Source organism: Streptomyces aureoversilis (genome assembly GCF_042657885.1).
In the GTDB taxonomy this organism is placed as follows: domain Bacteria; phylum Actinomycetota; class Actinomycetes; order Streptomycetales; family Streptomycetaceae; genus Streptomyces; species Streptomyces aureoversilis.
The window spans coordinates 113,852-167,438 of the sequence record NZ_JBHSKJ010000019.1; the positions used below are offsets into that span (position 1 = coordinate 113,852).

The following is a 53,587-nucleotide window of genomic DNA, read 5'->3' on the forward strand; positions in this document are numbered from 1 at the left end:
ACCGGTCGCTGCGACCTGTTCTTCGGTACTGCGCGGACTTCCAGGCGATCAGGGTCCGCAGCATCTCCGGGTCGCGCTCGTCGTGCACGTAGCGCACTTCGCCGACGTCCCGGCCGAGCCTGCGTTCCTTGGCGAAGGTGGCGCGGAGGAACTTCGGCGACCGCTTGCGCAGGGCCGCCAGGTAGGACTCGAAGCCCTGCTCCACATCCATCACGGGCGAGCGGAACGCCCCGGAGGCGCTCAGCTCGAACGGCTTCTGCCCCTCCACCAGGTGGTCGAACTCCCACACCGAGAGCCCGCAGGCGTGCAGCAGCTCACGGGCGTCCCACTGGAAGCCGGCCCGGTGGACGAGCCCCTGGGCGTCCGAGAGCCCGAGCCCGATCGCGCGGCCCACCCCGAGGGCGGTGCGCTGGTACGGGAAGAAGCCCACGGGCTCGCCGTCCTCGCGCACCACCGCGATCCGCACCCCGGCCCGGCACCGGCCGACGGCGAGGGCGAACTCGGGTGCGAGGAAAGGATTCGCAAGCTGCGGCGAGCCGTCCTCGACCGCCGCCGCCTGCAGGGCAGACCAGGCCGCCCGGTCGGCCGCGGTGAGCTCACCGGGCCGGTACACGCTGATGTTCACCTCAGGAAGCCCGACTTTTCGCCGTGCGGCACCGGTGGTGCCGCACGTGTGCCAGCAGGAACAGGAGAAGGCTGACGGCCGCGACCGCGGCGACGCCACCCCGCACCGTCCAGGTGTGGAGCGCGAGCATGGCCTGGGCGACCAGCACGTCGACGGCGACGGCTCCGCCGGCCGCCACCACGGAGCGGCTGAGCGGATCGAGGCCGCGCAGCGCCGCCCCCACGGCGCAGGCCGGCGCGACGAGCAGGAAGAAGAGCGTGAACGGCGCACGCAGGGGTGAGCCGATGTCCGCGAGCGCCAGCACGGCGCCGACGCCCGCGATCGCCGTGGCGGCCCCGGCCGCCACGGGAAGGGAATCCCCGGCCGGCGTGCGCGCACCGCCCGGCCGGTCGGGTGCGGCCGGCGGTGCGGACGGGTCGGTGGCCGAGGCCGGATCGGACGTGCCGGAAGGTCCGGGTGGGCCGGACGGGACTGAAGAGCCGGGTGAGCCGGACGAGCCGGTGAGACCGGTGGGATCTGTGAAGCTCTGCATTGGCGACTTTGCCCCCCGAAGCGCCGGATGCCGAGGCTTCAATGTCGCGCAATCGGCGGAGCGACGTCAAGATGTGAAGGCCGTGCAAACGGCCTCCGGTTACCCGATCGGCACGGAACCGGAGTCTTTCGGTCAGATGAATACTGCACGAATATGTCGGGCCGTCAAAATGTCCCCCGCTGTCGGTGGTTGAGCGTTCATTGGCTCACATTTTTGACATGGACACTTCCGGTAGCCACGGGCTGCTGCTACCACGGGTACGGCAGAAACCCTGGTAAAGGAGGTTCCATGAAGCTGTCCCGCCTCGCGGGTTCCCTCTCCGCGATCACCCTCGCCGCCACCCTGGCCCTCACGGGGGCCGGTGCCGCCCAGGCTTCGACGAAGCCCGCAACTCCCGCCTATGTGGCGCTCGGTGACTCCTATTCGTCCGGTCTCGGAGCCGGGAGCTACTACACGAACAGCGGGGACTGTAAGCGCAGCGCCAAGTCGTACCCTGCGCTCTGGGCCGCCGCACACGCCCCCGCGAGCTTCGCCTTCGCCGCCTGCGCGGGGGCCCGAACGGGTGATGTTCTCGGCAAGCAGCTCGGCTCGCTGAACAGCTCGACCGGGCTCGTCTCGCTCAGCATCGGCGGGAACGACGCCGGCTTCGGCGACACCATGGCCACGTGTGTGCTCAACTCCGACAGCGCCTGCATCAATCGGATCAATGAAGCCCGCACATTTGTCCAGAACACCCTTCCCGGCGAACTCGACAAGGTCTATACCGCCATCAAGGGAAGAGCGCCTTCCGCTCATGTCGTCGTCCTCGGATATCCACGCTTCTACAAACTCGGCGCGAGTTGCGCCGGGCTCAGCGAGACCAAGAGGAAGGCCATCAACGCCGCGGCCGATCTGCTCAACTCCGTCATCGCCAAGCGGGTCGCCGACCACGGCTTCGCCTACGGCGACGCCGCGGCCGGCTTCGCGGGCCACGAGCTGTGCTCCGGGAGCCCCTGGCTCAACAGCGTGACCCTGCCCGTCGAGAGCTCCTACCACCCGACCGCGGATGGTCAGTCCGGCGGCTACCTGCCGGTCTTCTCCAGGGCCGCCTGACCGCTCAGTACCCGTACGCCGGGTCCGTCGACGCGGAGGGCGACGGGCCCGGCGTACGGGACGGGCGGGACGGCCCCGCCGACGACGGCCTGTCCGACGGGCGGCCGGACGGCGGCCCCTGGCAGGTGACGGTGAACGGTACGCGATTGGAGGTGATCTTCTGCGGGCTCCTGACTTCGACCGCGAGCCAGTCCCTGCCCGTGGCGTGCTCGGTCTCGACGTACGTCAGGCCGAGGCTCTTGCCCCCCGTGATGTCGGAGCTCCGCCAGGGGTCGACCTGGCCGCTGCCCGTGACCACGCGGTAGGAGAGCCGGGCGGGGGTGCGGTCGACGGTGAAGGTCACCCGGAACGACGGGCCCGCGCTCTTCGGCGGGCACGGGCCGGTGTAGGAGTCGCGCACCGCCTCGACGGAGACCCGCAGGCCGTACGAGGAGTCGCCGCCGTCCGCGGTCTTCCCGGAGTCGTCCGGCGACGCCGACCGCGACCCCGCGTTCTTGTCCGGCGCGGCGGAGTCCGCGCTGCCGGCGGAGGAGCCGCCCTCGTCGCCCTCGCCCCTGCTGAAGGCCCAGGCCAGCCCGCCCACCAGCAGGGCCAGCACGACGGCGGCCACCGCGAACACCAGACCCGGGCGGCGCCGCCGGTCGTCACCGGTGGTGCCGAGGCCGCCCGGGGGCTCCGGGGGCCCGTACGGCCCGTCGCCCGCCGGCGGGCCGAAGCCGCCGCCGGCGCCGTGCTCCCCGGAGAACGCCGCCGGGCCGGCGGGCGGATCGCGCCGCGGGTGCGCCGGGACCGTCGGGGCCTCGGCGGTGGGCGGCGCGCCCGGGGTGGACAGGGTGCCGCCCTGCGCCACCACCCGCAGCATCCCCTCCGCCTCCTCGGCGCCGAGCCGCAGGGCGGGATCCTTGCGCAGCAGCCCTTCCAGGACGGGCGCGAGCGCCCCCGCCCGCACGGGTGCCGGGAGCTGCTGGTCCACCACGGCCCGCATGGTGGAGAGCGGAGTGTCCTGACGGAAGGGGGAGACGCCCTCCACCGCCGCGTACAGCGTCACCCCGAGGGACCAGAGGTCCGACCCCGGCCCCGGCGGATGCCCCAGCGCCCGCTCGGGGGCCAGGAACTCGGGCGAGCCCACCAGCTCCCCGGTCCGCGTCAGCGCCGAGCTCCCCTCGACCGTCGCGATGCCGAAGTCGGTGAGCACGACACGCCCGTCGTTGGCGAGGATGACGTTGCCCGGTTTTACGTCCCGGTGCAGCACGCCCGCCGCGTGCGCCCCCCGGAGCGCGGAGAGCACACCGGCGCCGATGTGCGCCGCGCGCGCCGGGACCAGAGGGCCCTCGGCCTCCAGGACGTCGGCCAGGGACAGGCCGCGCACCAGCTCCATCACGATCCAGGGCCGCCCGTCCTCGGAGACCACGTCGAAGACGGTGACGACATGGGGGTGCGAGATGCGCGCCGCGGCCCGGGCCTCGCGCTCCAGGCGCACGTACAGCTGCCGTATCTCGTGCTCGAGCAGGCCCGACGGCGCCCGGACCTCCTTGACGGCCACCTCGCGGTCGAGCACTTCGTCCCGCGCGCGCCACACCACGCCCATGCCGCCCTGGCCCAACCGCTCCAGCAGCCGGTAACGGCCCGCCACCACCCGGTCCGGCGGCACCGCTGCGCCCTCCGGACCGCCCCCGAACGTCCCGCTCATCGACGGGCCCCCTCCACCAAGAGAGCGATTCGGGGTGAATCTACCGCAACGGAGCGTGATTGCCCCCTCTTCTGCATATCCTTGTCCCGCTAACTCGCCCACAGTGACGGCAGGTTCACGCCAGCCCTGTCAACGCCCTTGACGGAGTGGTGAATCCGCCCCGCCGATGCGCGGGTGACGGAATGGGGCGGTAGGGTTACCCTGCCTGAGCCGGGTGCCTCGTTCGGGTGGGGAGTCTCAATGGATCAGATAGCAATGCGCGGCAGGCCACGGGTGCCTGCCATCAGCTGCAACAGCGGTGCGTCCAGCGCGCGCCTCGACCGTCATCTCGCGGTGCTGGGCGGGCCTGCCGTGCCCCAGCGCGAAGTCGAGGGGGCGACCCTGCTGATGCGCGAGCTGACCACGCGTGATCACGTGCGCACCAAGCAGAGCCGGACCGCGAAGGTCTCCCTCTTGGCGCCGCTGAGACGCCTGCGTCGCTCCCTGTTCGGGAACCACGACTGAGCCCCGCCCCGAGCGCAGCGCCCGCAGCCGTTCCGGCATAGACAGCGACACCGGTGCGACGCCGTCGGCCCTCCACCCTCTCCCCAGGGCGCGGCCGTACGGCGCCGTGGCATGTCCGGGCCCGTCTCCGGCCGTGCGGCGATCAGGCTGAGCCCCGTGCGTACCGCCGGACCGTGAGCGGCACGAACACCGCGAGCAGCAGTACCGCCCAGCCGGTCGCCGCCAGGACGGGGTGCGCGACCGGCCAGGACGCGTCCGCCGGGAGGTGGCCGTTGCCGAAGAGCTCCCGGCAGGCGGTGGTGAGCGCGCTGATCGGGTTCCACTCGGCCACGGTGCGCAGCCAGCCCGGCATGCCCTCGGTCGGCACGTAGGCGTTCGACAGCAGCGGCAGCATGAAGGTCACGCCGGCCAGCTGGCCCGCGCTCTCCTCGTTCCCGATCACCATCCCCAGGTAGTGGCCCAGCCAGGCCGTGACCAGCCGGAAGAGCAGCAGCAGCGCGAAGGCGCCCGCGGCACCGGCCGCACCACCCTCGATCCGCCAGCCGACGGCGAGCCCGCACAGCACCAGCGGCACGGTCCCGATCGCCGCGAGGGTGACGTCCGCCGCTGTCTGCCCGGCCGGAAGGGCGAACCGGCTCATGGGCAGGGTGCGGAAGCGGTCCATCACCCCGCGCTGGGAATCCTGCGCGGACGCCAGCATGGATGTCATCACTCCGTTGACGGCCGTCACCGCGAACAACCCCGGTACGAGGTACGCCCGGTAGTTCGCGCCCCCTTCCAGCGCCACTGCGCTGCCGAAGACATAACCGAAGAACAGCAGCATGGTCACGGGCATGGTGAGCGTGATGACGAGCAGCCCGGGGACGCGTCGCATGCGCCGGAGGTGGCGGCCGAGCACGGCCCGGGTGTCGGACAGCGCGAGGGTGCTCATGCGGCGGCCTCCCCGGCTCCGGCCCCGGCCTCCATGCGGTGGTCCGCGCCGGAGGTCAGGTGCAGGAAGACCTCGTCCAGCGTGGGCTGCCGCAGGCCGGCGTCGGCGAGGGGGACGCCCGCCGCGTCGAGTTCGCGCACGAGGTGAGGGAGCGTCAGGTCCGGGTCGGTGGTGACCGCTGCGGCCGCGCGCCGTCCGGTGTCGAGGACCGGCCGCCCGCCGGTGAGCCGGGCCAGGACGGCCGCCGCGTCCGCGAGCGCCTCCTCCTCCGCGACGACCACCTCGGCGCGGGCGCCGAGCCGGGCCTTGAGCTGTGCGGGGGTCCCCCGTACGGCGGCCCGCCCGTGGTCGATCAGCACGACGTCGTCGGCCAACTGATCCGCCTCCTCCAGGTATTGCGTGGTGAGCAGCACGGTGGTGCCGTGCTGCGTCAGTTCGCGCACGGCGTTCCAGATCGTGCTGCGGCTGGCCGGGTCGAGGCCGGTCGTCGGCTCGTCGAGGAAGAGCACGCGGGGCTTGGTCAGGACGCTCGCGGCGAGGTCGAGCCGGCGGCGCATGCCGCCCGAGTAGGTGCGGGCCGGGCGGTCGGCGGCGTCCCCGAGACCGAAGTGCTCCAGCAGGACGTCGGCGCGGGCGTGCGCGGTCGCACGCCCCAGCCGGTGCAGCCGGCCGAACAGCCGCAGGTTCTCGCGGCCCGTCAGATCGGCGTCCACGGAGGTCGCCTGGCCGGTCACCCCGATGGCGCGGCGTACGTCCCTGGGTGCGCGCACCACGTCGTGCCCGGCGACCCGTGCGGTGCCCGCGTCGGGTCCGATGAGCGTGGTCAGGAGGCGGACCGCGGTGGTCTTGCCCGCGCCGTTGCGCCCCAGCAGGGCGCAGACGCTTCCTTCGGGCACGGCCAGGTCGAGCCCGCGCAGCGCGTGGACGGCCCCGAACCGCTTCTCCAGCCCCTCACTAAGTACAGCGTACGTAGTCATGGCGCGACCCTACCCCACTACGTACGCCGTACGTAACTAGGATGGTGGACGAGGTGATGTGATCCATGGCAGCCAGCGGCCGTACGGCCCACCCCGAGGTCATCTGGGCGCGCCCCGAACGCGCGGCCCGGGGCCCGCGCCCCGCGCACACCCGCGCCGAGATCGCGGCCGCTGCCGTGCGCGTCGCGGACGCGGAGGGGCCCGAGGGCGTCTCGATGCGCCGCGTGGCCGCCGAGACCGGCTGCGGCACGATGTCGCTCTACAACTACGTCCCGCGCAAGGAGGACCTGTACGAGCTGATGGTCGACGCCGTCAGCGCCGAGTACGACCTCTCCGCGGCGCCCTCGGGCGACTGGCGCGCCGACACGCTGGCCCTCGCGGGGCAGACGCGCGCCCTGATGCACCGCCACCCCTGGCTGCCGCGGCTGATGTCGCCCGCCCACGGCTTCAGCCCGAACGCCCTGCGGTACCTGGAGTACTTCCTGTGGGTGCTGGAGCCCCTCGACGCCGAGGGGGGCACCAAGATGGAGCTCATCTCGATGGTCAACGGGGTCGTCTCCACCTATGTGGTCAACGAGCTCTCCGAGGCCGAGCGGGCCCGCACCTCGCCCTTCCCGCCCGGCCAGGAGCATGCCGCGCGCATGGCCCACCTGGCGCGCGAGCTCTCCGGCGGCGCCTACCCGCGCCTGGCCGGCGTCCTCGGCGCGGGCTTCGCCGCCGTGGACCTGGACGCACAGTTCGAGCGCGCCCTCGGCCGGCTGCTCGACGGCTTCGCCCCGGGCGAAGCGGCGGGTGTCAGTCGGCGTCCGCCTCCAGCGTGACGCTGAAGGAGAACCGGTCGCCCCGGTAGCGGATCCGGGCCACGTCCACCGCCCGGCCCGAGGCGTCGTACGTCACGCCCGTGTAGTGCAGGATCGGGCTCAGCAGCGGCACCTGCAGCAGCCGCGCCGTCTCCGGGTCGGCCAGGCGGGCCTCGACCGTGTCGGTGATCCGGCTGATCCGCACGCCCACCGCGTCCCGCAGCACCTTCGTCATCGGCCAGCGCGCCAGGTCCGCCAGGTCGATGCGCTCGGCGAGCTCGGGGCGGACGAGGTTCTCCGCCCAGTTCGTCGGCTCGCCCGACTCCCCGTCGCAGCGCAGCCGGCGGAAGACCACCGCCTCCTGCAGGTCGGGGAAGTGCTCGCCCAGCTCCGCCGGGACCGCCGCCGGCCCGTGGCCCAGCACAGTGGTCCGCTCGCCGGACTGCTGCGCCACGATCGCGTCCACCGAGCCGAGCAGCCGCACGGGGGAGACCCGCCGGGCGCTCGGCTCGATGAAGGTGCCGCGCCGCCGGTGCCTGCTGATCAGGCCCTCCGCCTCCAGCTCCTTCAGCGCCTGCCGCATGGTCAGCACGCTCACGCCGTAGTGCTCGGCGAGGGCGTCCTCGGTGGGCAGGCGCAGCGGGTCGCTCGGGCAGCGCCCGAGTATCGAGGCGCGCAGCGACTGCGACACCTGGTACCACAGCGGCAGCTTGCGGTTGAGCGCGAGGGAGTCGGGGGCGAAGGTGGTCACGGACACTCCGGCTCGTACGGCGTCACGGGCGGGGCTGGCGGAAATGACGCTCCAGACCCTGCCACACGTCGTCGTAGCGCGTCTGGAGATGGCCGGCGGTACGGGCCTGCTCCGTCGCGGTCACGGGCCAGCGCGTCTCGAACATGAAGGCCAGGCCGTCGTCCACCTTCTGCGGCTTCAGCTCGGCCGCGCTCGCCTTGTCGAAGGTGTCCCGGTCCGGGCCGTGCGCCGACATCATGTTGTGCAGCGAGCCGCCGCCCGGGACGAAGCCGCCCTTCCCGGCGGACTTCGCGTCGTAGGCGCCCTCGATGAGCCCCATGTACTCGCTCATCACGTTCCGGTGGAAGTACGGCGGCCGGAAGGTGTCCTCGCCCACCAGCCAGCGCGGCGCGAAGACGACGAAGTCGACGCCCGCCAGGCCCGGGGTGTCCGACGGGGACGTGAGCACCGTGAAGATCGACGGGTCCGGGTGGTCGTAGCTGATCGAGCCGATGACGTTGAAGCGGCGCAGGTCGTAGACGTACGGGACGAGGTTGCCGTGCCAGGCGACCACGTCCAGCGGCGAGTGGTCGTACGTCGCGGTCCAGAGGTTGCCGCAGAACTTGTTGACGACCTCGACGGGGCCCGCCGTGGCGTCGGGGTCTTCGTACGCGGCGACCGGGGCGAGGAAGTCGCGCGCGTTCGCCAGCCCGTTCGCGCCGATCGGCCCCAGGTCGGGGAGGACGAAGGGCTGCCCGTAGTTCTCGCAGACGTAGCCGCGGGCGGTGGCGTCCAGCAGCTCCACCCGGAAGCGCACCCCGCGCGGGATCAGGGCCACGTGCCCGGGCTCGGCCCGCAGCAGTCCGAACTCGGTGCGCAGCAGCAGCCCGCCGCGCTCGGGCACGATGAGCAGCTCGCCGTCGGAGTCGCTGAAGACCCGGTCCGTCATCGAGGCGTTCGCGGCGTAGAGGTGGACGGCCATGCCCGTGCGCTGGGTGACGTCGCCGTTGCCGCCCAGGGTCCACAGGCCGGCGAGGAAGTCCGTGCGCTCGGCCGGCTCGGGCAGCGGGTCCCAGCGCAGCCGGTTGGGGTCGGGCACGGCGTCGGCGAACGGCGCGCTCGCCAGGCGGCCGTTGCCGGTGCGGGTGAAGGGCGGGTGCGCGGCGGAGGGCCGGATGCGGTAGAGCCACGACCGGCGGTTGCTGTGCCGCGGCTCGGTGAAGGCCGTGCCGCTCAGCTGCTCCGCGTACAGCCCGAGCGGGGCCCGCTGCGGGGAGTTGCGCCCTTCGGGCAGCGCCCCCGGGACGGCCTCGCTGCTGTGCTCGTTGCCGAAACCGGCCGAGTAGGCGAGCCCCTCGGCGGCCTTTCGCGCCTGCTCGTTGCCCGTACCGCTCATCGCGTGCTCCCAGCGCCGATGGATTCCTATGGGAGACCGTAGGATTCCCGGCGGGGTGCGTCAATGGATCAGCGCGGGAAACGGGCGGCCTACTTCTTCGCGTACCCCACCATGCGCAGCGCCAGGTCCGCGTACAGCTCGCCCACCTCGTCCGGCGTGCGCTTGCCCTCGGCGTTGAACCACCGGGCGACGTCGATGCACAGCGACAGCACCGCCAGCGTCGTCCCCGGCACGTCCGGGGTGCCGAAGTCGCCCGAGGCCACCCCGTCCTCGACGATGGCGCGCACCGCGGCGTCGGTGTCCCGGCGCAGGGCGACGATCTCGGCGTAGTGCTCCTCGCCCAGCGCCCCCAGCTCGTACTGCACGACCCGGGCGGTGGTGTGGTGCTCGGCGTGCCAGCGGACGAAGCGCCGCACGGCCTCGGAGAGGCGGTCGGCGGGGCTGCCGCCCGAGTCCCGCGCCCGGCGCAGGATGTCGAGGGCGAGCCGGTGGCCGACGCTGCTGATGCGGTAGAGCAGCTCTTCCTTCGTCCTGTAGTGGATGTAGAGCGCGGCGGGGCTCATGCCGGCGCGGCCGGCGATGTCGCGGGTGGTGGTGGCGTGGTAGCCGCGCTCGGCGAAGGCCTCGACGGCGGCGATCACCAGCCGCCGCGCGGCGTCGGGCGTCACATCGGCCCACTGCCCGCTCTGCTGCCCCTCCGCACCCATCCCACGCCCCGCTCTCCCGGCCCGCCCCGGGCCCTGCGCCCGCGGAACGAACACCATACCCCGAGGTGAGCAAGCGCTTAGGGAGGTGTGGAGCGGTCCGGTGCGCTACGGCCGCAGCGCCCGCATCAGCAGGTCCGCGAGGTGCCCGGCGACCTGCCCGGCGCTCAGCCGGCCCTCCGCGTGGTACCAGGCGCCCAGGTGGTGGACGGAGCCGAAGTGGTAGTCCACGACCAGGTCCGCGGGGGTGGCCGACGTGAAGACCCCGGAGCGCTGGCCCTCCTCGACCAGGGCCCGGAACCGCTCGTGGTAGCGGCGCCGCTCCGCCCGCACCTGCGCGAGCTTCTCGGGGCCCAGGTGGTGCATGGACCGGAAGAAGATCTTCGTGTCGTCGAGGTTCTCGATGGTGGTGACCACCACGTCGGCCGCCGCCTCCCGCAGCCGCTCCTCCACCGGCGCGTCCGAGCGGGCGAAGCGGTCCAGCCGCTCCTGCTGCAGGCGCAGCACCCGCGCGTACACCTCGTGCAGCAGGTCGTCCTTAGAGCCGAAGTAGTGGTAGAGGGCGCCCTTGGTGACGCCCGCGGCCTCCACGATCTCCTGGACGGAGGTGCGGTCGTAGCCCTGCTCGGCGAAGAGCCGGGTGGCGGCCGCGAGCAGCCGCTGCGGCACGGACCACCCGCCCTCGCTCCCGCCCTGCACCGCCGTGCTCACAGCTCCTCTTCGAGCTTGCGCTGGAGGTGGTTCATGCCGCGCAGCCAGCGGTCGGGGTCGGTGGCGCGGGCCGCGTAGTAGTCGGCGACCTCGGGGTGCGGCAGGATCAGGAAGCGGCCCGCCGCCATCCCCTCGAAGAGCGCGTCGGCGACCTGCGCGGGCTCGATCGCCGTGGGCACGAGCACCAGGTCCCCGGCCGGGCCGGTGCCGCGCAGCATGTCCGTCCGCACGCCCTGCGGGCAGATGGCGTGCACGTCGATGCCGCAGTGGCGGTAGGTGAGGGAGAGCCATTCGGCGAAGGCGAGGGCGGCGTGCTTGGAGACGCTGTACGGGGCCGAGCCGAGCATCGTGAGCAGCCCGGCCGCGGAGACCGTGGACACGAACCGGCCGCTGCCGCGGTCGAGCCACTCGGGCAGCAGCTTGCGCGCCGCCCGCACGTGGGCCATGACGTTGACGTCCCAGGCGGTCTCCCAGAGGTCCTCCTCGGCCTCGGGACCGCCCGAGGGGGCCACGCCCGCGTTGGCGCAGTAGACGTCGACGCGGCCGCCGAGCGCCTCGCGGGCCGCCTCCACGACGTCGGAGGCGTCGCCCGGGACGGCCGTGGCACCGATCTCCGCCGCGACCGCCTCCGCTTTGGCGGCGTCGAGGTCGTTGACCACCACCCGCGCGCCCCCGGCCGCGAACCGGCGGGCGAGCGCGGCGCCGATGCCGCCCCCCGCTCCCGTGACGACGACTCCCGTGTCCCGCACGATGCCCACGCTCGGTCTCCCTCGGCTCGGCTGCTCGGCGCAGACTAACCAGTCGGTATGTGACGGGGGAAGAGGCCGGAACGCGCCCGGAGGCACGCCCTCCGGCTGCGGCCTCCCGGGGGACGACCCCCGTACCCCCGGCCTGAACTGCAGCGCGGCCCCGGCCCGGCGAAGCGGTGCCACCACCGTCGCACCGTACTGTCCGTGTGCATGCGGCACTCTTCCGGGGGACGCCCCCCGTACGCACGGAATGTGACGAGACGGCAGGTGCTGGGCACGGCGGCCTCCGGAGCGCTCGTGTGCTCCGCCGCGCCGCCGGCCGGGGCCGCGGCGGCGGCCCGCGTCCGCACCGGCTTCGACCGGCTGGCGGAGAGCGGCTACGCCCTCCTCGACGGGGCCCGCACCGGGGTCGTCACCAACCCCACAGGCGTCACCGCCGACGTCCGCCACGTCGTGGACGTGATGCACGCGGACCGGCGGGTGGACCTCCGCGCGGTGTTCGGCCCCGAGCACGGCTTCCGCGGCACGGCGCAGGCCGGCGGCTCGGAGACCACGGGCACCGACCCGGCGACCGGCCTGCCGGTGCACGACGTCCACGGCCTGCGCGGCCGGGAGCTCGCCGCGCTGTTCGGCCGCGCCGGCGTGGACACCGTCCTCTTCGACGTCCAGGACGTGGGCGCGCGCTTCTACACGTACGTCTGGACGCTCTACGAGTGCCTGGTCGCCGCGGCGCTCGCGGGCCTGCGCATCGTCGTCCTGGACCGGCCCAACCCCGTGACGGGACGCGGCGCGTACGGCCCGGTCCTGGAGCGCTCCCTGGCGTCGGGCGTGGGCTGCGAACCGATCGCCCAGGCCCACGGCATGACCGTGGCCGAGCTCGCCCTGCTGTTCAACGCGGACGCCGTGCCGAGGTCCGCCGGGCGGGCCGCGCGGCTGGAGACCGTGCCGATGAGCGGCTGGCGGCGCACGCTCTTCTTCGCCGACACCGGCCTGCCGTGGGTGCCGCCGAGCCCCAACGTCCCCACGCCCGACACCGCCCTCGCCTACGCGGGCACCTGCCTGCTGGAGGGCACCACCCTCTCCGAGGGGCGCGGCACGACCCGCCCGTTCGAGATCGTGGGCGCCGAGGGCATCGACCACCGCTGGGCCGCGGCCCTGAACGCGCTGGACCTGCCGGGCGTGCGCTTCCGGGAGGCGTACGCGGTGCCGGTGTTCTCCAAGTTCCAGGGCCGCACCATCGGCGGGGTGCAGCTGCACGTGCACGACCGGCGGGCGTACGACCCGGTGCGTACCGGAGTCGCCCTGCTCGTGACCGCCCGGCGCGTGTGGCCGGGCTTCGCCTGGCGCCCGGACCGGTGGATCGACCGGCTCGCGGGGACGGCGGCGGTGCGCACGATGACCGACGCGGGAGCCTCCGTCGACGACATCGTGCAGGCGTGGCAGCCCGGCCTGGAGGCCTTCCGCGCGACGCGCGGGGAACACCTCCTGTACGACTGAGCCGCCGCGTGCGGGACCGGGGCGCACGGGGCGCGGACACGGAAGCGTGAACGGCGTGACGGACGTCTGGACAGGCCCCCTTGACGGCGGGACGATGCGCCCGCACCGGACCGCTCAAGGGGGAATGCCATGTCCGGCATGAGTGTGGATCCTTACTGGGAGCTCACGTTCGACGCCGACGGGGACGTCGACGCGGGCGAGCAGGACGCCCTGATACGCGGAGCCGCCGAGGCCGGTCTGACCGACCTGGTGGTCTTCGCGCACGGCTGGAACAACGACAGGCCGATGGCCACGCGCTTCTACTCCCGCTTCTTCGAACCCTTCCCGGGCCTGCTCGCCGGCGCGCCCGGCGCCCGCGTCGGCTACGCCGGCGTGATCTGGCCGTCCATGCGCTTCCCCGGGGAGGCCATTCCCGACTTCCCGTCGGCGGCGGCCGCCGGCGGCCCCGACGGCGTGCCGGCCCCGCCCGCGCTCGACGCCGCCACCCGCGAGGCGCTGGTCAGGACCCTGCCGTGCGATCCGGCCGTGACGGACCGGCTCGCGGAGCTGGCGGCCGAGCAGTCCGACGACCCCGCACGCCTGGAGGAGTTCGTCTCCCTCGTGCGCGGCCTCGCCCCCGCCCCGCCGCAGGGAGCGGCGGCGGCCACGGGCGAGCCGGAGGACGGGGGCGCCGAGCCCTACCTGCTCACCGGTGACACCCAGGACGTGTGCGAGGCGTTCGCCTCCGCCCTCGGGCACGTGGGCGCCCTGCCGCCCGCCTTCCTCGGCGGCGGCCTGAAGCGCCTGTGGGGAGGCGCGCTCGAAGTGCTGCGGCAGATGTCGTACTACACGATGAAGAAGCGCGCGGGCACGGTCGGCGAGAAGGGCCTCGGGCCCGCACTCGCCCGGCTGGCCGCCTCCGCCCCCGCCCTGCGCGTCCACCTGGCGGGGCACAGCTTCGGCGCGCGCCTGGTGTCGTTCGCGCTGCGCGGGCTGCCCGGCGACAGCAGCTGCCTGGCCGGTGTGACCCTGCTCCAGGGGGCCTTCTCCCACTACGCCTTCTCCTCGCGCCTGCCGTTCGACACCGGCAGCGGCGGGGCGCTGGACGGGCTGTACCGGCGGGTCCGCGGCCCGCTGGTCTCCTGTCACTCGCGCCACGACTCGGCCCTGAGCGTCCTCTACCCGCTCGCGTCCCGCGTCTCCCGCCAGGACGACAGCGTGCTCGGGTCCGACGACAGCCGGTGGGGCGCGGTCGGCCACGACGGCATCCAGGCCGTGGACCCCTGCGCGCGGCTCGGCCTGGAGGAGGCGCTGCGCGGCGGGCTGCCCGCCGGGGGCTGCGTGAGCGTGGACGCGTCCTCCGTCGTCGCGCGCGGCGGCCCCCCGTCGGGCGCGCACAGCGACATCTGCCACGAGGAGCTGGCCCGCGTCATCCTGCTGGCCGGCCGGCTCCTGCAGCCGTGAAGGACCCCCCCGCGCCCGTGAACGAGGTTCCCCGCCCGTGAACGAGATTCCCCGTCCGTGAACGAAAGGTGAGCGGAGAGTGAGGATCCGCCACCTTCGCGCGTTTCCACATCCCCGCGCGACTTCGGGGTAGCAGAGCGGAGTCGGCCGCACACTGCGGCCGATGGATCCGAATGGCGATGAGTTACGTCCCTTCCATGTCGATCCGAGTCCGCGCTGTCGGAGGTGGGATGCAGTGGCAGGTTTCAGAGCACTCGCACGAGAGGTGCGCAATCCACGGAACACCATCGCCTTGCGGCGGACCTCCCTGCGCAAGTGCCTTGAGCGCTTCGCCCCGTACGGTCACCGGGCGACCTGGCACCACCTGTGCGACCTCGCCGGGATCGATCCCGCCGACCGGGCCCCCGACCCGGCCCGGCTGGTCGTGGCGCTGACGGAGCTGGAGGAGGCCCGCGCGGTCTGGCTCGCCTACGAGGCGGGGTTCGCCGACCGCCGCAAGCGCGAGAAGCACGACGGCATCCGGCAGCCCGCCGGCGTCGACGCCTGGCACCGCCACACCTGGGGCGGCTGCGACATCGTGCCCTGCGTCAGCCCCACGGCCTACCCGGCCGCACGCCTGTCCGACGTGCTGCGCCGGGTGATCGCCGCGATGGAGGCCGAGCCCGGGGACGCCTGCCCGGTCTGCTCGCAGGACCGCCTCGAATGGCGTCCCGACCTGGACCGCTGCCCCGCGCAGGGCCCCGTCTGCGCGGACTGCGGCATCGTGGTGCCGGCGCCCGTCCTCACCGCGGGGGCGCTGGCCGCGGCGCGCCGCCGGCTGCTGGAGGACCGGTACGCGGCGGTGTGAGGCGGGCGCCCGGGCGGCCCGTAAGGAAGCAGGCCGGCACGGAAGCAGGCCCGCACGAGCGGGCGGCAAGGCCGCAGGGACAGCCGAGGAGACCGGGAACAGGGTGTCCGCCGTCGGCCGGTGGTGCGAGGATGCGGCGCACGGATCACCGGTTCGAGGAAAAGGCGGACGGCATGGCGCAGTTGCACGATCTGACCGCGTTGGAGCAGGGGGAGGCGGTGCGGACGGGGCGCGTGTCGCCCGTCGAGCTGACCGAGCACTACCTGGAGCGCATCGGCCGGCTCGACGCCACCGTCGGGGCCTTCATCACCGTCACCCCCGATGTCGCGCGCAAGCAGGCGGCCGACGCCGAGAGCGCCGCCTCGGCAGCCCGGCGCGAAGGCCGCGCACTGCCGCCGCTGCACGGCGTGCCCGTACCGGTCAAGGACCTCAGCCAGGTCGCCGGCGTGCGCTGGACGATGGGTTCGGCGGCACTGGCCGGGCACGTCGCGACCGTGGACGACCACGTGGTGACCAAGCTGCGGGACGCGGGAACGATCCTGCTGGGCAAGACCAACACGCCCGAGTTCGGCCTGCCGGCCCACACCGAGAACGCCGTGGCGCCGCCCGCCCGCACCCCGTGGGACCTCGGCCGGTCGGCAGGCGGGTCGAGCGGCGGGGCGGCCGCCGCGGTCGCCGCGGGCCTCGCGCCCCTGGCGCACGCGAGCGACGGGGGAGGCTCCATCCGCATCCCGGCGTCCGTATGCGGCCTGTTCGGTATCAAACCCAGCCGTGGCCGGGTGAGTTCCGGGCCCGTCCTGGACGACGTGACCGGCCTGGTGACGTCCGGGCCCCTGGCCCGTACGGTCGCGGACGCGGCCGCGCTCCTCGACGTGCTCGCGGGACCGATGCCCGGCGACCCCTACGCCGCGCCCGCGCTCCCGCCCGGCGAGACCTTCACCGGCCACGCCCGGCGCGCCCCGGGGCGGCTGCGCATCGCCCACATCACGGAGGCGCCGATCCCGGGCGTCGGGCTGCACCCGGAGTGCCGGCGGGCCGCGGAGGAGACGGCGGGACTGCTGCGGGAACTCGGCCACGAGGTGGAGGAGTTGACGCTGCCCGCCGACGAGGCGCTCGGCCGGGCCTTCACGACCGTGTGGGAGGTGCTGTCGACGCTCGTGCCCGTACCCCCGGGCAGTGCGGAGCACTTGCTTCCGCTCACGCGGCGCCTGCGCGAGCGCGGCACCGGCGTCACCGGGACGGAGTTCGCCGCCGCCCTGTACCGGATGCGCGGGCTCGGAAGGCTCGTCGCCGACGTCCTCCAGGCGCCCGGCACGGGCTACGACGTGCTCCTGTCGCCCACCCTCGCCCAGCTGCCGCAGCCCGTGGGCGCCCTGCGCGACGACGACGACCCGGACGGGGAGTTCGCCGCCCTCGCCGGCTTCACGCCCTTCACTCCGCTGTACAACGCGACCGGGCAGCCCGCCGTGAGCGTGCCGCTGCACTGGACGCCCGAGGGCCTGCCCGTCGGGGTCATGCTCGGCGGCCGCTACGGCGACGAGGCCACGCTCATCTCGCTCTCCGCGCAGCTGGAGGAGGCCCGCCCGTGGGCCGGGCGGCGGCCCGCCGTGTGGTGACGCAGGACGGGCGCGCCCGGCGGTCTCAGTGTTCGACCAGCAGGCGGGAGCCCGCGCCCCGCAGGCCGTTGAGGTCGTCCGGGTTGGACAGCGCGCAGTTCTCCAGCGACAGGCAGCCGCAGCCGATGCAGTCGTCCAAGTGGTCGCGCAGCCTGGCCAGCTGCGTGATGCGCTGCTCCAGCTCGCCGCGCCAGGTCTCGGACAGCCGTGCCCAGTCCTCCCGGTTCGGGGTGCGCTCGTCGGGCAGCTCGGAGAGCGCCTCCCGGATCGTGGCGAGCGGGATGCCGACGCGCTGCGCGGCCCGGATGAAGGCCACGCGGCGCAGGGCGTCACGGTCGTAGCGGCGCTGGTTGCCGGACGTGCGGCGACTGCTGATCAGGCCCTTGGTCTCGTAGAAGTGCAGGGCGGAGACCGCCGCGCCGCTGCGCGCGGACAGCTGACCGACGGTGAGTTCCTGGACCTTGTTCGAAATCTGCGGCACAGCTCAGACCTTACGTGACGGGCGGCCCCCGGCATTGAGACGACGGCCACACCGGCGGCCACCGCGCCCCCTGGTACGCCTTGCGCCACCGGCGTTAGCTTGGGACCACAGCTACGGGGGAGCTGAGCTGTGGGGACCTTTGATTCCGCTTCCGCGAGGAGACGACCAGTGAACGCGCACGACGGCATGTACATCGACGGAAGCTGGCGGCCCGCCGCGGGGAGCGGCACGATCGAGGTCGTGAACCCGGCCGACGAGCAGGTCATCGCCACCGTCCCGGCCGGGGACGCGGAGGACGTCGACGCGGCCGTCCGCGCCGCTCGCGCGGCGCTGCCCGGCTGGGCGGCCACCCCGCCCGCGCGCCGCGGCGAGTACATCGCCGCCCTGCGCGACGCCCTCGCCGCCCGCCAGGAGGAGATCGCCGCCACCGTCACGGCCGAGCTCGGCGCGCCCACGGGCTTCGCCACGCGGGTCCACACCGGGCTGCCGATCGCCGTCGCCGGCTCCTACGCCGAGCTGGCCGCGACCCACCCCTTCGAGGAGCGGATCGGCACCTCGACGGTGCTGCACGAGTCGGTGGGCGTCGTCGGCGCCATCACGCCCTGGAACTACCCGCTCCACCAGGTCGTGGCCAAGGTCGCCCCGGCGCTGGCCGCGGGCTGCACCGTCGTCCTCAAGCCCGCCGAGGACACCCCGCTGACCGCCCGGCTCTTCGCCGAGTGCGTCCATGCGGCCGGGATCCCCGCGGGCGTCTTCAACCTCGTCACCGGGCTCGGCCCGGTCGCCGGCCAGGCGCTCGCCGAGCACCCCGGCGTCGACCTCGTCTCCTTCACCGGTTCGACGGCCGTGGGCAAGCGGATCGGTGCCATCGCCGGTGCGGCCGTCAAGCGTGTGGCCCTCGAACTGGGCGGCAAGTCGGCGAACGTCATCCTGCCGGGGGCGGATCTCGCCAAGGCCGTCGCGGCCAACGTCGCCGACGTGTGCCGCAACACCGGCCAGTCCTGCAACGCCCTCACCCGTACGCTCGTCCACGCCGACCAGTACGAGGAGGCCGTCGCCCTCGCGGCGGCGGCGGTCGCGGAGTTCGTGCCGGGCGACCCGACGGCCCCCGGGGTCCGGGTCGGCCCCGTGGTCAACGCCAAGCAGCACGCGCGCGTGCGCGGCTACATCGACCGGGGGATCGAGGAGGGCGCGCGCCTCGTGGCGGGCGGTCCGGCCGCCCCGGAGGGCCGGGACAAGGGCTACTACGTCGCCCCGACGGTCTTCGCCGACGTCACCCCGGAGATGACCATCGCCCGCGAGGAGATCTTCGGCCCGGTCCTCTCCTTCCTCAAGTACGAGGACGAGGAGGAGGCCGTCCGGATCGCCAACGGCACCGTCTACGGGCTCGCCGCCGCGGTCTGGGCCGCCGACGAGGAGCGGGCCGCCGCCTTCGCGCGGCGCCTGGAGGCCGGGCAGGTGGAGGTCAACGGCGGCGGCTTCAACATCCTGGCGCCCTTCGGCGGCTACAAGGAGTCGGGCGTCGGCCGCGAGCTGGGCGTCCACGGCCTGGGGGAGTACCTGCAAACGAAGTCGCTCCAGTTCTGACCGGTTCCCGCTTCCGACCGCTTCCCGCTGCAGAAAGAGGAATGGCATGGTCCGCGCCGCCGTACTGCCCGCCGTGGGTGCACCGCTGCAGATGGCCGAGATCGACCTGCCCGCGCCCGGCCCCGGCCGGGTGCGGATCCGCCTCGCGGCGGCCGGGGTCTGCCACTCCGACCTCTCGCTCTCCAACGGGACGCTGCGCCAGCCCGTGCCCGCCGTCCTCGGCCACGAGGGCGCGGGCCGGGTCACCGCGGTCGGCGAGGGGGTGACCCACGTGGCGCCGGGCGACCTGGTCGTCCTCAACTGGGCGCCCTCCTGCGGCGGCTGCCACTTCTGCGGGCTCGGCGAGCCCTGGCTGTGCGCGGGCTCCGCGGCCGCCGCCACGGTGCCGTACGCGACCCTCGCCGCCGACGGCAGCGCCCTCTACCCGGGCCTGGGCACGGCCGTCTTCGCCGAGGAGACCGTCGTCCGGGCTGACGCGGCCATCCCGCTCCCCGAGGGGATCCCGCCCGTGGAGGCGGCCCTGCTGGGGTGCGCGGTGCTCACCGGCTACGGAGCGGTGCACCACTCCGCGCGGGTGCGGGAGGGGGAGTCGGTCGCGGTGTACGGCGTGGGCGGGGTCGGCCTGGCCACCCTGCAGTCCGCGCGGATCGCCGGAGCGGGCACGATCGTCGCCGTGGACGTCTCCCCGGAGAAGGAGGAGCTGGCCAGGGCCGCCGGCGCCACCGAGTTCGTCGTCGCGAGCGCGGACACGGCCAAGACCGTCCGGGGGCTCACCGGAGGGCAGGGCGCGGACGTCGCCATCGAGTGCGCCGGGAGGGCCGACGCGATCCGTACGGCCTGGTCCTCGACGCGCAAGGGCGGCCGCACCACCGTCGTCGGCATCGGCGGCATGGACCAGCAGGTGACGTTCTCCGCGCTGGAGCTGTTCTACTTCGGGCGGACGCTCTCGGGCTGCGTCTACGGCAACAGCGACCCGGCGAAGGACCTGCCCGTCATCGCCGGGCACGTGCGCGCCGGGCGCTTCGACCTGTCCGCCCTGGTGACGGCCCGGATCGGCCTCGACGGCATCGCCGGCGCCTTCGAGGCGATGCTCGCGGGGCGCGGCGGGCGGTCGCTGGTGGTGTTCTCCGAGGAGGCGTAGGCGGGCGGCGGTTCCCCGGGGGCGGCGGCCTCAGCCCTCGGGGGAGTGCCACTGCGGCGATGGGAGATGGATCAGCACGAGCACGAAACCCGCCACCAGGAAGTTCCGCTCGGCTGCCTGCAGGCCGTTCCACTTCTGGGACTGCCACATGGCGAACCACTCGCCGCCGATGCCGATGAAGCCCGCCCCGAACAGCAGCAGGACCATCACCAGCCCCAGCGTGCTCACCCGCCGCGCACGCCGGTAGCCGGCGCCCCGCCCCGTGAGGCTGCGCGCCCACAGGACCGTCCCGGCCACGAGCACGGCGGCGGCCAGCGTCTCCCAGGCGATGATCGCGACGTAGGCGATGTCCTGCAGGGTGCGGTCCGTGACGGCCCGCCACATCAGGTCGTCGTCCTTGAAGGTGGTGTCCATCGCCAGGACGTGGCGGACGAACTCCTGGTTCGTACCGAAGTCGGTGACGTTGCCGAAGGCCACGAGCGTCATGGAGAGGGCGACGGTCGCGGTGAGGGCGGCCGCCGCGAACGGCAGCCCTCCCAGCCGCACGCCGCCCCTCGGTCCGTTCCACCTGGTGGCCATGCGATACCCCCCGGTCCGCCGCACGTACGGACTATGTCTGCCCGCTTGTGCGGCCGGTAAGCGGGGGAAGACCGTCCGCGCTAGCGGTACCGCCGCAGCTCCCGCCGCGCCAGCGACCGCTGGTGCACCTCGTCCGGCCCGTCGGCCAGGCGCAGCGTCCGCGCCGCGGCCCACAGCTCCGCCAGCGGGAAGTCCTGGCTCACGCCGCCCGCCCCGTGCAGCTGGACCGCTTGGTCGATGATGCCGACGACGGTCCGCGGGGTGGCGATCTTGATGGCCTGGATCTCGGTGTGCGCGCCGCGGTTGCCGACGGTGTCCATCAGCCACGCCGTCTTGAGCACCAGCAGCCGCAGCTGCTCCACGGCCACCCGCGAGTCGGCGATCCACTCCTGGACGACGCCCTGCGCGGCCAGCGGCTTGCCGAAGGCCGTACGGTCCAGCGCGCGCCGGCACATCAGCTCGATCGCCCGCTCGGCCATCCCGATCAGCCGCATGCAGTGGTGGATGCGGCCCGGGCCGAGGCGTGCCTGGGCGATGGCGAAGCCGCCGCCCTCCTCGCCGACGAGGTTCGCCGCGGGCACGCGCACGCCGTCGAAGAGGACCTCGGCGTGGCCGCCGTGGTAGTGGTCCTCGTAGCCGTAGACCCGCATGGCGCGGCGGATCCGCACGCCCGGCGTGTCCCGGGGGACCAGCACCATCGACTGCTGCCGCCGCGGATCGGCCCCGTCCGGATCGGTCTTCCCCATGACGATGAAGATCTCGCAGGCGGGGTTCATGGCACCGGAGATGTACCACTTGCGGCCGTCGATGACGTAGTCGTCGCCGTCGCGCACGATGCGGGTCTCGATGTTCGTGGCGTCCGAGGAGGCCACGTCCGGCTCGGTCATGGCGAACGCCGACCGGATCCGGGCCTCCAGCAGCGGCTCCAGCCAGCGCTTGCGCTGCTCCTCGGTGCCGAACTGGGCGAGCAGCTCCATGTTCCCGGTGTCGGGGGCCGCGCAGTTGAGGGCGGTGGGGGCCAGCTGCGGGCTGCGGCCGGTGATCTCGGCGAGCGGCGCGTACTGGAGGTTGGTCAGCCCGGCGCCGTACTCGTGGTCAGGAAGGCTGTGCTGGTTTGTGAAGAAGAGATTCCAGAGCCCCCGCCGCCGCGCCTCCTCCTGGAGCTCCGCGACGACCGGCGGCGCCGTCCACGGGTCGGCGAGCGCGGCCCGCTGCTCCTCGGCGACGGCCTCGGCCGGGTACACGTGCTCGTCCATGAACGCGAGCAGCCGCCCGCGCAGTTCCTCGGTGCGGGCGTCGAATGCGAAGTCCATGCCGGTCAGCCCTTCCGCAGGGTGGCGAGTCCGTTGTCGATGAAGAGCGGGACGAGCTGCCCGATGCGGTCGAAGCCCGCGCCGACGGTCTGCCCGAGGGTGTAGCGGTAGTGGATGCCCTCCAGGATCACGGCGAGCTTGAAGTAGGCGAAGGCCGTGTACCAGGGCAGCGCGGAGACGTCGCGGCCGGAGCCGGCCGCGTAGCGCTCGACGATCTCGGCGGGGTCGGGATGGCCGGGCGCGTTGCGCGTGGTGCTGATGGGGGAGCCGGGGACGGGCTCCTGCTCGCTGTACATCACCAGCAGGCCGAGGTCGGTCAGCGGGTCGCCGAGCGTGGACATCTCCCAGTCGAGGACGGCCCGCACCGAGTCGTCGTCGCCCACGAGGACGTTGTCGAGGCGGAAGTCGCCGTGCACGACGGTGGGCGCGGGGGAGACGGGCAGGGCCCCGGCCAGCGCGGAGTGCAGCGCGTCGATGCCGGGCAGCTCGCGGTTGCGGGAGGCCTCCAGCTGCTTGCCCCAGCGCCGCAACTGCCGCTCCAGGAAGCCGTCCGGGCGCCCGAAGTCCGCGAGCCCGGCCGCCTCCGGATCGACGGCGTGCAGGCGGACGAGCGTGTCGGCGAGGCCGAGCACGACCCGCCGGGTGCGCTCCGGCCCGATCGCGGTGAGCTGCGCGGCCGTGCGGTACGGCGTGCCCTCCACGAACTCCATGACGTAGAAGGGCGATCCGAGGACGCTCTCGTCCTCGCACAGCAGCACCGCTTCGGGCACCGGGACCGCGGTCGGCCGCAGGGCGCTGATGACCCGGTGCTCGCGCCGCATGTCGTGGGCGGTGGCGAGCACGTGCCCGAGCGGGGGGCGGCGCACCACCCAGCGGCCGGTGCCGTCGGTGACGGAGTAGGTGAGGTTGGACCGGCCCCCCTCGATCAACTCGGCCACCAGCGGCCCCTGTACGAGCCCCGGACGCTCCCGCTCCAGATGGGCGCGCAGCCGGTCCGGGTCGAGTCCCGGGGGGTTGTTCCTGCCGGTCGGGCTCATCGAGTGCTCCTCCACGCGTCGTCGGACCCGCCGCCGGGCGGTCCCGGATCATCATGCCGACCAGTCGGTATGGCGTCCAGGGTGCGCCGGGCGCGGACGCCTACGCGTGGCAGGACATCGGACGCCCGCCGTTCATCGTCGTCATGTCGGCGATGACGGCCGGCATGTCGAGCGGTGCGGCCAGGGGGCGGTCGCCCTCCAGTTCGGCGTAGGCGCGGTGCAGGTTGGCCACGAGGCGCTCGCTCTCGCGCAGCTCCGCGAACTCGCCGAGGTCGGCGCGGCGGGCGGCCTCCAGCGGGGTGCGGCCGGCGGCGTGCTCGGTGCGGGCCAGCTCCTGCAGCCAGCGGAGGTAGCGCTCGATGACGTCGTAGACGCCGGCGTCGGTGACCGGCCCGTGCCCGGGCACGACGGTCTCGGCGCCGAGCCCGCGCAGCACCTCCAGGGAGCGCAGCGAGCCCTCCAGGGAGCCCATGAGGAGGAAGGGCGTGCCCCCGTTGAAGACGAGGTCGCCGGTGAAGACGACGCGGTGCTGCGGCAGCCAGGCGATGGTGTCGCCGGTGGTGTGCGCCGGGCCCGGGTGGATCAGTTCGACCTCGGTGTCGCCCACGTGCAGCGAGAGGCTGTCCGCGTAGGTGACCTCGGCGGGCGTGATCCGGACGTCGCCGTACTCCACCCAGGGCCAGATGCCGTGCAGCTGCAGGCCCGCGGCGAGGGTCTCCCGGCGGCACTCGCGGTGGCCGACGACCGTCGCCTCCGGGAAGACGCAGTTGCCGTAGGTGTGGTCGCCGTGGTGGTGGGTGTTGACGATCGTGGAGGGCAGGGGAGCGCCGGCGCCGGTGACGGCGTCGCGCAGCAGCCGCGCGCGGCGCTCGGTCGCGGCGGTGTCGATCAGCGCCGTCCGGCCGCCGCCGGTCACGATGCCCGCGTTGTTCAGGCACCAGCCGCCGTCGGGCTGGACGAACGCCGTGACCCCGGGGGCGAGGCCGACGGTGTAGGGCTCGGTCGGCTCCGCGCCGACGGGCGCGACCGGGCTCGTGCTGGACATGGATGACCTCCCCTTGCCGCCGCGCGGGGTGCGCGGATCGGACTGCCCGTCAGAATACGGGCGCGGGGGGAAGGGGCGCGGAGGGAGTCGGCCGGGGCGGCCGGGGGCCCGCCGGCCGCGCCGCCCCGGGCTCGTGGTCGCGCCGCCCGGGGCCGCTGCCGGGGGCCGCCGCCCGGCGGCCCGGGCCCGTCAGCCGCGGTGGTCCGGGCCCGGGCGCAGCCGCTCCAGCAGCCCGTACAGCGTGGTGCGCTCCTCCTCGTCGAGGGTGTCGAGCGCGCTGTGGGTGGCCTGCATCTCGGCGCGCACCCGGCGGATGGTCTCGCGGCCCTCGTCGGTGGCGACGACGTTCTTCACCCGCCGGTCGCCCGGGTCCGGCTCGCGGCGCACCAGGCCGCGGGCCTCCAGGCGGTCCACGATGCCGGTGACGTTGGAGGCGTCGCACACCAGCAGGGTGGCGAGGCCGCGCATCGGGACGGGCCCCTTGAGCTGGGCGAGGAGCTTGGCCTGGACGGAGGTGAGGCCCTGCCGGGCAGCGGCGGCGGCGAAGTCCTGCCACTGGGCGGTGCCGAGCGCGGCCACGAGCTCCAGGAGCTGGGCCTTGGTCGGGGGCGGGGAGGCGGTGCCGGTCATGGTTCGAGTGTACTCAAGAGCTTCATGACTTAAATCATTAACTTGACTACCTTAAATATCTCGGCCTACGGTGGGCGAGTTGCTTGATTGCCTCAAGCATCCATGTCCTGAAGCAATTCCCGAAGCAACGCTGAGCCACTCGAAGGAACACCCCCACCCATGTCCTCCCCAGCGCCCGCCGACCGGGGCATCCAGCGCAACGAGACGGTGATCGTCTTCGCCCTGAGCCTCGCCGCCATGGTCGTCTCGATGATGCAGACCCTGGTCGTGCCGATCCTCGGCCTCATCCAGAACGACCTGCACACCACGTCCGCGAACGTCAGCTGGGTCACCACCGCGACCCTGCTCTCGGCCGCCGTCTTCACCCCGCTGCTCGGCCGCTTCGGCGACCAGCACGGCAAGAAGAAGACCCTGGTCGCCGTGCTGGTCGTCATGGTCGCCGGCTCCGTCCTCGCCGCCGTGACGCACTCCCTGCTCTGGCTGATCGTCGGCAGGGTGCTCCAGGGCGCCGCCACCGCGATCTTCCCGCTGGCGCTTTCCGTGCTGCGCGAGGAGGTGCGCCCGGCCAAGCTGCCCGGCGCCATGGCCATGGTCAGCGGCACCCTCGCCTTCGGCAGCGGCCTCGCGCTCGTCGCCACCGGCCTGCTCACCTCCGGCGACGACCCCGACTACCGCAGCGCCTTCTGGCTGGCCACCGGCCTCGCCGCGCTCGCCCTCATCGCCGTCGCCGCCCTCGTCCCCGCCACCCGGGAGACCACCGGCGGCCGCACCGACGTCCTCGGCGCGCTCACCCTGGCCGCCACCCTCGTCCTGCTCCTGCTGCCCATCACCCAGGGGCACGAGTGGGGCTGGTCCTCCGGCCGGACGATCGGCTGCTTCGCGGGCGCCGTCGTGATGGCGGCGGTGTGGACGCTCGTCGAACGCAAGGTGCGCGAGCCGCTGGTCGACATGAAGATGTTCGCCCACCGCCCGGTGCTCTTCGCCAACATCGCGGGCCTCCTCGTCGGCTTCGGCTCCTTCGCCCTCTTCATCGGCGTCTCCTACCTCGTACAGATGCCGGAGGAGGTCGCCGGATACGGCTTCTCGGCGTCCGTGCTGCGCGCCTCCGTCGCGTACCTGCTGCCCAGCACCATCGTCTCGCTGCTCGCCGCGCCCATCGGCGGCCAGCTCGTCCGTCACAAGGGCCCCCGCCTGGTCCTGCTGCTCGCCTCCCTCATCGGCACCGCCGGCTTCGTGTGGATCGCCCTCGACCACGAGCACACGCTCTCCGTGGTCGCCGCCGGGATGTTCGTCGGCGCCGCCATCAGCTTCGGCTACGCCGCCATGCCCGCCGTGATCGTCGCGAGCGTCCCGCACCACCAGACCGGCATCGCCAACGGCATCAACTCCATCTCCCGCTCGACCGGCAGCGCCATCGGCAGCGCCATGATCACCACGGTGCTGGCCTCCAAGAGCCTCGAACACCTGCCGCCGGGGGCGCCCAAGCTGCCCGCCGAGAGCCAGTTCACCCTCACGTTCGTCATCGCCGGCACGGCGTTCCTGCTGGTCGCGCTCGTCGCCGGGCTCGGCCTGCGCACGATCCGCGCCCGGCGCACCGAAGTGGCGGGCGCCGCCCCCGCGGCGGACGCTGAGACCGCACCCGCCTCCGCCTGACCCTGCTAGGAGCACCACCCATGAAGGCCATCAGCTACCGCAGCTACGGAGGACCCGAGGTCCTGGAGTACGGCGAGCGGCCCCACCCCAAGGTCGGGCCCGACTCCGTCCTGGTCAGGGTCAAGGCCGCCGCCGTCAACCCCGTCGACTGGAAGGCCCAGGCCGGCTACCTCGAGCCCGCCCTCGACGCGGTCTTCCCCGTCATCCCCGGCTGGGACATGGCCGGCGTCGTCGTCCGGCCCGGCGCCGACGCCCCCGAATTCGCCGAGGGCGACGAGGTCATCGGCTACGTCCGCGAGGACTTCCTCTCCCGCGGCACCTTCGCCGAATACGTCGCCGCACCCGTGCGGACCCTCGCCCGCAAGCCCAAGAACCTCACCTTCGAGCAGGCCGCCGGGCTGCCGCTGGCCGGGCTCACCGCCTACCAGGCGCTGGTCAAGGCGCTCCGGGTGTGGGAGGGCGAGACCGTGCTGATCCACGCGGCGTCCGGCGGCGTCGGCGGCATGGCCGTCCAGATCGCACGGCACTTCGGCGCGCGCGTCATCGGCACCGCCAGTGAGGGCAACCACGACTACCTGCGCTCGCTCGGCGCGCAGCCCGTCGCCTACGGCGAAGGGCTCGCCGAGCGGGTCCGGGCGCTCGCGCCGCAGGGCGTCGACGCCGTGCTCGACCTCGCCGGCGGCGAAGCGCTCACGGCCTCGCCCGCGCTGCTCGCCCACGGCGGCCGGCTCGCCTCCATCGCAGACCCGGCCGTCCTCGGCCTCGGCGGCCGCTACGTCTTCGTCCGCCCCGACGCCTCCGACCTCACGGCCCTCACGGACCTGGCCGAGAGCGGCGCCCTCACGGTGGAGGTGGCGAAGGTCTTCCCCCTGGCACGTGCGGCAGAAGCCCAGCGCATGAACGCGGAGGGCCACACCCGCGGCAAGATCATCGTCACGATGGACTAGCCCAGACCCCTTCCAGGGGGAGGCGCCCGGCGGTACGGGGCCGCCGGTGCCGGCTCTGATACGGGCTCGGGGTGCCCGGTGCCGCCGGGGGCGTTCCTGATGTGGCTCGGGCGCCGGCCCTGCCGGGCACCATGCCCCCGCCGCAGCGGTGAGCAGCCCCCCGCCGGAGCCCGGCGGTGCCGTCCCGGCCGGGGCGCGGGGGGCCTGCTGCTATCGCCGTGCCGGGCGCCGCCGGCGCCGTTCCCCGCCCGGGATGGGCTCGGGTCCGCCGGAGGGCGGCCCGCGTCAGCGTTCCCGCAGGCGCCGGTACGCCTCCAAGCCGTCCGGCACCCACTCCCACTCCCCGAGGCGCTCCTCCAGCTCCCCCTCGGAGAGGAACGCGTGCCAGGCGACCTCCTCCGCCTGGGGCCGCACCGGCACGTCGCAGCGGACCTCGTACACCGCCGACCACCACGAGCCCCCCGGCCCCTCGTACAGGAACCGGAACAGGGGGACCGGGGCCGGCAGGCCCTGGACGCCCAGTTCCTCCTCGGCCTCCCGCAGCGCCGCCTCGTCGTACGTCTCGCCCGCCCCGACGACCCCGCCCACGAACATGTCGTACCGCGAGGGGAAGACCAGCTTCCCGGACGTGCGCCGGTGGACGAAGATCCGCCCCTGCGCGTCCCGGGCGAGGACGAACACGCAGCGGTGGCGCAGCCCCAGGGCGTACGACTCGCCGCGCGCGGCCTGTCCCACCACCCGGTCCTGCTCGTCGACGATGTCCAGCAGCTCGTCCGCCGGCAGCGGTGTCTGATCGCTCATGCCCCCATGAAACCAGCGTCAGTGCGGCTGGAGGTCGCGCACGCGGTCGAATTCCGAGCTGCCCGACGGCATGGCCGGGTGCCGCCCGATGAGCACGATGCCGATCACGATGGCGACCAGCCCGGCGGCCTCCCAGGCCAGCGCGGCGGGCGAGGTGTGCAGCCGGTCGCCGAGGAAGCCCACGCCGCAGGCGATCCCCGCGAGCGGCTGGGCGGCGGTCAGCGCGGGCAGGGACAGCCGCAGCGGCGCCGTCTCGAAGGCGCTCTGGACGAACACCAGCGCCGTCACGCCGAGGACGAGCACCCCGTACGGCTGCCAGCTCAGGAAGAACGCGGTCCAGCCGTGCTCGGAGAACCGCTCGCCGCTGACGCGCGTGAGGGCGTCCTGGACGCCGTAGAGCAGCCCGGCGGCCACTCCCAGGAGCGGCGCCTCGACGCTCATCCGCACGCGCTTGGAGACCGCCGCCATTGCGAGCGCGCCCCCCAGCATCACCCCGACGATCAGCCAGTGCCGCAGCGGATCGGTGACGGTGGCCCCGCCGTGCGGCCGCCCCGCGATGATGAACGCCGCGACGCCGCCGGCCAGCAGCCACAGCCCGCCCCAGCCCGTACGGCCCAGGGGCTGGCGGGTCTGCCGACGGGAGAGGGCCATGGCGAACAGCAGGTTCGTCGCGAGCAGGGGTTCGACCAGCGATACCTCGCCCTGGTTCAGCGCGATCGCGCCGAGCACCATGCCGCACACCATCATGCCGATGCCGGCCCGCCAGCGCGGCATCCGGACCAGGTCGAGCAGCAGCCGCAAGGAGAGGAAGTCGCTCATCGGGGCCCGCTGCGCGGCGTTCTGCTGGAGGACGAAGCCGATGCCCAGGCAGCAGGCCGCGCTCACGGCGAAGGCGAAGACCAACACGTCGCGCACCTCAAGACCACTCGGTCGTCGGGGACTTGACAGAAAAACGATAGCCGCCTTGTGGGCGGTGCGACGGCCGAGTACCCCTCTTTCGGGCGGCCATCCCCTCCAACGGTCGACACCGCGCGGGAGTGCCTCCGGATTGCTCGAACTGTTGTTCTTCGACAGGGTGTGCCCATGGGCTGGATGTCGCTCTCGCGCGCGTGCGCCGGGCTGTGCGCGGGCCGCCGCGACGGTAGGGGGCGCAGGTAAATAGAGGGGCTGAAGTAAGCCGAAGTGGCCCGCGGGATGCGAGGGAGTGAACAACGGTAACCGGAACTGACGGTATGTGAGTTGATGAAGCGTCAGCTCCAAGATCAGGTCTTGACTCGGAGCCGTGACTACCGCTTTGCTGTGCGTGACTGACATGGATGAATGCGGACGCCCCGACCCGGCGGCCGGAGGGGACGTACGCCGTGGAGGAAGCCCGCAGATGACGCCCCCGCCCCCCCTCGGGAAAGCGGCCCGGGCTGCCCGCTCCCGGAACAAGGACGGAGTGACCTTCGACCCGGCCCTCGACGACGCCGAACTGGCCACAGTCCGTGACGCCCTGGCGCGCGGCCGCTGGACGGAGGCCCGCAATCTCCTCGCCGAGACCGGCGACGACTGGGACCGCCGCGGCCACCGCCTCGTAGTCCTCGCCGAAGGCCCCTCCAGCGTCGCCTGGGCCCGCGAGTGGCAGCTCGCCGAGCCCGACAGCCCCGACGCCGCCGCCCTCCTCGCCTGCGCCACCGTCTTCCGCGCCGTGAGCGGCAAGGACAGCCCCGAGGCGGCGCGCGCCGCCTGTCTGACGGCCGCCAGGATGGCCCCCGCCGACCCGTCCCCCTGGCTCGCCGTCCTCATCCTCGCCCGCCGCACCGGCACCGACGACGAGCGCGTCCGCGCCTTCGACCAGGTCCGCGCCCGCCACCGCGACCACCACCACGCCCACCACCTCATGGCCGCGTGCCTGGCCGAGCACCAGAAGGGCGACCGCGACGACCCCCTGCACGAGGTCTACGACTTCGCCGCCTGGGCCGCCGAACAGGCGCCCGCCGACTCGCCCTTGGCGGTGCTGCCCGTCGTCGCCCACGCCGAGCGCTACCGCGTCCTCGCGCGCGCCGGCGTCGAGCCCGGCGACCCGGCCCGCTCCGAGCACTGGACCAGCCGCCGCGCCCGCCAGGTGATGAAGGCCGCCTTCGACTGGTGGCTCGAATGGGACGTCGACGACAACACCGCCGGCAGCGCCCACCCCCGCCGCAAGGCCGACCTGAACTACCTCGCCCACGCCAAGCTCCACGAAGGCCGGCTCGCCGAGGCGGCGGCCCTCCTCACCCGCATCGGCCCGCACGCCACCCGCGCCCCCTGGTCCTACCCCGACCGGGACCCCGCGAAGGCCTTCCGCGCCGCGCGCCGCGCCGCCCTCGGCTCGGCCTGAAGCCGCCCGGCCGCGCGCATCCCCTACGATCACCCCCCGCTCACCCATGGGAAGGACCACCCCGCCATGACGACGGGCACGACGAGCGAGATCAGCACGTTCAAGGGGCAGGACAGACGCCTGCGCGCCGACCGCATAGGCCTCGCCGGTCTGCTCCTGTCGGTCGTCGCCGCCAGCGCGCCCCTGATGGTGACGGCGGGCGTCATGCCCACCACCTACGGGACGATGGCCATCGTCGGCCAGCCCCTGCTCTTCGTCATCCTCGGCGTGGTGCTGACCCTCTTCAGCTTCGGCTACGCCGAAATGAGCCGCCACGTCCACAACGCCGGCGCCTTCTACGCCTACATCGCCCGCGGCCTCGGCGGCACGGCCGGCGCCGCCGCCTCCGTCGTCGCCCTCGTCGCCTACAGCCCCATGCAGTTCGGGATCTACGGCATCTTCGGCTACGAGCTCTCCGGCCTGCTCGACAAGCACCTCGGCCTGGGCGTCGCCTGGTGGGTCCCCGCACTCGCCGCCGTCCTCGTCGTCGGCGTCCTCGGCTGGCTGAAGATAGACCTCAGCGCCAAGGTGCTCGGGGTCCTGCTGCTCATCGAGTGCGTGATGGTCGTCGCCTTCGACTTCGCCGGCCTCGCCGACCCGGGCCCGCAGGGCGTCTCCTTCCACGCCTTCGACCCCGCCACCCTCGGCGGGGGCGGCCTCGGCACCGCCCTGTGCTTCACCATCGCGGCCTTCGTCGGCTTCGAACAGGCCGCCGTCTACGCCGAGGAGACCAGCCGCCCGAACGTCGTCGTCGCCCGCGTCACCTTCCTCGCCGTCGGCTTCGTCGCGCTCTTCTTCGCCCTGAGCTCCTGGGCCCTCAGCGTCGCCGCCGGACCGGACAGCATCGTCGGCCTCGCCCAGGAGAAGGGACCGAACCTGCTCTTCGCCCTCACCGAGGAGCGGCTCGGCAGCACCTTCACCGACGTCATGCACGTCTTCTACGTGACCGGCATGTTCGCCGCGATGCTCAGCTTCCACAACGTCGTCGCCCGCTACGCCTTCGCCATGGGCCGCGAGGGCCTGCTGCCCGCCGCCGTCGGCCGCACCTCCCGCGCGAGCGGCGCCCCGGCCTACGGCTCCCTGCTGCAGAGCGCCGTCTCGCTGATCGCCGTCCTCCTCTTCGCCGTGACCGACGGCCGCCCGCACGGCGACCCGACCGCACCCGTCCTGCGCCTGTTCACCTGGAGCGGCAACGTCGGCGCGCTCGGCATCATCGTGCTGATGGCCGCCGCGTCCGCCGCCGTCATCGCCTTCTTCGTCCGGCGCGGCGCCGCGCGCACGCAGGCGCCGCGCCTGATCGCCTCCGGCGTCGCCGGGGCCGCCCTCGTCGTCATCGCCGTGTACGCGGTCAAGGACTTCGACGTCCTGCTCGGCGCCGACCCCGGATCGCCCCTGCGCTGGATCCTGCCCGGCACCATCGGCGCGGCCGTCCTCGCCGGCATCGGCTACGGCGTCGTCCTCAAGTACCTGCGCCCCGGGGTGCACGGCAGCATCGGCCTCGGCAACGAGGCGTTCCAGCTGGAGAAGGCGGCCTCGGCGGCCGGACCGCGCGGGGACTGACGAACGGCGGCAGGGTGGATGGAGGAGCGGCCCCCGGCCCTACTCCTCCACGCCCTTCCCCACACGCCGCGACACCGTGAACGCGTACAGGTCCAGCACCCCGGGCGGCTCCGCCAGCCCCGGCCCGCCCGCCCGTATCCAGGCCGCCACGTCCGCGAGCACGTCGTCGTCGTTGACGAGCCCGAGCCACACGGGCCGCCCCCCGGCCGCCCGCCCCGCGGCCGACGGCTGCACGACCACCACGTTCGCCTGGTCGCACACGTCCAGGCACTCGGAGGCCCGCACCTGGGCGGCATCGCCCAACGCCTTCCGCAGGCGCGGGATCTGCCCGGCGTGGTCGACCCCCGGCACCTTCCGCGGATCGCCGCAGCAGCAGCCGCGGCAGACGGTGACGCGGCAGGGGGCGGAGGCGGTTGCCGGCTTCGGGCGGCGGGAATGGTTGGTGATCATCAGCCAGATGATACGCACGGGCCCCTGTGGCCCGGCCGCCGTGGAGAGGAAGCCCCCGTGCCCAGCAGAACCGCCCTCGTACGCCGTCCCGGCCCCCGCCTCGCCGAAGGCCTGGTGACCCACCTCGCGCGCACGCCCGTGGACCCCGCCCTCGCCCTGCGGCAGTGGCACGACTACACGGCGGCCCTGCGCGACCACGGCTGGCGGACCGTCGAGGTCCCGCCCGCCGACGACTGCCCGGACGCCGTCTTCGTCGAGGACGCCATGGTCGTCTTCCGCAACGTCGCCGTCATGGCCCGCTCCGGGGCCCCCTCCCGCCGCGCCGAGACGGCGGCCGCGGAACGGGCCGCCGCGGAACTCGGCCTCTCCCTCAACCGCATCCGCGAACCCGGCACCCTCGACGGCGGCGACGTCCTCAAGGCCGGTGACACCGTCTACGTCGGCCGGGGCGGCCGCACCAACGCGGAGGGGGTGCGCCAGCTGCGGGCCGTCCTGGAACCGCTGGGGGCGCGCGTGGTGCCCGTCCCCGTCGGCAAGGTCCTGCACCTGAAGTCGGCGGTCACCGCCCTCCCCGACGGCACGGTCATCGGCTACGAGCCCCTGGTCGACACGCGGTCCCTCTTCCCGCGCTTCCTCCCCGTCCCCGAGGAACCGGGAGCCCACGTCGTCCTCCTGGGGGACGACCGCCTCCTGCTCTCGGCCGGCGCCCCGAGGACCGCGGACCTGCTCGCGGACCTCGGGTACACACCGGTCCCGGTGGACATCGGCGAGTTCGAGAAGCTGGAGGGATGCGTGACGTGCCTGTCCGTCCGGCTGCGGGGGATACCCCTGCGCGGCGTCTGACACGCGGCCGGCTCAGCCCTTGGCGGGCGGCAGGTCCAGCTCGAAGTCGGGCAGCAGGCGGATCTGCCGCTCGACGCCGTCGTCGCCGCCGAGTTCCGGATAGAACGCGGTCACCTCACGGCAGAGGGCGGCCAGGTCCTCCCGCGGCTTCCAGAACTGCCGGACGGAGGCCCTTCCCCTCTTCTGGCCGGTCTTCTTCGACTCGGTCCGGACCGTGAACTCGTGGTGCTGGAAGGGCGGGCCGGCGTTCACGATGCCCACGGGCCCGACCTTGAGGTCGCCGTCCTGGAACGGCGTGCGCATCAGGAGGTCGGCGATCGGGTACAGCACGCCCTGCATGGCGGCGATGAAGCCCCGCTCGTAGCCGTACCGCTCGTCCTTCCGGAACGGCTGGGTCCCGTCCACGGTCGTGCGGGTCCGGTAGATCTTGTCGAGCAGCGCCAGCACGTAGCAGTAGGCCGCGTTGGACAGCACCATCAGCTTCCGCACCGGGACGTCGTTGACCTGCTCGATCGTCGGGTTGTCGATGACCGGCCGGACGACCTCCGGGCTGTCGATCGTGTATTTCTCCTGGCCGTTGTCGTCCTTGACGACGCCGACGCCGTCCACTCCCTGCCGGATGCGCAGGAACTTGGTGTAGTGGGAGTCCTCCGTCCTCCGGTGCTCCCCGATCTTCGGGGGAGGGTAGATCGGGTCGATGTGACCCCTGTCGTGCGGTGCGCCCTCGCCCTGCTCGACGATGACCCTCAGCGCGGCGATCGCGGTCTTCTCGTCGGTGACCAGAAGCGGTTGCTGCGCGCCCCCGTTCTGGTTCCAGTACCCGCGGTGGTACTGGAGCTGCCACAGCTTGTCCGCGGCGAGATCCGCCCACTTGATCTGCTCGTTTCCCGCAGCCGGGGTGCTCAGGTAGGTGATGCCGTCCTCGATGTACTTGTAGAACTCCCCGAGGGAGTGGTAGTCGACGATGTCGACCGCCTCCACCTGCTTCTGCTCCGACTCCGGGAGTTCGACCTCCATGAATGTTTGGACCTGCGTGCTGGACAGGCGCCGCAGACTCAGCGTCAGCGGAGGCATCCGGTGAGCCATCGGCGCCGGATACGTGGGCACGGACTCCCGCGCGTAGACCCGGAGGTCGTCACCGCGGCCGATCGCGACCAGCACGTTCCGGGCGAGGGCCATGTGCTGCATCTCCTCGATGACCACGCCGATCAGGTCGCTCTGGGCCGGCTTCCCCAGGGCCCACTGCGAATAGCCGCGCGTCCTCATCGAGTACGCCGCGTACAGGTACATCGGCACGGTGGAGAGTTCCACGTACGCGGCCGCGCACAGGTGCGCACTCAGTTCCTCCAGCGTCTCGATCTTCCCGCTCCTGGGCTTCGTGACCGCGAGCGGCGGCGTGCTGACCATGGCTGCTCCGTTCGGGGAAGGGGGTTCGGGCAGGTCACGAGCAGGCGCCGGGCCGTCCAGTCCGCCAGCCACGCGCGCGCCGTAGCGGGCGGAGTCCCGTCCAGGGCCTCCCGCCGGGGGACCCCGCGCACCAGCGCGGCGAGAACCCGGTGGGCGTCCGGGGCGAGTTCGTGGGTCACCACCGTGTAGTCGCGGCGGGCCAGTGCCAGGAAGGTCGCCCGCGGCTCCGGCGGGCCGGGGTCCTCGCCCCTGCGCACCGCGGCCACATAGAGGTGTACGGGGGCGCAGGTGCGCAGCAGCGTCAGTCCGGGGGCGGGGCAGGGCGCGGTGAGGGCGGCTCGGGCGGGGGCGGCTCGGGCGGGGGTGCCGGTCTCCTCCGGCCCCGGCCCGTCCAGGACCTCGGTGAACGCCCGCTCGTAGCGCACCACGTCGATGAGCAGGTCGATCCACGCCTCGCGGGACGCGCCGGGAGCGGTGTCCGGGCGGGTGCGCCGCAGGTGGCCGGCGAAGCCCGCGTCGAGACGGGCGAGGGTGGGGGAGCGCGGCGGCCGGGCGTCCAGGTAGTCCAGAGCGAACTGGTCGAAGATCTCCTGGCCGAGCAGCTGGACGGCCCCCGGGTGCAGGCCGCGCATGGTGCCCAGCAGCCGCAGCCGGTAGCCGTTCCGGTAGACGCGCAGCCGTTCGCCCGCGGTCTGCCTGGAGGAGCCGGTGAAGATCTCCTCGGGGGCGCACGGGCCCGTTCCGTACGGGTCCAGGATCGCGGCCTGCATCCGCCGCTGCGCTTCCGCCAGGCCGTCCTCCGGGTCATCCGCCACCGGCCACCGCCCGCGCCGTGTCGAGCTCGGCCAGCAGCTCGGGGAAGGCCGGCAGCTTGTCGTCCCGCTCCAGGAGCGTCGGAACGCCGCCGCCCGTCAGCTCCACGGCCAGCCGGTACAGCTCCCACACCGGCTCGGCCACGGGGGCGTCGTGGGTGTCGACGATGTGACTGCCGTAGTGGGTGTGCCCGGCCAGGTGCATCTGGACCACGCGCTCGTGCGGCAGGGCGCGCAGGTACTCCACCGGGTCGAAGTCGTGGTTGAACGCCGAGACGTGGACGTTGTTGACGTCGAGCAGCAGTCCGCAGTCCGCCTCGTCAGCCATGCGCGCCAGGAACTCCCACTCGGTGAGGGTCGAGGCGCGGAAGCCCACGTAGCTGCTCGGGTTCTCCAGCACGAGCGGGCGCTCCAGGACGTCCTGCACGGTGCGGACGCGCCGGACGACGTGGGCCAGCGACTCCTCGGTGAAGGGCAGCGGCAGCAGGTCGTGGGTGTTGAGGCCCAGGACGCCGGTCCAGCAGACGTGGTCGGACACCCACGGCGCGCCCACGTCGTCGGCGAGGCGCTTGAGCCGGCCCAGGTAGTCGTGGTCGAGCGGGTCCGTGCTGCCGATGGACAGGGACACGCCGTGCAGCACGACGGGGTAGGCGTCCGCGATCTCGTCCAGCGCACGGCGCCGGGCGCCCTGGGCGTACATGAAGTTCTCCGAGATGACCTCGAAGAACCCGACCGGCGGCCGGTGCGCGCGGACGTAGGGGAGGTGCGGGCTGCGCAGCCCGAGACCGAAGCCGGGGCGCCCGGGCGGCCCCGGTCGGGCGCCGGGCGGGGCGGGGGCCGTCACCGCCCGCCGCGCCTCGGTCACGCCCCCGCCTCCGGGCCGGGCACGTCGTGGGGGCCGTAGTCGTCGTACCGCGGCAGGCAGTCGTCGTCGATCCCCTCGCCGGGAGACGGGCCGAACGCCTTGCCGGCCGCGTACATCCGGGCCTCGAAGAGCCTGCGTGCCTGCTTCCAGACGCTCCTGCCCTTGAGCGGGCCCGCGGAGAACACGCGGCCCTTGTTGATCGGGCTGGCGCAGCTGCCGTTGTACCGGCACTCCTGCTCGCCGGGGTGGAACTGCGCGTAGTCGCCACCGGCGTAGCCGCAGCCGCCCTGCCCCCGGCACTCGCCCTCGCCGTGACACACGTGCTGCACGGTCGCGCAGCTGCCGGTGCCCGCCATCGTGGCCTCGCCGCTGACATCGAGCCCCTGGCACGAATTCAGGCCCATGCAGACGTGGAGTTCCTTGGGCGCCTGGACGGGGCCGCGGTCCTGGCTCGCTTCAGCAGTCACTGTCACTCGCTCCTCTCGCGCCGCGTGGTGGAGATGTGCGACCCCAAACGGTGACAGGGCGGACCGCAAGCGCGGGAGGGAGAGAACGGGCCATGCGGGACATCCGGCCACGAGCACCGGCCCGGGCCCGGCCCGGCCGGGAAAAGCAGCCGGGAAAGCGACCGGGAAACGGCCCGGGAAGCAGCGGGGGAGCGACCCGGAAGCCGCCGGGAAAAGCAATGAGGCCCCAGATGAACTGGGGCCTCAGCCTGTGTCCGAGGGGGGACTTGAACCCCCACGCCCGATAAAGGGCACTAGCACCTCAAGCTAGCGCGTCTGCCATTCCGCCACCCGGACTAGGTGTTTTTCGTCTTCCGGGCCGTTGCCCTTCCGACGAGGAAAACAATACCAAAGATCTGGGGGTGCTCGATCACGCGGCCGGTGGAGCGGCTCCCGGCGGGTGTGGCGGGTGTGGCGGGCGGATGTCGGCAGTATTGCGGCCTTGGGCTGCGGCGGCCGGAGAGAGAGGATGGCGGAGGACCCACGCCGTGGGCCGCCCTCAGCGGGGCGGCCGGCGGCAGCGAACCAGGAGGAGGCAGCGTGAGCGAGTCGAAGCCGGCCGGGGCCGGGGCGGGCAAGGGCGGCAGGGGCGGCGAGGACGAGGTCGTCGACCTCTGCCGCGATCTGATCCGGATCGACACCAGCAACTACGGCGACCACTCCGGGCCGGGCGAGCGCGCCGCCGCCGAGTACGTGGCGGAGAAACTCGCCGAGGTCGGGCTCGAACCGCAGATCTTCGAGTCCCACAAGGGACGCGCCTCGACCGTGGCGCGGATCGAGGGCGAGGACCCCTCCCGGCCGGCGCTGCTGATCCACGGCCACACCGACGTCGTCCCGGCCAACGCCGCCGACTGGACCCACCACCCCTTCGCGGGCGAGATCGCGGACGGGTGCCTGTGGGGCCGCGGCGCGGTGGACATGAAGGACATGGACGCGATGACCCTCGCGGTCGTCCGCGACCGCATGCGCACGGGCCGCAAGCCCCCGCGCGACGTGGTGCTCGCCTTCCTCGCGGACGAGGAGGCCGGCGGCGTCTACGGCGCGCGCCACCTGGTGGACAAGCACCCCGGGCTCTTCGAGGGCGTGACCGAGGCGATCGGCGAGGTCGGCGGCTTCTCCTTCACGGTCAACGAGAACCTGCGCCTCTATCTGATCGAGACGGCCCAGAAGGGCATGCACTGGATGCGGCTCACGGTCGACGGCACCGCCGGCCACGGCTCGATGACCAACAAGGACAACGCGATCACGGAGCTGTGCGAGGCGGTCGGCCGGCTGGGGCGGCACGAGTTCCCGGTCCGGATGACCAAGACCGTGCGGTCCTTCCTCGACGAGCTCTCCGACGCCCTCGGCACGCCGCTCGACCCCGAGGACATGGAGACGACGCTCGCCAAGCTCGGCGGCATCGCCAAGATGATCGGCACCACGCTCCGCAACACCGCCGCCCCCACCATGCTGGGCGCGGGGTACAAGGTCAACGTCATCCCGGGGCAGGCCACGGCGCACGTGGACGGAAGGTTCCTGCCGGGGTACGAGGAGGAGTTCCTCGCCGACCTCGACCGCATCCTCGGCCCGCGGGTCCGGCGCGAGGACGTGCACGCGGACAAGGCGCTGGAGACGAGCTTCGACGGCAAGCTCGTCGACGCCATGCAGTCGGCCCTGAAGGCGGAGGACCCGATCGCCCGCGCCGTGCCGTACATGCTCTCGGGCGGCACGGACGCGAAGTCCTTCGACGACCTGGGCATCCGGTGCTTCGGTTTCGCGCCGCTGCAGCTGCCGCCGGAGCTGGACTTCGCGGGGATGTTCCACGGCGTTGACGAACGAGTGCCCCTGGAGGGTCTGAAGTTCGGCGCACGCGTTCTCGACCGGTTCCTCGATCAGTGCTGAGTTCGGGTCTAAACTCCGTAAATTTGTGCCGAGTTAACCGTAACGAGTGAATGATCTGAGGGTTGCGTAGCCCGATTACCTCCTCGTCGTTACAGGTGTGCGGTCCGCGGCTGGGACCGCATTGCCAACAAGGAGGAATCCATGATCAAGAAGGTCGTCGCTTCCGCGGCCGTTACCGGTGGTCTCGTGCTCGCGGGTGCTGGCCTGGCCGCTGCGGACTCCGGCGCCCAGGGGGCCGCCGTGAACTCGCCCGGTGTGGTCTCCGGCAACGTCATCCAGGCTCCGGTCAACGTGCCGGTGAACGTCTGCGGCAACTCGATCAACGTCGTCGGGCTGCTCAACCCCACGTTTGGTAACACCTGCGTCAACAGCTGACGTCGTGCCTCAACCCGTAAGGGTCTGACATGGGCGGCTCCGGAGTGACTTGCGTGCACTCCGGAGCCGCCCGGGCTTTCGACACGTAAGCATGTGGGCACTTTGTCCCTATTGCTGGCGTGTATCCGTATAGCGCAAGCAGAGAGGCAGGACTCATGCGACAGGTCACGAAGAAGGGCCTGATCACTGCAGCGGCGGCGAGTGGCGTACTCGCGGCCGTGACCGGCAGCTACGCCCAGGCGTCGTCCGGGGCCGGTGGCCACGCGGCGAACTCGCCCGGTGTGGCCTCGGGCAACACCGTCCAGGTTCCGGTCCACGTGCCGGTCAACGCCTGCGGCAACACCGTGAACGTCATCGGGGCGCTCAACCCGGCCTCGGGCAACACGTGCGTCAACGGCGGTCACCACGGTGGTGGACACCACGGTGGCGGTCACCACGGTGGCAAGGGCAACGGCGGCGGCAACCACGGGCACGGCGGTGGCGGCGCCCACGGCGCCGCCACGGACTCGCCCGGTGTGGCCTCGGGCAACACCATCCAGGTGCCGGTCGAGGTGCCGGTCAACGCCTGCGGCAACAGCGTCAACGTCGTCGGCGTGGGCAACCACACCACGGGCAACAAGTGCGCCAACGTGGACGAGGGCGACGGTCACGGATGGCCGGGCCACCCGGGCAAGCCCGGTCACCCGGGCAAGCCCGGTCACCCCGGCGGGCACGACGGCACCCACAAGCCGCCGCACCACAACCCGCCCGGTGGGGACCACGGCCACAAGCCGCCGACGGACCACTCGTCGGACCACCAGAAGCCGGGCGGTCACACCCCGGGCAAGGACAAGCCGGCCACTCACGTTTCCGCCGGGCACAAGCCCGCGCGGACGGACGCCGCGCACACCCCCGCCCCCGAGGTGAAGGCCGAGCACAAGGCGGCCCCCGCCGCGGCCAACGGTCCGGCGGCCAAGGCCGTCGAGCTCGCGCACACCGGCGCGGGCCAGCTGGGCATGGCCGGCGCCGCCAGCGCCGGTCTGCTGCTCGGCGGCGCGGTCATCTACCGCCGCGCGCGTGCCGGGCAGAACTGACCCGGATCACCCGGAAGCGGTTCGCACAGCACGGAGCGGGTCCCGCCTCGCGGGACCTGCTCCGTCTGCGTGTCACCAGGTGGCGCGCACCTGGCGGATGATCCTGCGGCGCAGCCGCACCTTGCGGCTGCCGTCGGGGTAGAGGCGAAGTCGGTCCAACTCCCAGTGTCCGTACTCGGCGTGGTCGGTCAGCAGGCGTGTGGCGGCACCCCGGGAGACCCCCCGCGGCACATACACATCACAGAATTCGTATTCCGGCATCGCATCTATTGTGCGGGAACGGGCCCTGTGCGGATAGCGTCTGCACTATGTCTGATGCTGCGCAGCCATCCGCTGCCGAGGTACGCGCCGCCGCCGAGGCGGTCAAAGCCGCTCTGGACCGCCACCTCGACGCCGTCGAACGCCGGTCGGGGGAGGACGACCCGGCCGTCTACGCCGCGTTCAACGAGCTGGCCGCGACAGCCGAGGCGTACGACGAGCTGCTCTACGACGCCTACGACGAGGTCACCCCCTTCGAGATCCCCGGGGACGACACCCTGCCCGCCTACGCGGGGCCGGAGGAGCCGAGCGCACTCAGCCTGCTGATCCGCAGGGACTACGCGGTGGTCGAGCCGCAGCGGCTCCTCGCCCAGGCCCAGCGCGTGGCCGACCTCGACCCCGACGTCGACGCACCGGCCGGTCCCGCCGGGGCGGCCGCCGTGGGCAACGTGGGCGGCAGCGTGCACGCCGCGCTCGGTGTGATCTTCGGTGAGTACGAGCCGGACGAGATCGCCTCGCGGCACAAGGAATTCGGCCTGGAGGAAGGCGACTCCACGCTCTGGGTCACCGCGTCGGACGAGCCCGCCGAGCCGGGGGAGTGGCTGTCGGCGCCCTTCGAACAGGCCGATCCGCAGCGGGTGATCTGCCGCTTCGACGTCAGCGCGGTCTTCGACGAGGACCTGGACGGCGATGACGACGACGGCGATGACGACGACAGTGACGACGACGGTGACGACGGCATCGACGATGACGGGCTCGACGACGACGTCATGGACGAGGACGCCCTGAACGGCGCCCCGGGGAGCGGGGCCGGTGGCGGCGCGCCGCCCTCGCCGACGAAGCGCTGACCCGCTCCGGGCCCGGCGGATGCCCGGGCCCGGAACAGGACGGCCCTACTCGGACGGGCGGTCCTGGGCCTGCAGCAGCGCCCGCAGCCGGGTCGTCCGCTCCTTGGCCGGGACTTCCGCGACGGCGCGGGGCAGCGCCTGGTCCACGCCGTGCACGACGGACAGGTGCCGCTCGGCGCGGCCGAACGCCGTATAGATCCACGAGCGCGTCAGCGTGGCGGCCGCGTCGCCCGGGAGGACGACCACCGCCGCCGGCCAGCGCGTGCCGGCCGCCTGGTGGGCGGTGACGGCCCAGCCGTGGCGCACGGTCTCGGCCACGCGCTCCCGCGGGACGAGGACGGGGGAGCCCCCGCAGTCCAGCCGGAGCCCCTCCTGCTCCGCTCCGGTCACCGTGCCGGGAAGCATCCGGCCCGGCGCCGGGACGTACGCCACCCGGTCGCCCGGGTCGAAGCCGCCGAACCGGCCGGGGCCGGGGTTCAGCCGCTCCTTCAGCGCCGCGTTGAGCGCGCGGGTGCCGGCGGGGCCGCCGTGGCCGGGGGTGATCACCTGGGTGTGCTCGGCGGGCACGCCGATGGCACGCGGGATGGAATCCGCCACCAGCTGCACCGTGCGGTGCACCGCCTCGCCGGGGTCGCGGACCGGGACGATCACGACCTCCTTGCCGGGGGCCGCCGGCTGCGAGAGCTCGCCGACGCCGATGCCCGACACCAGCTCGCCGACCGGGCCCTCGTCCGGCGTGCGCGAGACGACCGCGGGGCAGACGCGGGCCGCCAGCACGTCCGCGAACACCCGGCCCGGGCCCGCGGACCACAGCACGGCCGGGTCGCCGCTCAGCACCAGGCGGGTGCCGTCGGCGAGCGACTCCACGAGCATCGCGGCGGTCTCGACGTCGAGCTGGGGGGCGTCCAGGACGGCCAGCAGATCGAGGGCGAGGGCGCCGTCCTCGTCCCGGCCGGGGCCCTCCGCGCCGGACAGCAGACCGGCCACCGTGACCGCCTCCGGATCGCCCGTTGCGGCCAGGCGCCGGCGGCCGTCCTCGGTGTGCGCGGCGGCGTACGCGCGCAGGCCCAGGGAGCGGGCCGCGGCCACGAGGGCGGCCGGTTCGGCGCGGGCCGCCTCGCCGCCGCTGTGGGTGACGAGGCCGGCGGACGCGGCGGCCCGGATCAGCTCGGCGGCGGAGGGGGAGGGGGCGGCGGCCGCGGGCTCCCACTCCTCGGGGCCGGCCGCGAAGGTGCTGATCAGCCGGGCCAGGCCGTCGGCGAGGCTCTCCTCGGCCATGGCGCAGCGGTCCAGGCCCAGGAGCAGCCGGACCGGGACCTCCTCGTCCTCGCCCTGGGGGGCGGGGGCGCCGGGCGCGGGCTCCACGGCCTCCTGGAACACCAGGACCGTGCCCTCGGCGATGGCGGACTGCAGGGCCTCGTCCGGATCCGGCACGGCGTGGCGGGCGAGGGCCGCGCGCAGGGCCGGGGCCTCCAGGACGGTGTGCCCCTCGAGCGCGGCGCGCTCCAGCACCCGGCCGGTCAGGGCCCGGGCCCGGCGCTCGTCACCGGGGCCCGCCTCCGGGCCCAGCAGGGCGCGGGCGAACCCGTCGGCCTGCTCGGGCCGCACGGCGGGGACGGCCAGCAGCTGCCAGGGATCCTCGCGCAGGGCCTCGGCGGCCTGCTCGCCCAGGGCCTCGGCGACCGGGACGGCAAGCGACTCGGGGGCGCCGCCGGCGGCGAGGACCTCGCGCACGCCGGCGAGGCCCTCCGCGCCGATACGGGGGGCCGCGGCGGGGGCGGGCGCGGGGCCCGCCGGACGGGGCGGGCGCGCGGGCGCGGCCTTGCGGGCGGGGCGCGGAGGCTCCGTGAAGAACGACGCCGCGGAGCGCTCTCCGCTCTCCACGGCCCGCACGGCCGCGGCGAGCGCTTCGGCGACGGAGCTCCTGGGCGAGCCCGGAGCGGCGGCGGGCTCCGCACCGGGGGCGGCCCCGGCGCCTTCGGCCACGGGCGGGGCCGGCGCGCTCGGCGCGGCCTGTGGTTCGCCGGGCTGCCCGGCGCCGCCGGGCGGGCTGGTGGCGGCTTCGCCGTCAGGAGTGTGCGGGCCGCCGGGCGCGGCGTCCGGCTCTGCTGCGGAAGCGGCGCCGGCGTGCCCGGCCTGTGCGTCGCCGCCGTCCGCGGGGGAGCCCGGCGTCGGCTGCGCGGCCTGCTGCGCGTCGGAGTGCTCGGCGCTGCCGCGCGACGGAGAAGCGGGGTCTCCGTCAGGGGTCCGGGTGCCGCTCGGCGCGGGGTCGCCGGCGCGGCGATCGGTGCTCACAGGGTGCTCCAGTCCTGATCGGGATAGCGGTGCACGGGCGCCGACACATCGTCCAGCGCACGGCAGATCTCGTCGGGAAGCGTAAGGCTCTCCACTGACAGCGCGGCCCTGAGCTGCTGCGCGGTGCGCGCGCCGACGATCGGGGCGGTGACGCCGGGGCGGTCGCGGACCCAGGCGAGGGCGACCTTCAGGGCCGTCGTGGCGAGGCCGTCCGCGGCCGTGGCGACGGCGTCGACCACGCGGCCGGCGGTCTCGTCGAGGTAGGGGGCGACGAAGGGCGCCAGGTGCTCGGAGGCGCCCCGGGAGTCGGCGGGCGTCGCGTGGCGGTACTTGCCGGTGAGCACGCCGCGGCCCAGCGGGGAGGACGGCAGCACGCCGATCCCGAGGTCGAGCGCGGCGGGCAGCACCTCCCGCTCGATGCCGCGCTGCAGCAGGGAGTACTCCATCTGCGTGCCGGCCAGGCGCGTCCGCACGCCGGGGGCGGCGAGCTGCCACGTGGCGGCCTTGGCGAGCTGCCAGCCGCAGAAGTTGGACACGCCGGCGTAGCGGGCGCGGCCGCTGGTGACGGCGATGTCGACGGCCTGCAGGGTCTCCTCGACGGGCGTGTGGGGATCGAAGGCGTGGATCTGCCACAGGTCCACGTGGTCCGTGCCGAGCCGCTCCAGGGAGGCGTCGAGCGCGGAGAGCAGATGGCCGCGCGAGCCGTCGAAGCGCCGGTCGGGGTCGGGGACGCTGCCGGACTTGGTCGCGATGACCAGGTCGCGGCGCGGCACGAGGTCCTCCATCAGCCGGCCGAGCAGGTACTCGGCGGCGCCGTCCGCGTACACGTCCGCGGTGTCGACCAGGGTGCCGCCGGCCTCCCAGAAGGTCTTCAGCTGCTCCGCCGCGCCGCTCTCGTCGGTGTCCCGGCCCCAGGTGAGCGTGCCGAGCCCGATCCGGGATACCCGCAGGCCCGTGCGGCCGAGATGCCTTAGCTCCATGAGCGCTGAGGTTACTGGCCGCGGCCCGCGCCGTGGCCGCCTGTGGACAACGCCCCGCGGCACCCCGTGGACCGCGCGCCGCGGACCCACTCCGGTGGGGGACGGCGGCCGGCCGGTGACGTACCCCGCGTCCGCGCGCTACAGTCCCCGCAACAACGACGTTACTGATCGGTAAGGGGAGCCCGCCATGAGTGGAATGAGGCTGGGGATCAACCTCGGTTACTGGGGCGCCGGCATGGACGCCGACAACCTCGCCGTCGCCCGCGAGGCCGACCGGCTCGGCTACTCGGTCTGCTGGGCCGCCGAGGCCTACGGCTCCGACGCGGCCACCGTCCTGTCCTGGGTCGCCGCGCAGACCGAGCGCATCGACATCGGCTCGGGCATCTTCCAGATCCCCGCCCGCACGCCCACCATGACGGCGATGACCGCCGCGACCCTCGACTCGCTCTCCGGCGGCCGCTTCCGGCTGGGCCTCGGCGTCTCCGGCCCGCAGGTCTCCGAGGGCTGGTACGGCGTGCGGTTCGACAAGCCGCTCGCCCGCACCCGCGAGTACGTCGAGATCATCCGCAAGGCCATGTCCCGAGAGCGCCTCACCCACGAGGGCGAGAACTGGACCCTGCCGCTCCCCGGCGGCCCGGGCAAGCCCATCAAGCTCACCGTCCACCCCGTCCGCGAGCGCATCCCGCTGTACATCGCCGCCATCGGCCCGAAGAACCTGGAGCAGACCGGCGAGATCGCCGACGGCGCCCTCCTCGTCTTCTTCGCCCCCGAGCACGCCGAGGAGACCACGCTCGGTGCGCTGCGCGCCGGCCGCGCGAAGGCCGGCAAGGAGCTGGAGGGCTTCGACGTCGTCCCGACCGTCCCCATGGCCGTGGGCGACGACGTCGACGGGCTGGCCGACCTCTTCCGCCCGTACACCGCGCTCTACGTCGGTGGCATGGGCAGCGCCAAGCAGAACTTCTACAACAAGCTGGCGCAGCGCATGGGCTACGAGAAGGCCGCCGCCGAGATCCAGGAGAAGTACCTCTCGGGCGACAAGGCGGGCGCCGCCGCGGCCGTCCCGCGCGACCTGATCGACTCCACCACCCTCATCGGCTCCGTGGAGCGCATCGCCGACCGCATGCAGGCCTACGCCGCCGCGGGCGTGACCACCCTGTCGCTCGCCCCGGCGGGCTTCACCCTGGACGAGCGGATCGCGAGCCTGCGGGCGGGCGTCGAGGCCCTGGAGCGCGCCGGCCTGGCGTGACGGCCTGGCATGACGGACGAGCGGAACACGGCGGCCGTGGTGGGGGCTCGGGGTGTTTTCCCCGCCACGGCCGGCACAGAGGACAACGCCCGTACGGGCGCAGGGTTACGCGCCCCGCACCGCCTTCGGCGTCGCGCATTCGGCCGAGCGGACGCCGCCCCCGATTGCCGCTTCCCCGGCACGGCACTTGACTCGGGTTTCACGGGGCATGCGCGAAATGTGCCGTGAACGGAGGTGTGTCCGTCATGCTCTCGGCCAGAAGCCTGTTCCAGGAGATCCTCGACGACGACGAGGCCTACCGGCTCTTCTGCTCCATCGCCGCCGGCGGCGAGGCACAGGGCGGCTGGGAGAACGGGCGGATCGCCGCCCTCGTCCCCGAGGAACAGCGGGCCCTCGCACCGAAGATCGCCCGGCACGGCGCCGACGAGGACAAGCACGGCCGCATCTTCGAGGCCCTGCTGCGCAAACGCGGCCTCGCCCCGGCCCCGGTGCCGGCCGAGACCGACTACACGATGCTCCTCGAACGCCGCGGCATCGGCCTGCCCCACGTCCTGCTCCGCGGCCAACGGCCGCTTACCGAGGAGGACATCGTCACCTACCTCGCGCACAGCCGCGTCACCGAACAGCGCGCCGCCGACCAGATGCGCATGCTCACCACGCACTTCGGCGACCACCCCGAGGTCGGCAAGGCGCTCCGGATGATCGCCGTTGACGAGGCCAACCACCTCGCGTACTGCCACGAGGAGCTGCTGCGCCTGGCGCGCGCCGGGCACCGCCGGACCGTCCGGGCGGTGCTGCGGGAGAGCGCCCGCGCCGAGACCCGCGTCTACCGGGACGTGAGCCTGGCCGTCATGAAGCGCATGGGCGACCTGCTGGGCTGGCCCCGGCCGAAGGCCCTCGCGCTGTCGCTCGGCATCCGGGCGCTGCACCGCTACGAGCAGCTCGTCGGCTGCCGGCGCATGGTCACCCTGCGCATGCCCCAGCGCCGCGACGCGCTCGGCGGACCGGCGGAGACGGCACCGGAGTTCGCCTGACGCGGAGGGACGGAGGCGGCGACGGGGCCGCTCCCCCGGCATCGGCCTCCCGGCATCGGCCTCCCGGCATCGGCCTCCCGGCATCGGCCTCCCGGCATCGGCCTCCCGGCATCGGCCTCCCGGCATCGGCCTCCCCCGGCACCGGCCTCCGCCCGTGCCCTCACAGCCAGCCGCGCCGCTTGAACATCCGGTGCAGCCAGAAGACCAGCCCCGCCATCAGCACCACGACCACCGGATAGCCCCACGGCTGCCGCAGCTCCCACATGTGATCGAAGTTCATCCCGTAGATCCCGGCGATCATCGTCGGGACCGCGGCCATCGCCGCCCACGCCGAGATCTTGCGCATGTCGTCGTTCTGCTGGACGCCCATCTGCGCGAGGTGGGCGGACAGTATGTCCGACAGCAGCCGGTCCAGGCCCTCGACCGACTCGTTCGCCCGCGTCAGATGGTCGTTCACGTCGCGGAAGAAGGGCTGCGAGCGCTCGGGCACGAACGGCACGCCCGCGCCCGCCAGCCGCGCCATCGGATCGGCCAGCGGCGCCGAGGCCCGCCGGAACTCCAGCACCTGGCGCTTGAACGAGTAGATCCGCGAGGCGGTGTTCCGGGTGTCCCCGCCCAGCGGGGCGAACACCTCCGCCTCCAGCTCCTCCAGGTCCGCCTGGAGCTCGCCCGCCACCTCGATGTAGTGGTCCACGACCGCGTCGCACACCGCGTACAGCACCGACGTGGGCCCGTGCCGCAGCACCTCCCGCTCCTGCTCCAGCCGTTGCCGCACCTGGGCGAGCGGGCTGCCCTCGCCGTGCCGCACGGTCACGACGAAGGAGTCGCCGAGGAACAGCATCAGCTCGCCCGTCGTCACGGTGTCCGCGTCGTCGTCGTACGTGACGGGCTTGAGCACCAGGAACAGCGAGCCGTTGTAGATCTCCAGCTTGGGCCGCTGGTGGGCCTTGAGGGCGTCCTCCACCGCCAGCGGGTGCAGGTTGAACTCGCTGGTGATGAGGTCGAACTCCTTCTCCGTCGGCTCGTGCAGCCCGACCCACAGGAAGGAGTCTCCCGCGGCACGCGCCTCGTCGAGGGCGTCGGAGAAGTCGGCGGGGCCCTCGGTGCGGCACCCGTCCCGGTAGATAGCGCAGTCCACGATCACGCACGGCATTTTGCCGCTGATCGCGCTTTCACACACGACACCCGGCAGGAGCGGCGCGGAATCGCCTCGCGGGGCCGGACGGCCGCCGCGGGCACAGGATTAGGGTGGGCGCCATGCCCACGCTGATCCTGGTCCGGCACGGCCGGTCCACCGCCAACACCGGGGGAGTGCTCGCGGGACGGACCCCCGGCATCGCCCTGGACGAGCGCGGCACCGCCCAGGCCGCCGCCCTCCCGGACCGGCTCGCGCAGGTACCGCTCGCCGCGGCCGTCACGAGCCCCCTGCAGCGCTGCCGCGAGACCCTGGCGCCCCTCCTCGCCGCCCGCCCCGGTCTGCCGCTGCACACCGACGAGCGCGTCGGCGAGTGCGACTACGGAGACTGGTCCGGCCGCACCATCGCCGAGCTCACGGCCGAACCGCTCTGGGAGGTCGTTCAGCGCCACCCGTCCTCCGCCGCCTTCCCGGGCGGCGAGTCCGTCCGGGCCATGCAGGCCCGGGCCGTCGACGCCGTCCGCGACTGGAACGACCGGGTGGAGGCCGGGCACGGGCACGACGCCTCCTACGTCGTGTGCACGCACGGCGACATCATCAAGGCGCTCGTCGCCGACGCCCTCGGCCTGCACCTCGACCTCTTCCAGCGCATCGCCGTCGACCCCTGCTCCGTCACGGCCATTCGCTACACCCGGCTGCGGCCCTTCCTGGTGCGCCTCGGCGACACCGGCGACCTGCGCGGCCTCGTGCCGGCCGAGGAGGCTCCCGCTCAGGCGCGGAGCCCCGAGGCGGACGGCGTCGTGGGGGGCGGGGCGGGGGCACCGTGATCGTGCCGCGCAGTAGGGTGGTGGCGCGGCACAGTCCGCCTCTCCACCCTTGACCCGGCACCGGAGAAGACCCGACCGCCCGAACCGCCCCGAACCAAATGGAGCAGGACGTTGTCCCGTCAGGTGTTCCTCTACGACCCGCCGGACCGTTTCGTCGCCGGTACGGTCGGGCTGCCTGGCCGCCGCACCTTCTTCCTCCAGGCCACCGCGGCCGGCCGCACCACGAGCGTCGCCCTTGAGAAGGCCCAGGTGGAAGCGCTCGCCGAGCGCATCGACGAACTGCTCGACGAGGTCGTCCGGCGCACCGGCGGCAGCGCCCCGGTGCCCGCCGTGGCCCCCGCCGAGCTCAGCGACACGGCCCCGCTGGAGACCCCCGTCGAGGAGGAGTTCCGCGTCGGCACCATGGCCCTGGCCTGGGACGGCGAGCACCAGCGCATGATCGTCGAGGCGCAGGCCCTCGTCGAGCTGGACGCCGACACCGACGAGGACCTCGCCGAGGCCGAGGAGCGCCTCCTGCAGGACGAGGCGAACGGCCCGCCGATGCTGCGCGTCCGGATCACCGGCACCATGGCCCGCGCCTTCGCCAAGCGCGCCCTGGAGGTCGTGAACGCCGGCCGCCCGCCGTGCCCGCTGTGCAGCCTGCCGCTCGACCCGGAGGGACACGTATGCCCGCGCCAGAACGGATACCGCCGCGGAGCGTGACCCCGCACGAACTGCTGGCCAAGGGCGAGCTGACCGTGCACGGCCGGATCGCCGAGGCGTCCAACGCGGTGCTGTACTGCACGGTCGAGTACGCGGGCGTGAGCGCCGCCTGCGTCTACAAGCCCGTCGCGGGGGAGCGGCCCCTGTGGGACTTCCCCGACGGCACCCTCGCCCAGCGCGAGGTCGCCGCGTACGAGCTCTCCGAGGCCATGGGGTGGGGGCTCGTCCCGCCCACGGTGCTGCGTGACGGCCCCTACGGCCCGGGCATGTGCCAGATGTGGATCGACGCCCCCGAGGACGCGGAGGAGGGCGGTGAGCGGCTCCTGGCCCTGGTCGAGGGCGCGGAGCCGGGCCCGGGCTGGAAGGCCGTGGGCCCGGCCGACGTGGGCGGGGACCGCACCGCGCTGCTCGTGCACGCCGACGACGAGCGGCTGCGGCGGCTGGCCGTCCTCGACGCGGTGATCAACAACGGCGACCGCAAGGGCGGCCACCTGCTGCCCGCCGCGGACGGCCGGCTGTACGCCATCGACCACGGTGTGACCTTCAACGCGGACGACAAGCTGCGCACGCTGCTGTGGGGCTGGGCGGGTGAACCGCTGACGGAGGAGGCGCTGGAGGCGCTGCGGCGGCTTTCGGCCAATCTGGCCGACGGGAGCCCTTTGGCGGGGCGGCTCGCCGAGCTGATCACACCCGGGGAGATCGAGGCGCTGCGGGGGCGGGTGGCGGAGCTGTTGCGCACGGGGCGGCACCGCGAGCCCAGTGGGCAGTGGCCGGCCATTCCGTGGCCGCCGGTGTGAGAGCCGGTTGAAGCACACCTTTCCCGCTTGCCGCAAGAGCGTGTGTTCGGCCAACAGCCGGATCCGGTTCGTATCCGGAACATGCGTCCGGTTACGCTCGTGACATGCATGCCTGGCCCGCTTCTGAGGTTCCCGCCCTGCCCGGCAGTGGCCGCGACCTCCGGATCCACGACACCGCGACCGGCGGACGAGTCACCCTCGCCCCCGGCCCCGTCGCCCGTATCTACGTCTGCGGCATCACGCCGTACGACGCCACCCACATGGGACACGCGGCGACCTACAACGCGTTCGACCTCGTTCAGCGCGTGTGGCTCGACACCAAGCGGCAGGTTCACTACGTCCAGAACGTCACCGACATCGACGACCCGCTCCTCGAGCGCGCCGTCGCCAACGGTGACGACTGGACCGAGCTCGCCGAGCGCGAGACCGCCCTCTTCCGCGAGGACATGACCGCGCTGCGGATGCTCCCGCCGCAGCACTACATCGGTGCCGTCGAGTCGATACCGAAGATCGTCCCCCTGGTGGAGCGGCTGCGCGACGCCGGTGCCGCCTACGAGCTCGACGGCGACGTCTACTTCTCCGTCGAGTCCGACACGCACTTCGGCGAGATCTCCGGCCTGGACGCGGAGGCCATGCGCCTGCTGTCCGCCGAGCGCGGCGGCGACCCGGACCGCCCCGGCAAGAAGAACCCCCTGGACCCCATGCTGTGGATGGCCGCCCGCCCGGGCGAGCCCAGCTGGGACGGCGCCTCGCTCGGCCCCGGCCGCCCCGGCTGGCACATCGAGTGCGTCGCCATCGCCCTGGAGCACTTCGGCATGGGCTTCGACGTCCAGGGCGGCGGCTCCGACCTCGTCTTCCCGCACCACGAGATGGGCGCCTCGCACGCCCAGGTGCTCACCGGCGAGCACCCCTACGCCAAGACCTACGTCCACGCCGGCATGGTCGCGCTCCACGGCGAGAAGATGTCCAAATCCAAGGGCAACCTCGTCTTCGTCTCGGCCCTCCGCCGCGACGGCGTCGACCCGGCCGCGATCCGGCTCGCGCTCCTCGCGCATCACTACCGCGCCGACTGGGAGTGGACCGACGCCGTCCTGCACGAGGCCGTGGAGCGCCTCGGCCGCTGGCGCGCCGCCGTCTCGCGCCCCGACGGCCCGTCCGCCGACGCGCTGGTGGAGGAGATCCGCGAGGCCCTCGCGGACGACCTCGACTCGCCGCGCGCCCTCGCGGCCGTCGACCGCTGGGCCGCCGCCCAGGCCGCCGACGGCGGCACCGAGGAGGGCGCGCCCGGCGTCGTCTCCCGGGCCGTCGACGCGCTGCTGGGCGTCGCGCTCTGACGCTCCGACGCGCTGACACCGCATGACCCCACAGGGGGCGCTCTCTTCCGGGAGCGCCCCCCTTCATTTGTGAAGAACTCCGTGTGTGCGGCGTGGGGCTCCGCGGGCTGTGCTTCCGTGAGCCGGTCGGCCGATCAGCCGGCCTCCGGGTCCCGTCGGAAGGACGACCGCCATGGCAGCTTCCCTCTCCCGCCGAAGACTCCTGGGCGCCGGTGCGGCGCTGGGGACGCTGGCGGCCGCCGGTCCCCTGGCCACGGCGGCCCGCGCGGAGCAGGCCGGAGGCCTGTGGCCCACCGATTTCCCCCTCCCGGACGGCTTCCGGCCCGAGGGCATCGCGACCGGCCCGGGCCCGTACGCCTGGTTCGGCTCGCTCGGCGGGGGCTCGCTCTACCGCGCGAGCCTGGCGACGGGCCGCGGCGAGATCGTCCCCACCGGGACGGACGCCATGTCCATCGGCCTCAAGACCGACCGGCTCGGCCGGGTCTTCATCGCGGGCGGGGCCTCGCGCCAACTGCGCGTCGTCGACGGCCGCAGCGGGCGGATCCTCGCCTCCTACGAGGTCGGCAGGCCCGCCACCGTGATCAACGACGTGGTGCTCACGCCCGGCGCCGCCTGGTTCACCGACTCGACCCAGTCCCAGCTCTACGGCCTGCCGCTCGGCCCGCGCGGCGAGCTGCCGGCCCCGCGCGACGTGGTGACCCTGAAGCTGAAGGGCGAGTGGACGGAGGCCCCCGCCGAGGGCTTCACCACCAACGGGCTGGAGCGCACCCCCGACGGCCGCGGGCTGCTGGTCATCAACGTCTACGCGGACGGCGGAAGCCTCTACCGCGTCGACCCCCGCAGCGGCGACGCGCGCCGCGTCGACCTCGGCGGGGCGAAGCTCCCCGACGGGGACGGCGCCCTCCTGCTCGGCCGCACGCTCTACGTCGTCCAGCAGATCCAGAACGCCGTGGACGTCTTCCACATGGACGCCACGGGCCTGTGCGGTACGGCGATCACCCGGATCACCGACCCGCGCTTCCGGGTCCCGACGACGGTCGCCGCGTACGGCAACCGCCTCTACCTGCCCAACTCCCGCTTCACGGAGCCGCCGACGCCGACGACGGACTACAACGTGGTGGCGGTGCGGCAGGTGCACTGAGGCGGTGGGCCCCGCGCCCCTCAGGCGGGCAGTACCGGCGGCTTGCCCTGCGTCCAGGCGATGCGCAGGGCAAGCCGCCGGAAGCGCCAGCCGCCGTCGGTGCTCCTGACGGCCTCGGCCTCGCAGTGCCCGCCGGACACGAAGAGCCGTTCCCCTTGCGACCCGCCGTCCTCCTTCAGGACGTGGGTGCTCAGCTGGTTCCAGCGCAGAACGGCGCGGTCGCCGTCCAGCTCGACGTCGAGGTCCGTCCCGAAGTGCACCGTCCGCTCGAAGAGCGCCATGGCCCCACCGGTCGACGACAGCTGGGCGTCGATCCCCTCGTACACGCCGACGGGCGTCTCGCTCCACGCGTCGTCGGTGAAGAAGGTACGGGCCCACGCGGTGTCGAACGGGCCTTCGTCGAGCGAGCGGAGGTAGCGGGTGACGAGGCGTTCGACGGCGGCGCGGTCGGTGAGGGCGCGGAGCTGTTCGTGCATCTGGTTCAGGTCCATGACCAAAGCTTCTGCCCTCAACCAAACTTGAGGTCAAGCCCGGTGAAGAGGAAACGGGCACACACCGTCGCGCGGTGCGTGCCCGTTCCCTTTACCCCTGCTGCCCGCGCTCAGCGCGCGTTGAAGTACTTCGCCTCCGGGTGGTGGATGACGATGGCGTCGGTGGACTGTTCGGGGTGGAGCTGGAATTCCTCGGAGAGGTGGACGCCGATCCGTTCCGGCTGGAGGAGGTCGGCGATCTTGGCGCGGTCTTCGAGGTTGGGGC

54 protein-coding genes and 1 tRNA gene (1 of these 55 only partly in view) are annotated in these 53,587 nt (G+C 73.5%); 25 read left to right on the forward strand and 30 right to left on the reverse strand.

The window, feature by feature from the left end:
* Window positions 1-625, reverse strand: partial view of a GNAT family N-acetyltransferase gene (locus ACFPP6_RS28220; protein ID WP_382048065.1) — the 5' portion only. 470 nt of this gene lie to the left of the window's left edge; 625 of the gene's 1,095 nt are visible here — the first part of the coding sequence; it begins with the start codon at window positions 623-625; its stop codon lies off the left edge, out of view.
* Window position 626: 1 nt separating this feature from the next.
* Window positions 627-971, reverse strand: a complete 345-nt coding sequence (locus ACFPP6_RS28225; protein ID WP_246430298.1) for a hypothetical protein — start codon at window positions 969-971, stop codon at window positions 627-629.
* Window positions 972-1,445: 474 nt separating this feature from the next.
* Here ACFPP6_RS28225 and ACFPP6_RS28230 point away from each other — a divergent pair, with 474 nt between their 5' ends.
* Entirely contained in the window at window positions 1,446-2,249 is an 804-nt protein-coding gene (locus ACFPP6_RS28230; RefSeq protein ID WP_382048069.1) for an SGNH/GDSL hydrolase family protein, read from the forward strand.
* Between the two features lie 4 nt (window positions 2,250-2,253).
* Here ACFPP6_RS28230 and ACFPP6_RS28235 read toward each other — a convergent pair whose 3' ends face one another.
* Complete coding sequence (locus tag ACFPP6_RS28235; protein WP_382048072.1) at window positions 2,254-3,939, reverse strand: serine/threonine-protein kinase; 1,686 nt, start codon at window positions 3,937-3,939, stop codon at window positions 2,254-2,256.
* Between the two features lie 240 nt (window positions 3,940-4,179).
* Between ACFPP6_RS28235 and ACFPP6_RS28240 the strand changes: the two genes are divergently transcribed.
* Complete coding sequence (locus ACFPP6_RS28240) at window positions 4,180-4,443, forward strand: hypothetical protein (protein WP_382048075.1); 264 nt, start codon at window positions 4,180-4,182, stop codon at window positions 4,441-4,443.
* A 142-nt stretch (window positions 4,444-4,585) separates the two neighbouring features.
* On the opposite strand, the gene ACFPP6_RS28245 is transcribed toward ACFPP6_RS28240, so the two are convergent.
* A complete protein-coding gene (locus tag ACFPP6_RS28245) occupies window positions 4,586-5,374 on the reverse strand; it encodes an ABC transporter permease (protein WP_382048078.1) in 789 nt (262 codons plus the stop codon).
* Complete coding sequence (locus tag ACFPP6_RS28250; RefSeq protein WP_382048081.1) at window positions 5,371-6,351, reverse strand: ATP-binding cassette domain-containing protein; 981 nt, start codon at window positions 6,349-6,351, stop codon at window positions 5,371-5,373. The genes ACFPP6_RS28245 and ACFPP6_RS28250 overlap by 4 nt, the downstream gene beginning before the upstream one ends.
* Before the next feature lie 65 nt (window positions 6,352-6,416).
* On the opposite strand from ACFPP6_RS28250, the gene ACFPP6_RS28255 reads away from it, so the two are divergent.
* Complete coding sequence (locus tag ACFPP6_RS28255; RefSeq protein WP_382048084.1) at window positions 6,417-7,172, forward strand: TetR/AcrR family transcriptional regulator; 756 nt, start codon at window positions 6,417-6,419, stop codon at window positions 7,170-7,172.
* Here the strand turns inward: ACFPP6_RS28255 and ACFPP6_RS28260 are convergent.
* From ACFPP6_RS28260 to ACFPP6_RS28280, 5 genes are all read right to left on the reverse strand, one after another.
* Window positions 7,147-7,902 (reverse strand): GntR family transcriptional regulator, encoded by a 756-nt coding sequence (locus ACFPP6_RS28260; RefSeq protein ID WP_382048087.1) that lies wholly within the window; start codon window positions 7,900-7,902, stop codon window positions 7,147-7,149. The two genes, ACFPP6_RS28255 and ACFPP6_RS28260, sit on opposite strands and share 26 nt — an antisense overlap.
* 22 nt (window positions 7,903-7,924) lie before the next feature.
* Window positions 7,925-9,277 carry a homogentisate 1,2-dioxygenase gene (hmgA, locus tag ACFPP6_RS28265; protein WP_382048090.1) on the reverse strand — a complete coding sequence of 451 codons (1,353 nt, stop codon included), beginning with the start codon at window positions 9,275-9,277 and terminating at the stop codon, window positions 7,925-7,927.
* 89 nt (window positions 9,278-9,366) lie between these two features.
* Window positions 9,367-9,984, reverse strand: coding sequence for a TetR/AcrR family transcriptional regulator (locus tag ACFPP6_RS28270; protein WP_382048093.1), 618 nt, complete (start codon window positions 9,982-9,984; stop codon window positions 9,367-9,369).
* A 105-nt stretch (window positions 9,985-10,089) separates the two neighbouring features.
* Window positions 10,090-10,692: a TetR/AcrR family transcriptional regulator gene (locus tag ACFPP6_RS28275; protein ID WP_382048096.1), complete on the reverse strand. Its 603-nt coding sequence runs from the start codon at window positions 10,690-10,692 to the stop codon at window positions 10,090-10,092.
* A complete protein-coding gene (locus ACFPP6_RS28280; RefSeq protein WP_382048098.1) occupies window positions 10,689-11,450 on the reverse strand; it encodes an SDR family oxidoreductase in 762 nt (253 codons plus the stop codon). The genes ACFPP6_RS28275 and ACFPP6_RS28280 overlap by 4 nt, the downstream gene beginning before the upstream one ends.
* Window positions 11,451-11,651: 201 nt before the next feature.
* On the opposite strand from ACFPP6_RS28280, the gene ACFPP6_RS28285 reads away from it, so the two are divergent.
* The 4 genes from ACFPP6_RS28285 (at window position 11,652) to ACFPP6_RS28300 (ending at window position 16,844) form a co-directional block, all read left to right on the forward strand.
* Window positions 11,652-12,938, forward strand: coding sequence for an exo-beta-N-acetylmuramidase NamZ family protein (locus ACFPP6_RS28285; RefSeq protein WP_382048101.1), 1,287 nt, complete (start codon window positions 11,652-11,654; stop codon window positions 12,936-12,938).
* Between the two features lie 138 nt (window positions 12,939-13,076).
* Complete coding sequence (locus ACFPP6_RS28290) at window positions 13,077-14,381, forward strand: serine-threonine protein kinase (RefSeq protein WP_382048104.1); 1,305 nt, start codon at window positions 13,077-13,079, stop codon at window positions 14,379-14,381.
* A 235-nt stretch (window positions 14,382-14,616) separates the two neighbouring features.
* Window positions 14,617-15,228 (forward strand): hypothetical protein, encoded by a 612-nt coding sequence (locus ACFPP6_RS28295; RefSeq protein WP_179080244.1) that lies wholly within the window; start codon window positions 14,617-14,619, stop codon window positions 15,226-15,228.
* 173 nt (window positions 15,229-15,401) lie between these two features.
* Window positions 15,402-16,844: an amidase gene (locus ACFPP6_RS28300; protein ID WP_382048107.1), complete on the forward strand. Its 1,443-nt coding sequence runs from the start codon at window positions 15,402-15,404 to the stop codon at window positions 16,842-16,844.
* A gap of 25 nt (window positions 16,845-16,869) precedes the next feature.
* Here ACFPP6_RS28300 and soxR read toward each other — a convergent pair whose 3' ends face one another.
* Window positions 16,870-17,325, reverse strand: coding sequence for a redox-sensitive transcriptional activator SoxR (gene soxR / locus ACFPP6_RS28305; protein WP_179080243.1), 456 nt, complete (start codon window positions 17,323-17,325; stop codon window positions 16,870-16,872).
* Between the two features lie 168 nt (window positions 17,326-17,493).
* Between soxR and ACFPP6_RS28310 the strand changes: the two genes are divergently transcribed.
* Window positions 17,494-18,912, forward strand: a complete 1,419-nt coding sequence (locus ACFPP6_RS28310; RefSeq protein ID WP_382048110.1) for an aldehyde dehydrogenase family protein — start codon at window positions 17,494-17,496, stop codon at window positions 18,910-18,912.
* A 46-nt stretch (window positions 18,913-18,958) separates the two neighbouring features.
* A complete protein-coding gene (locus tag ACFPP6_RS28315) occupies window positions 18,959-20,053 on the forward strand; it encodes a zinc-binding dehydrogenase (protein ID WP_382048113.1) in 1,095 nt (364 codons plus the stop codon).
* Window positions 20,054-20,083: 30 nt separating this feature from the next.
* Here the strand turns inward: ACFPP6_RS28315 and ACFPP6_RS28320 are convergent, their stop codons facing one another.
* From ACFPP6_RS28320 to ACFPP6_RS28340, 5 genes are all read right to left on the reverse strand, one after another.
* Window positions 20,084-20,632 (reverse strand): DUF2165 domain-containing protein, encoded by a 549-nt coding sequence (locus tag ACFPP6_RS28320; RefSeq protein WP_382048116.1) that lies wholly within the window; start codon window positions 20,630-20,632, stop codon window positions 20,084-20,086.
* Window positions 20,633-20,712: 80 nt separating this feature from the next.
* Complete coding sequence (locus ACFPP6_RS28325; protein ID WP_382048119.1) at window positions 20,713-21,945, reverse strand: acyl-CoA dehydrogenase family protein; 1,233 nt, start codon at window positions 21,943-21,945, stop codon at window positions 20,713-20,715.
* Window positions 21,946-21,950: 5 nt separating this feature from the next.
* Complete coding sequence (locus tag ACFPP6_RS28330) at window positions 21,951-22,982, reverse strand: phosphotransferase family protein (protein ID WP_382048122.1); 1,032 nt, start codon at window positions 22,980-22,982, stop codon at window positions 21,951-21,953.
* Between the two features lie 100 nt (window positions 22,983-23,082).
* Entirely contained in the window at window positions 23,083-24,027 is a 945-nt protein-coding gene (locus tag ACFPP6_RS28335) for an MBL fold metallo-hydrolase (RefSeq protein ID WP_382048125.1), read from the reverse strand.
* Between the two features lie 189 nt (window positions 24,028-24,216).
* Complete coding sequence (locus ACFPP6_RS28340; protein ID WP_382048128.1) at window positions 24,217-24,657, reverse strand: MarR family winged helix-turn-helix transcriptional regulator; 441 nt, start codon at window positions 24,655-24,657, stop codon at window positions 24,217-24,219.
* A gap of 159 nt (window positions 24,658-24,816) precedes the next feature.
* Here ACFPP6_RS28340 and ACFPP6_RS28345 point away from each other — a divergent pair, with 159 nt between their 5' ends.
* Together ACFPP6_RS28345 and ACFPP6_RS28350 are read left to right on the forward strand one after the other, a co-directional pair.
* Window positions 24,817-26,310, forward strand: a complete 1,494-nt coding sequence (locus ACFPP6_RS28345; protein WP_382048130.1) for an MFS transporter — start codon at window positions 24,817-24,819, stop codon at window positions 26,308-26,310.
* A gap of 20 nt (window positions 26,311-26,330) precedes the next feature.
* Window positions 26,331-27,257: an NADP-dependent oxidoreductase gene (locus tag ACFPP6_RS28350; protein WP_382048133.1), complete on the forward strand. Its 927-nt coding sequence runs from the start codon at window positions 26,331-26,333 to the stop codon at window positions 27,255-27,257.
* A gap of 285 nt (window positions 27,258-27,542) precedes the next feature.
* Here ACFPP6_RS28350 and ACFPP6_RS28355 read toward each other — a convergent pair whose 3' ends face one another.
* Together ACFPP6_RS28355 and ACFPP6_RS28360 are read right to left on the reverse strand one after the other, a co-directional pair.
* The gene (locus ACFPP6_RS28355) at window positions 27,543-28,058 is read right to left on the reverse strand and encodes an NUDIX domain-containing protein (protein ID WP_382048136.1); all 516 of its coding nucleotides are present in this window, start codon (window positions 28,056-28,058) and stop codon (window positions 27,543-27,545) included.
* Between the two features lie 18 nt (window positions 28,059-28,076).
* Window positions 28,077-28,964 (reverse strand): DMT family transporter, encoded by an 888-nt coding sequence (locus ACFPP6_RS28360; protein ID WP_382048139.1) that lies wholly within the window; start codon window positions 28,962-28,964, stop codon window positions 28,077-28,079.
* 472 nt (window positions 28,965-29,436) lie between these two features.
* Here ACFPP6_RS28360 and ACFPP6_RS28365 point away from each other — a divergent pair, with 472 nt between their 5' ends.
* A complete protein-coding gene (locus ACFPP6_RS28365) occupies window positions 29,437-30,420 on the forward strand; it encodes a hypothetical protein (protein WP_382048142.1) in 984 nt (327 codons plus the stop codon).
* Between the two features lie 66 nt (window positions 30,421-30,486).
* Window positions 30,487-32,019: an APC family permease gene (locus ACFPP6_RS28370; RefSeq protein ID WP_382048145.1), complete on the forward strand. Its 1,533-nt coding sequence runs from the start codon at window positions 30,487-30,489 to the stop codon at window positions 32,017-32,019.
* Window positions 32,020-32,058: 39 nt separating this feature from the next.
* Here ACFPP6_RS28370 and ACFPP6_RS28375 read toward each other — a convergent pair whose 3' ends face one another.
* Complete coding sequence (locus ACFPP6_RS28375; protein ID WP_382048148.1) at window positions 32,059-32,469, reverse strand: (2Fe-2S) ferredoxin domain-containing protein; 411 nt, start codon at window positions 32,467-32,469, stop codon at window positions 32,059-32,061.
* 57 nt (window positions 32,470-32,526) lie between these two features.
* Here ACFPP6_RS28375 and ddaH point away from each other — a divergent pair, with 57 nt between their 5' ends.
* Complete coding sequence (gene ddaH / locus ACFPP6_RS28380) at window positions 32,527-33,312, forward strand: dimethylargininase (protein ID WP_382048151.1); 786 nt, start codon at window positions 32,527-32,529, stop codon at window positions 33,310-33,312.
* A gap of 12 nt (window positions 33,313-33,324) precedes the next feature.
* Here ddaH and ACFPP6_RS28385 read toward each other — a convergent pair whose 3' ends face one another.
* From ACFPP6_RS28385 to ACFPP6_RS28405, 5 genes are all read right to left on the reverse strand, one after another.
* Complete coding sequence (locus tag ACFPP6_RS28385) at window positions 33,325-34,719, reverse strand: ferritin-like domain-containing protein (RefSeq protein ID WP_382048154.1); 1,395 nt, start codon at window positions 34,717-34,719, stop codon at window positions 33,325-33,327.
* The gene (locus ACFPP6_RS28390; protein ID WP_382048157.1) at window positions 34,650-35,534 is read right to left on the reverse strand and encodes an HvfC/BufC family peptide modification chaperone; all 885 of its coding nucleotides are present in this window, start codon (window positions 35,532-35,534) and stop codon (window positions 34,650-34,652) included. Before ACFPP6_RS28390 ends, ACFPP6_RS28385 begins: the two co-directional genes overlap by 70 nt.
* Window positions 35,524-36,396, reverse strand: a complete 873-nt coding sequence (gene bufB / locus ACFPP6_RS28395) for an MNIO family bufferin maturase (RefSeq protein WP_382048159.1) — start codon at window positions 36,394-36,396, stop codon at window positions 35,524-35,526. The genes ACFPP6_RS28390 and bufB overlap by 11 nt, the downstream gene beginning before the upstream one ends.
* Window positions 36,393-36,863 (reverse strand): hypothetical protein, encoded by a 471-nt coding sequence (locus ACFPP6_RS28400; RefSeq protein ID WP_382048161.1) that lies wholly within the window; start codon window positions 36,861-36,863, stop codon window positions 36,393-36,395. The genes bufB and ACFPP6_RS28400 overlap by 4 nt, the downstream gene beginning before the upstream one ends.
* 251 nt (window positions 36,864-37,114) lie before the next feature.
* Window positions 37,115-37,199 (reverse strand) — tRNA-Leu (locus ACFPP6_RS28405).
* A gap of 243 nt (window positions 37,200-37,442) precedes the next feature.
* Between ACFPP6_RS28405 and ACFPP6_RS28410 the strand changes: the two genes are divergently transcribed.
* The 3 genes from ACFPP6_RS28410 to ACFPP6_RS28420 all read left to right on the forward strand — a co-directional run bounded on the left by ACFPP6_RS28410 (window position 37,443) and on the right by ACFPP6_RS28420 (window position 40,234).
* Complete coding sequence (locus tag ACFPP6_RS28410) at window positions 37,443-38,786, forward strand: M20/M25/M40 family metallo-hydrolase (RefSeq protein WP_336006869.1); 1,344 nt, start codon at window positions 37,443-37,445, stop codon at window positions 38,784-38,786.
* A gap of 141 nt (window positions 38,787-38,927) precedes the next feature.
* On the forward strand, window positions 38,928-39,161 hold the full coding sequence (locus ACFPP6_RS28415) for a chaplin (protein WP_382048164.1): 234 nt from the start codon (window positions 38,928-38,930) through the stop codon (window positions 39,159-39,161).
* Window positions 39,162-39,316: 155 nt separating this feature from the next.
* Window positions 39,317-40,234 carry a chaplin gene (locus tag ACFPP6_RS28420; protein ID WP_382048167.1) on the forward strand — a complete coding sequence of 306 codons (918 nt, stop codon included), beginning with the start codon at window positions 39,317-39,319 and terminating at the stop codon, window positions 40,232-40,234.
* Window positions 40,235-40,306: 72 nt separating this feature from the next.
* Here ACFPP6_RS28420 and ACFPP6_RS28425 read toward each other — a convergent pair whose 3' ends face one another.
* Window positions 40,307-40,495 carry a DUF5703 family protein gene (locus ACFPP6_RS28425; RefSeq protein ID WP_058045136.1) on the reverse strand — a complete coding sequence of 63 codons (189 nt, stop codon included), beginning with the start codon at window positions 40,493-40,495 and terminating at the stop codon, window positions 40,307-40,309.
* A 47-nt stretch (window positions 40,496-40,542) separates the two neighbouring features.
* Between ACFPP6_RS28425 and ACFPP6_RS28430 the strand changes: the two genes are divergently transcribed.
* Window positions 40,543-41,340, forward strand: a complete 798-nt coding sequence (locus ACFPP6_RS28430) for a hypothetical protein (protein WP_382048169.1) — start codon at window positions 40,543-40,545, stop codon at window positions 41,338-41,340.
* A 45-nt stretch (window positions 41,341-41,385) separates the two neighbouring features.
* Here ACFPP6_RS28430 and ACFPP6_RS28435 read toward each other — a convergent pair whose 3' ends face one another.
* Window positions 41,386-43,635 carry a helix-hairpin-helix domain-containing protein gene (locus ACFPP6_RS28435; protein ID WP_382048172.1) on the reverse strand — a complete coding sequence of 750 codons (2,250 nt, stop codon included), beginning with the start codon at window positions 43,633-43,635 and terminating at the stop codon, window positions 41,386-41,388.
* Window positions 43,632-44,615 carry an aldo/keto reductase gene (locus ACFPP6_RS28440; protein ID WP_382048175.1) on the reverse strand — a complete coding sequence of 328 codons (984 nt, stop codon included), beginning with the start codon at window positions 44,613-44,615 and terminating at the stop codon, window positions 43,632-43,634. Before ACFPP6_RS28440 ends, ACFPP6_RS28435 begins: the two co-directional genes overlap by 4 nt.
* A 196-nt stretch (window positions 44,616-44,811) precedes the next feature.
* Here ACFPP6_RS28440 and ACFPP6_RS28445 point away from each other — a divergent pair, with 196 nt between their 5' ends.
* Together ACFPP6_RS28445 and ACFPP6_RS28450 are read left to right on the forward strand one after the other, a co-directional pair.
* A complete protein-coding gene (locus tag ACFPP6_RS28445; protein WP_058045140.1) occupies window positions 44,812-45,861 on the forward strand; it encodes an LLM class F420-dependent oxidoreductase in 1,050 nt (349 codons plus the stop codon).
* Window positions 45,862-46,106: 245 nt separating this feature from the next.
* A complete protein-coding gene (locus tag ACFPP6_RS28450; protein WP_382048178.1) occupies window positions 46,107-46,895 on the forward strand; it encodes a ferritin-like domain-containing protein in 789 nt (262 codons plus the stop codon).
* Window positions 46,896-47,055: 160 nt separating this feature from the next.
* Here the strand turns inward: ACFPP6_RS28450 and ACFPP6_RS28455 are convergent, their stop codons facing one another.
* Window positions 47,056-48,048 carry a magnesium and cobalt transport protein CorA gene (locus ACFPP6_RS28455; RefSeq protein WP_382048181.1) on the reverse strand — a complete coding sequence of 331 codons (993 nt, stop codon included), beginning with the start codon at window positions 48,046-48,048 and terminating at the stop codon, window positions 47,056-47,058.
* 104 nt (window positions 48,049-48,152) lie between these two features.
* Between ACFPP6_RS28455 and ACFPP6_RS28460 the strand changes: the two genes are divergently transcribed.
* The 5 genes from ACFPP6_RS28460 to ACFPP6_RS28480 all read left to right on the forward strand — a co-directional run bounded on the left by ACFPP6_RS28460 (window position 48,153) and on the right by ACFPP6_RS28480 (window position 52,831).
* Window positions 48,153-48,857, forward strand: coding sequence for a histidine phosphatase family protein (locus tag ACFPP6_RS28460; RefSeq protein ID WP_382048184.1), 705 nt, complete (start codon window positions 48,153-48,155; stop codon window positions 48,855-48,857).
* A 111-nt stretch (window positions 48,858-48,968) separates the two neighbouring features.
* Complete coding sequence (locus tag ACFPP6_RS28465; RefSeq protein ID WP_168093159.1) at window positions 48,969-49,559, forward strand: DUF3090 domain-containing protein; 591 nt, start codon at window positions 48,969-48,971, stop codon at window positions 49,557-49,559.
* Window positions 49,523-50,356 carry an SCO1664 family protein gene (locus ACFPP6_RS28470; protein WP_382048187.1) on the forward strand — a complete coding sequence of 278 codons (834 nt, stop codon included), beginning with the start codon at window positions 49,523-49,525 and terminating at the stop codon, window positions 50,354-50,356. Before ACFPP6_RS28465 ends, ACFPP6_RS28470 begins: the two co-directional genes overlap by 37 nt.
* Before the next feature lie 104 nt (window positions 50,357-50,460).
* Complete coding sequence (gene mshC, locus ACFPP6_RS28475; protein ID WP_382048190.1) at window positions 50,461-51,690, forward strand: cysteine--1-D-myo-inosityl 2-amino-2-deoxy-alpha-D-glucopyranoside ligase; 1,230 nt, start codon at window positions 50,461-50,463, stop codon at window positions 51,688-51,690.
* A 172-nt stretch (window positions 51,691-51,862) separates the two neighbouring features.
* Window positions 51,863-52,831 carry an NHL repeat-containing protein gene (locus ACFPP6_RS28480; RefSeq protein ID WP_382048193.1) on the forward strand — a complete coding sequence of 323 codons (969 nt, stop codon included), beginning with the start codon at window positions 51,863-51,865 and terminating at the stop codon, window positions 52,829-52,831.
* A gap of 20 nt (window positions 52,832-52,851) precedes the next feature.
* On the opposite strand, the gene ACFPP6_RS28485 is transcribed toward ACFPP6_RS28480, so the two are convergent.
* The gene (locus tag ACFPP6_RS28485; protein ID WP_382048196.1) at window positions 52,852-53,322 is read right to left on the reverse strand and encodes a nuclear transport factor 2 family protein; all 471 of its coding nucleotides are present in this window, start codon (window positions 53,320-53,322) and stop codon (window positions 52,852-52,854) included.
* 110 nt (window positions 53,323-53,432) lie between these two features.
* Window positions 53,433-53,587: vitamin B12 dependent-methionine synthase activation domain-containing protein (locus ACFPP6_RS28490; RefSeq protein WP_382048225.1), on the reverse strand; the 155-nt coding region annotated here is incomplete at its 5' end.

Bases quoted from the DNA above. Each gene is read 5' to 3' on its own strand.
- ACFPP6_RS28335 (WP_382048125.1), bottom strand. From the start codon at position 24,027: ATGTCCAGCACGAGCCCGGTCGCGCCCGTCGGCGCGGAGCCGACCGAG.
- ACFPP6_RS28345 (WP_382048130.1), top strand. From the start codon at position 24,817: ATGTCCTCCCCAGCGCCCGCCGACCGGGGCATCCAGCGCAACGAGACG.
- ACFPP6_RS28245 (WP_382048078.1), bottom strand. From the start codon at position 5,374: ATGAGCACCCTCGCGCTGTCCGACACCCGGGCCGTGCTCGGCCGCCAC.
- ACFPP6_RS28235 (WP_382048072.1), bottom strand. From the start codon at position 3,939: ATGAGCGGGACGTTCGGGGGCGGTCCGGAGGGCGCAGCGGTGCCGCCG.
- ACFPP6_RS28485 (WP_382048196.1), bottom strand. From the start codon at position 53,322: ATGGACCTGAACCAGATGCACGAACAGCTCCGCGCCCTCACCGACCGC.
- ACFPP6_RS28480 (WP_382048193.1), top strand. From the start codon at position 51,863: ATGGCAGCTTCCCTCTCCCGCCGAAGACTCCTGGGCGCCGGTGCGGCG.
- hmgA (WP_382048090.1), bottom strand. From the start codon at position 9,277: ATGAGCGGTACGGGCAACGAGCAGGCGCGAAAGGCCGCCGAGGGGCTC.
- ACFPP6_RS28270 (WP_382048093.1), bottom strand. From the start codon at position 9,984: ATGGGTGCGGAGGGGCAGCAGAGCGGGCAGTGGGCCGATGTGACGCCC.
- ACFPP6_RS28325 (WP_382048119.1), bottom strand. From the start codon at position 21,945: ATGGACTTCGCATTCGACGCCCGCACCGAGGAACTGCGCGGGCGGCTG.
- ACFPP6_RS28315 (WP_382048113.1), top strand. From the start codon at position 18,959: ATGGTCCGCGCCGCCGTACTGCCCGCCGTGGGTGCACCGCTGCAGATG.
- mshC (WP_382048190.1), top strand. From the start codon at position 50,461: ATGCATGCCTGGCCCGCTTCTGAGGTTCCCGCCCTGCCCGGCAGTGGC.
- ACFPP6_RS28330 (WP_382048122.1), bottom strand. From the start codon at position 22,982: ATGAGCCCGACCGGCAGGAACAACCCCCCGGGACTCGACCCGGACCGG.
- ACFPP6_RS28450 (WP_382048178.1), top strand. From the start codon at position 46,107: ATGCTCTCGGCCAGAAGCCTGTTCCAGGAGATCCTCGACGACGACGAG.
- ACFPP6_RS28420 (WP_382048167.1), top strand. From the start codon at position 39,317: ATGCGACAGGTCACGAAGAAGGGCCTGATCACTGCAGCGGCGGCGAGT.
- ACFPP6_RS28425 (WP_058045136.1), bottom strand. From the start codon at position 40,495: ATGCCGGAATACGAATTCTGTGATGTGTATGTGCCGCGGGGGGTCTCC.
- ACFPP6_RS28230 (WP_382048069.1), top strand. From the start codon at position 1,446: ATGAAGCTGTCCCGCCTCGCGGGTTCCCTCTCCGCGATCACCCTCGCC.
- ACFPP6_RS28385 (WP_382048154.1), bottom strand. From the start codon at position 34,719: ATGGTCAGCACGCCGCCGCTCGCGGTCACGAAGCCCAGGAGCGGGAAG.
- ACFPP6_RS28365 (WP_382048142.1), top strand. From the start codon at position 29,437: ATGACGCCCCCGCCCCCCCTCGGGAAAGCGGCCCGGGCTGCCCGCTCC.
- ACFPP6_RS28430 (WP_382048169.1), top strand. From the start codon at position 40,543: ATGTCTGATGCTGCGCAGCCATCCGCTGCCGAGGTACGCGCCGCCGCC.
- ACFPP6_RS28340 (WP_382048128.1), bottom strand. From the start codon at position 24,657: ATGACCGGCACCGCCTCCCCGCCCCCGACCAAGGCCCAGCTCCTGGAG.
- ACFPP6_RS28285 (WP_382048101.1), top strand. From the start codon at position 11,652: ATGCGGCACTCTTCCGGGGGACGCCCCCCGTACGCACGGAATGTGACG.
- ACFPP6_RS28455 (WP_382048181.1), bottom strand. From the start codon at position 48,048: ATGCCGTGCGTGATCGTGGACTGCGCTATCTACCGGGACGGGTGCCGC.
- ACFPP6_RS28320 (WP_382048116.1), bottom strand. From the start codon at position 20,632: ATGGCCACCAGGTGGAACGGACCGAGGGGCGGCGTGCGGCTGGGAGGG.
- ACFPP6_RS28470 (WP_382048187.1), top strand. From the start codon at position 49,523: ATGCCCGCGCCAGAACGGATACCGCCGCGGAGCGTGACCCCGCACGAA.
- ACFPP6_RS28290 (WP_382048104.1), top strand. From the start codon at position 13,077: ATGAGTGTGGATCCTTACTGGGAGCTCACGTTCGACGCCGACGGGGAC.
- ACFPP6_RS28255 (WP_382048084.1), top strand. From the start codon at position 6,417: ATGGCAGCCAGCGGCCGTACGGCCCACCCCGAGGTCATCTGGGCGCGC.
- ACFPP6_RS28350 (WP_382048133.1), top strand. From the start codon at position 26,331: ATGAAGGCCATCAGCTACCGCAGCTACGGAGGACCCGAGGTCCTGGAG.
- ACFPP6_RS28460 (WP_382048184.1), top strand. From the start codon at position 48,153: ATGCCCACGCTGATCCTGGTCCGGCACGGCCGGTCCACCGCCAACACC.
- ACFPP6_RS28300 (WP_382048107.1), top strand. From the start codon at position 15,402: ATGGCGCAGTTGCACGATCTGACCGCGTTGGAGCAGGGGGAGGCGGTG.
- ACFPP6_RS28370 (WP_382048145.1), top strand. From the start codon at position 30,487: ATGACGACGGGCACGACGAGCGAGATCAGCACGTTCAAGGGGCAGGAC.
- ACFPP6_RS28375 (WP_382048148.1), bottom strand. From the start codon at position 32,469: ATGATCACCAACCATTCCCGCCGCCCGAAGCCGGCAACCGCCTCCGCC.
- ACFPP6_RS28240 (WP_382048075.1), top strand. From the start codon at position 4,180: ATGGATCAGATAGCAATGCGCGGCAGGCCACGGGTGCCTGCCATCAGC.
- ACFPP6_RS28415 (WP_382048164.1), top strand. From the start codon at position 38,928: ATGATCAAGAAGGTCGTCGCTTCCGCGGCCGTTACCGGTGGTCTCGTG.
- ACFPP6_RS28445 (WP_058045140.1), top strand. From the start codon at position 44,812: ATGAGGCTGGGGATCAACCTCGGTTACTGGGGCGCCGGCATGGACGCC.
- ACFPP6_RS28250 (WP_382048081.1), bottom strand. From the start codon at position 6,351: ATGACTACGTACGCTGTACTTAGTGAGGGGCTGGAGAAGCGGTTCGGG.
- ACFPP6_RS28355 (WP_382048136.1), bottom strand. From the start codon at position 28,058: ATGAGCGATCAGACACCGCTGCCGGCGGACGAGCTGCTGGACATCGTC.
- ACFPP6_RS28440 (WP_382048175.1), bottom strand. From the start codon at position 44,615: ATGGAGCTAAGGCATCTCGGCCGCACGGGCCTGCGGGTATCCCGGATC.